General features: G+C 50.4%; 54 protein-coding genes and 1 riboswitch (2 of these 55 running past the window's edge). Of the genes, 46 read left to right on the top strand and 8 right to left on the bottom strand.

Annotated elements, in window-relative coordinates; genetic code table 11:
- The 13 genes from mobA to H1S01_RS01665 all read left to right on the top strand — a co-directional run.
- A protein-coding gene (gene mobA / locus H1S01_RS01605; protein ID WP_188038366.1) for a molybdenum cofactor guanylyltransferase crosses the window boundary here: on the top strand, positions 1 to 40 show its 3' end. It extends 569 nt beyond the left edge of the window; the window shows 40 of its 609 coding nt (coding positions 570–609); the start codon falls outside the window, past its left edge; the stop codon is at positions 38 to 40.
- Complete coding sequence (gene fdhD, locus H1S01_RS01610; RefSeq protein WP_188038367.1) at positions 41 to 841, top strand: formate dehydrogenase accessory sulfurtransferase FdhD; 801 nt, start codon at positions 41 to 43, stop codon at positions 839 to 841.
- Between the two features lie 17 nt (positions 842 to 858).
- Complete coding sequence (gene mobB, locus H1S01_RS01615; protein ID WP_188038368.1) at positions 859 to 1,374, top strand: molybdopterin-guanine dinucleotide biosynthesis protein B; 516 nt, start codon at positions 859 to 861, stop codon at positions 1,372 to 1,374.
- A 26-nt stretch (positions 1,375 to 1,400) separates the two neighbouring features.
- Positions 1,401 to 2,255, top strand: a complete 855-nt coding sequence (locus H1S01_RS01620; RefSeq protein WP_207732121.1) for a polysaccharide deacetylase family protein — start codon at positions 1,401 to 1,403, stop codon at positions 2,253 to 2,255.
- A gap of 119 nt (positions 2,256 to 2,374) precedes the next feature.
- Entirely contained in the window at positions 2,375 to 3,943 is a 1,569-nt protein-coding gene (locus H1S01_RS01625) for an L-lactate permease (RefSeq protein WP_188038369.1), read from the top strand.
- 534 nt (positions 3,944 to 4,477) lie between these two features.
- Positions 4,478 to 5,050, top strand: a complete 573-nt coding sequence (locus H1S01_RS01630; RefSeq protein WP_188038370.1) for a 4Fe-4S dicluster domain-containing protein — start codon at positions 4,478 to 4,480, stop codon at positions 5,048 to 5,050.
- Positions 5,047 to 5,916: a CoB--CoM heterodisulfide reductase iron-sulfur subunit B family protein gene (locus tag H1S01_RS01635; protein WP_188038371.1), complete on the top strand. Its 870-nt coding sequence runs from the start codon at positions 5,047 to 5,049 to the stop codon at positions 5,914 to 5,916. Before H1S01_RS01630 ends, H1S01_RS01635 begins: the two co-directional genes overlap by 4 nt.
- 13 nt (positions 5,917 to 5,929) lie before the next feature.
- Positions 5,930 to 7,912 (top strand): CoB--CoM heterodisulfide reductase iron-sulfur subunit A family protein, encoded by a 1,983-nt coding sequence (locus tag H1S01_RS01640; RefSeq protein ID WP_188038372.1) that lies wholly within the window; start codon positions 5,930 to 5,932, stop codon positions 7,910 to 7,912.
- The gene (locus tag H1S01_RS01645; RefSeq protein WP_170291587.1) at positions 7,900 to 8,349 is read left to right on the top strand and encodes a hydrogenase iron-sulfur subunit; all 450 of its coding nucleotides are present in this window, start codon (positions 7,900 to 7,902) and stop codon (positions 8,347 to 8,349) included. The genes H1S01_RS01640 and H1S01_RS01645 overlap by 13 nt, the downstream gene beginning before the upstream one ends.
- Positions 8,346 to 9,290, top strand: coding sequence for a 4Fe-4S dicluster domain-containing protein (locus tag H1S01_RS01650; protein WP_188038373.1), 945 nt, complete (start codon positions 8,346 to 8,348; stop codon positions 9,288 to 9,290). The genes H1S01_RS01645 and H1S01_RS01650 overlap by 4 nt, the downstream gene beginning before the upstream one ends.
- A 33-nt stretch (positions 9,291 to 9,323) precedes the next feature.
- Positions 9,324 to 10,334, top strand: a complete 1,011-nt coding sequence (locus tag H1S01_RS01655) for a 4Fe-4S dicluster domain-containing protein (RefSeq protein ID WP_188038374.1) — start codon at positions 9,324 to 9,326, stop codon at positions 10,332 to 10,334.
- A complete protein-coding gene (locus tag H1S01_RS01660; RefSeq protein WP_188038375.1) occupies positions 10,327 to 11,199 on the top strand; it encodes an FAD/NAD(P)-binding protein in 873 nt (290 codons plus the stop codon). The genes H1S01_RS01655 and H1S01_RS01660 overlap by 8 nt, the downstream gene beginning before the upstream one ends.
- Before the next feature lie 268 nt (positions 11,200 to 11,467).
- Positions 11,468 to 14,530, top strand: a complete 3,063-nt coding sequence (locus H1S01_RS01665; RefSeq protein ID WP_188038376.1) for an NACHT domain-containing protein — start codon at positions 11,468 to 11,470, stop codon at positions 14,528 to 14,530.
- Between the two features lie 240 nt (positions 14,531 to 14,770).
- On the opposite strand, the gene H1S01_RS01670 is transcribed toward H1S01_RS01665, so the two are convergent.
- Positions 14,771 to 16,144, bottom strand: a complete 1,374-nt coding sequence (locus H1S01_RS01670; RefSeq protein WP_188038377.1) for a DUF2225 domain-containing protein — start codon at positions 16,142 to 16,144, stop codon at positions 14,771 to 14,773.
- A gap of 319 nt (positions 16,145 to 16,463) precedes the next feature.
- On the opposite strand from H1S01_RS01670, the gene H1S01_RS01675 reads away from it, so the two are divergent.
- The 6 genes from H1S01_RS01675 to H1S01_RS01700 all read left to right on the top strand — a co-directional run bounded on the left by H1S01_RS01675 (position 16,464) and on the right by H1S01_RS01700 (position 21,206).
- Complete coding sequence (locus tag H1S01_RS01675) at positions 16,464 to 17,090, top strand: nitroreductase family protein (protein WP_188038378.1); 627 nt, start codon at positions 16,464 to 16,466, stop codon at positions 17,088 to 17,090.
- A 12-nt stretch (positions 17,091 to 17,102) separates the two neighbouring features.
- Complete coding sequence (locus H1S01_RS01680; RefSeq protein WP_188038379.1) at positions 17,103 to 18,029, top strand: MBL fold metallo-hydrolase; 927 nt, start codon at positions 17,103 to 17,105, stop codon at positions 18,027 to 18,029.
- A 13-nt stretch (positions 18,030 to 18,042) separates the two neighbouring features.
- Positions 18,043 to 18,447 carry a secondary thiamine-phosphate synthase enzyme YjbQ gene (locus H1S01_RS01685; RefSeq protein WP_188038380.1) on the top strand — a complete coding sequence of 135 codons (405 nt, stop codon included), beginning with the start codon at positions 18,043 to 18,045 and terminating at the stop codon, positions 18,445 to 18,447.
- A gap of 137 nt (positions 18,448 to 18,584) precedes the next feature.
- Positions 18,585 to 18,950: a response regulator transcription factor gene (locus H1S01_RS01690; RefSeq protein WP_188038381.1), complete on the top strand. Its 366-nt coding sequence runs from the start codon at positions 18,585 to 18,587 to the stop codon at positions 18,948 to 18,950.
- Positions 18,951 to 18,952: 2 nt separating this feature from the next.
- Positions 18,953 to 19,591, top strand: a complete 639-nt coding sequence (locus tag H1S01_RS01695; RefSeq protein ID WP_188038382.1) for a chemotaxis protein CheC — start codon at positions 18,953 to 18,955, stop codon at positions 19,589 to 19,591.
- Positions 19,584 to 21,206 carry an ATP-binding protein gene (locus H1S01_RS01700; protein WP_188038383.1) on the top strand — a complete coding sequence of 541 codons (1,623 nt, stop codon included), beginning with the start codon at positions 19,584 to 19,586 and terminating at the stop codon, positions 21,204 to 21,206. The genes H1S01_RS01695 and H1S01_RS01700 overlap by 8 nt, the downstream gene beginning before the upstream one ends.
- A gap of 90 nt (positions 21,207 to 21,296) precedes the next feature.
- Here H1S01_RS01700 and thiH read toward each other — a convergent pair whose 3' ends face one another.
- The 5 genes from thiH to H1S01_RS01725 all read right to left on the bottom strand — a co-directional run bounded on the left by thiH (position 21,297) and on the right by H1S01_RS01725 (position 26,055).
- Positions 21,297 to 22,406, bottom strand: coding sequence for a 2-iminoacetate synthase ThiH (gene thiH / locus H1S01_RS01705; RefSeq protein ID WP_188038384.1), 1,110 nt, complete (start codon positions 22,404 to 22,406; stop codon positions 21,297 to 21,299).
- A gap of 6 nt (positions 22,407 to 22,412) precedes the next feature.
- Positions 22,413 to 23,180 (bottom strand): thiazole synthase, encoded by a 768-nt coding sequence (locus tag H1S01_RS01710; RefSeq protein WP_188038385.1) that lies wholly within the window; start codon positions 23,178 to 23,180, stop codon positions 22,413 to 22,415.
- A 4-nt stretch (positions 23,181 to 23,184) separates the two neighbouring features.
- Positions 23,185 to 23,385: a sulfur carrier protein ThiS gene (gene thiS, locus H1S01_RS01715; protein WP_188038386.1), complete on the bottom strand. Its 201-nt coding sequence runs from the start codon at positions 23,383 to 23,385 to the stop codon at positions 23,185 to 23,187.
- Between the two features lie 139 nt (positions 23,386 to 23,524).
- Positions 23,525 to 23,629: riboswitch (TPP riboswitch) on the bottom strand.
- Positions 23,630 to 23,695: 66 nt separating this feature from the next.
- The gene (locus tag H1S01_RS01720) at positions 23,696 to 24,016 is read right to left on the bottom strand and encodes a hypothetical protein (RefSeq protein ID WP_188038387.1); all 321 of its coding nucleotides are present in this window, start codon (positions 24,014 to 24,016) and stop codon (positions 23,696 to 23,698) included.
- Positions 24,017 to 24,075: 59 nt separating this feature from the next.
- A complete protein-coding gene (locus H1S01_RS01725; RefSeq protein WP_188038388.1) occupies positions 24,076 to 26,055 on the bottom strand; it encodes a methyl-accepting chemotaxis protein in 1,980 nt (659 codons plus the stop codon).
- A 296-nt stretch (positions 26,056 to 26,351) separates the two neighbouring features.
- On the opposite strand from H1S01_RS01725, the gene H1S01_RS01730 reads away from it, so the two are divergent.
- Together H1S01_RS01730 and H1S01_RS01735 are read left to right on the top strand one after the other, a co-directional pair.
- The gene (locus H1S01_RS01730; protein ID WP_188038389.1) at positions 26,352 to 27,329 is read left to right on the top strand and encodes an ATP-binding cassette domain-containing protein; all 978 of its coding nucleotides are present in this window, start codon (positions 26,352 to 26,354) and stop codon (positions 27,327 to 27,329) included.
- A gap of 2 nt (positions 27,330 to 27,331) precedes the next feature.
- Positions 27,332 to 28,123: an ABC transporter permease gene (locus tag H1S01_RS01735; RefSeq protein WP_243236878.1), complete on the top strand. Its 792-nt coding sequence runs from the start codon at positions 27,332 to 27,334 to the stop codon at positions 28,121 to 28,123.
- A gap of 127 nt (positions 28,124 to 28,250) precedes the next feature.
- On the opposite strand, the gene serC is transcribed toward H1S01_RS01735, so the two are convergent.
- Both serC and H1S01_RS01745 read right to left on the bottom strand, forming a co-directional pair.
- Positions 28,251 to 29,339, bottom strand: coding sequence for a 3-phosphoserine/phosphohydroxythreonine transaminase (serC, locus tag H1S01_RS01740; RefSeq protein WP_188038390.1), 1,089 nt, complete (start codon positions 29,337 to 29,339; stop codon positions 28,251 to 28,253).
- Positions 29,340 to 29,707: 368 nt separating this feature from the next.
- Complete coding sequence (locus H1S01_RS01745; protein ID WP_188038391.1) at positions 29,708 to 30,463, bottom strand: hypothetical protein; 756 nt, start codon at positions 30,461 to 30,463, stop codon at positions 29,708 to 29,710.
- A gap of 160 nt (positions 30,464 to 30,623) precedes the next feature.
- Between H1S01_RS01745 and H1S01_RS01750 the strand changes: the two genes are divergently transcribed.
- The 25 genes from H1S01_RS01750 to murB all read left to right on the top strand — a co-directional run.
- Positions 30,624 to 31,385 carry a histidinol-phosphatase HisJ family protein gene (locus H1S01_RS01750; RefSeq protein WP_188038392.1) on the top strand — a complete coding sequence of 254 codons (762 nt, stop codon included), beginning with the start codon at positions 30,624 to 30,626 and terminating at the stop codon, positions 31,383 to 31,385.
- Between the two features lie 32 nt (positions 31,386 to 31,417).
- Positions 31,418 to 31,771 (top strand): YlbF/YmcA family competence regulator, encoded by a 354-nt coding sequence (locus H1S01_RS01755; protein WP_188038393.1) that lies wholly within the window; start codon positions 31,418 to 31,420, stop codon positions 31,769 to 31,771.
- A 16-nt stretch (positions 31,772 to 31,787) separates the two neighbouring features.
- Entirely contained in the window at positions 31,788 to 32,615 is an 828-nt protein-coding gene (locus tag H1S01_RS01760) for a M55 family metallopeptidase (RefSeq protein WP_188038394.1), read from the top strand.
- Between the two features lie 39 nt (positions 32,616 to 32,654).
- Positions 32,655 to 33,497 (top strand): bacillithiol biosynthesis deacetylase BshB1, encoded by an 843-nt coding sequence (bshB1, locus tag H1S01_RS01765; protein ID WP_188038395.1) that lies wholly within the window; start codon positions 32,655 to 32,657, stop codon positions 33,495 to 33,497.
- A 6-nt stretch (positions 33,498 to 33,503) separates the two neighbouring features.
- Positions 33,504 to 34,631 (top strand): N-acetyl-alpha-D-glucosaminyl L-malate synthase BshA, encoded by a 1,128-nt coding sequence (gene bshA / locus H1S01_RS01770; protein ID WP_188038396.1) that lies wholly within the window; start codon positions 33,504 to 33,506, stop codon positions 34,629 to 34,631.
- Between the two features lie 77 nt (positions 34,632 to 34,708).
- Positions 34,709 to 34,816, top strand: a complete 108-nt coding sequence (locus H1S01_RS01775; protein ID WP_155474655.1) for an RCKP-type rubredoxin-like domain-containing protein — start codon at positions 34,709 to 34,711, stop codon at positions 34,814 to 34,816.
- 169 nt (positions 34,817 to 34,985) lie between these two features.
- A complete protein-coding gene (locus tag H1S01_RS01780; protein ID WP_188038397.1) occupies positions 34,986 to 36,110 on the top strand; it encodes a DUF362 domain-containing protein in 1,125 nt (374 codons plus the stop codon).
- 134 nt (positions 36,111 to 36,244) lie between these two features.
- Positions 36,245 to 36,646, top strand: coding sequence for a Fur family transcriptional regulator (locus H1S01_RS01785; RefSeq protein ID WP_188038398.1), 402 nt, complete (start codon positions 36,245 to 36,247; stop codon positions 36,644 to 36,646).
- Positions 36,647 to 36,774: 128 nt separating this feature from the next.
- Positions 36,775 to 37,275, top strand: a complete 501-nt coding sequence (locus H1S01_RS01790) for a DUF4912 domain-containing protein (RefSeq protein ID WP_188038399.1) — start codon at positions 36,775 to 36,777, stop codon at positions 37,273 to 37,275.
- Positions 37,272 to 40,130: a 1,4-alpha-glucan branching protein domain-containing protein gene (locus H1S01_RS01795; RefSeq protein ID WP_188038400.1), complete on the top strand. Its 2,859-nt coding sequence runs from the start codon at positions 37,272 to 37,274 to the stop codon at positions 40,128 to 40,130. Before H1S01_RS01790 ends, H1S01_RS01795 begins: the two co-directional genes overlap by 4 nt.
- 84 nt (positions 40,131 to 40,214) lie before the next feature.
- Positions 40,215 to 41,318 (top strand): M28 family metallopeptidase, encoded by a 1,104-nt coding sequence (locus H1S01_RS01800; RefSeq protein ID WP_188038401.1) that lies wholly within the window; start codon positions 40,215 to 40,217, stop codon positions 41,316 to 41,318.
- A gap of 11 nt (positions 41,319 to 41,329) precedes the next feature.
- Positions 41,330 to 42,349: a ThiF family adenylyltransferase gene (locus H1S01_RS01805; protein ID WP_188038402.1), complete on the top strand. Its 1,020-nt coding sequence runs from the start codon at positions 41,330 to 41,332 to the stop codon at positions 42,347 to 42,349.
- 16 nt (positions 42,350 to 42,365) lie between these two features.
- On the top strand, positions 42,366 to 42,950 hold the full coding sequence (locus H1S01_RS01810) for a UbiX family flavin prenyltransferase (protein WP_188038403.1): 585 nt from the start codon (positions 42,366 to 42,368) through the stop codon (positions 42,948 to 42,950).
- Positions 42,951 to 43,121: 171 nt separating this feature from the next.
- Entirely contained in the window at positions 43,122 to 43,553 is a 432-nt protein-coding gene (gene mraZ / locus H1S01_RS01815; RefSeq protein WP_155474663.1) for a division/cell wall cluster transcriptional repressor MraZ, read from the top strand.
- Between the two features lie 35 nt (positions 43,554 to 43,588).
- Positions 43,589 to 44,527, top strand: a complete 939-nt coding sequence (gene rsmH / locus H1S01_RS01820; RefSeq protein ID WP_188038404.1) for a 16S rRNA (cytosine(1402)-N(4))-methyltransferase RsmH — start codon at positions 43,589 to 43,591, stop codon at positions 44,525 to 44,527.
- Between the two features lie 46 nt (positions 44,528 to 44,573).
- On the top strand, positions 44,574 to 45,119 hold the full coding sequence (locus H1S01_RS01825) for a cell division protein FtsL (RefSeq protein ID WP_188038405.1): 546 nt from the start codon (positions 44,574 to 44,576) through the stop codon (positions 45,117 to 45,119).
- A 140-nt stretch (positions 45,120 to 45,259) separates the two neighbouring features.
- Positions 45,260 to 47,416 (top strand): stage V sporulation protein D, encoded by a 2,157-nt coding sequence (locus H1S01_RS01830; RefSeq protein WP_188038406.1) that lies wholly within the window; start codon positions 45,260 to 45,262, stop codon positions 47,414 to 47,416.
- Between the two features lie 99 nt (positions 47,417 to 47,515).
- Positions 47,516 to 49,036, top strand: coding sequence for a UDP-N-acetylmuramoyl-L-alanyl-D-glutamate--2,6-diaminopimelate ligase (locus H1S01_RS01835; protein ID WP_188038407.1), 1,521 nt, complete (start codon positions 47,516 to 47,518; stop codon positions 49,034 to 49,036).
- On the top strand, positions 49,023 to 50,510 hold the full coding sequence (locus H1S01_RS01840; RefSeq protein WP_188038408.1) for a UDP-N-acetylmuramoyl-tripeptide--D-alanyl-D-alanine ligase: 1,488 nt from the start codon (positions 49,023 to 49,025) through the stop codon (positions 50,508 to 50,510). The genes H1S01_RS01835 and H1S01_RS01840 overlap by 14 nt, the downstream gene beginning before the upstream one ends.
- A 16-nt stretch (positions 50,511 to 50,526) precedes the next feature.
- Entirely contained in the window at positions 50,527 to 51,492 is a 966-nt protein-coding gene (mraY, locus tag H1S01_RS01845; protein ID WP_188038409.1) for a phospho-N-acetylmuramoyl-pentapeptide-transferase, read from the top strand.
- A gap of 51 nt (positions 51,493 to 51,543) precedes the next feature.
- Positions 51,544 to 52,920, top strand: coding sequence for a UDP-N-acetylmuramoyl-L-alanine--D-glutamate ligase (gene murD, locus H1S01_RS01850; RefSeq protein WP_188038410.1), 1,377 nt, complete (start codon positions 51,544 to 51,546; stop codon positions 52,918 to 52,920).
- 72 nt (positions 52,921 to 52,992) lie between these two features.
- Entirely contained in the window at positions 52,993 to 54,090 is a 1,098-nt protein-coding gene (gene ftsW / locus H1S01_RS01855; RefSeq protein ID WP_188038411.1) for a putative lipid II flippase FtsW, read from the top strand.
- 302 nt (positions 54,091 to 54,392) lie between these two features.
- On the top strand, positions 54,393 to 55,532 hold the full coding sequence (gene murG / locus H1S01_RS01860; RefSeq protein ID WP_188038412.1) for an undecaprenyldiphospho-muramoylpentapeptide beta-N-acetylglucosaminyltransferase: 1,140 nt from the start codon (positions 54,393 to 54,395) through the stop codon (positions 55,530 to 55,532).
- Between the two features lie 145 nt (positions 55,533 to 55,677).
- Positions 55,678 to 57,063 carry a UDP-N-acetylmuramate--L-alanine ligase gene (gene murC, locus H1S01_RS01865; RefSeq protein WP_188038413.1) on the top strand — a complete coding sequence of 462 codons (1,386 nt, stop codon included), beginning with the start codon at positions 55,678 to 55,680 and terminating at the stop codon, positions 57,061 to 57,063.
- A 36-nt stretch (positions 57,064 to 57,099) separates the two neighbouring features.
- Positions 57,100 to 57,671: the 5' portion of a UDP-N-acetylmuramate dehydrogenase gene (gene murB, locus H1S01_RS01870; protein WP_188038414.1), read on the top strand. Its footprint extends 391 nt past the window's final position; only the first 572 of its 963 coding nucleotides appear in the window; it begins with the start codon at positions 57,100 to 57,102; its stop codon lies beyond the right edge, outside the window.

Below are 57,671 nucleotides of genomic sequence, written 5' to 3' on the forward strand. Positions count from 1 at the left end.
GAAGTTCTGCCAAGAGAGAGACCGAAAGGGAGGCTCCTAAGTGGAGAATTCGTCAATCGACAGCCGCGTCGAGCCGATTGCCATCATCCGGGTGTCGGAAGCAGGATGGGAAGAGCGAGATGATGTTCTGGTCAAAGAATGGCCCTTGACTCTTTACGTAAACGGTCAGGAAGTCGTGACGCTGTTGACCAGTCCGGAACACATCGAAGACTTAGCCGTCGGTTTCCTTTCGGCGGAAGGATTTATCCAAGACCCCGGACAGATCACTGATCTGAGGGGAGACTATAGCCGGGGACAGGTCTTCGTCGAGTCGATCTTGTCGTCCATCGCTGAAAAGACATTTATGAAGCGCTATATCACTACCGGTTGTGGCAAAGGTACCACCTTTTACGATGTGACCGACGCCCGGATGAGCCGTAACCTAGGAGAAAATAAACTAAAGGTATCGCCATCTCAAATACTTCGTCTGATGAGAGACATGCAGGGAATGTCCCAACTGTACCAACAGACTGGCGGCGTACATTCGGCAGCCTTGTGTGATAGCGAAAAAGTAGTGATCTACCGGGAAGATATCGGTCGTCACAATGCTACCGATAAGATCATGGGAAAATGCTTCCGCGAAGGGATCGCTTTAGAGGACAAATTGCTATTGACATCCGGAAGAATCTCGTCAGAAATCCTGCTGAAAGTGGCTAAAATGGGTATCGCCATCATCGTCTCACGTTCAGCTCCTACAGATCTGGCTGTTCGGTTGGGACAGGAACTAGGTATGACCATCGTCGGCTTTGTTCGAGGGCAGCGCATGAACCTTTATAGCCATCCCTGGCGTGTCACTTCTTGAAAAGGAGAGGGACAAATATGGGCTCCATCCCAGTACTTTCTGTCGTCGGAACTTCCGATTCGGGGAAAACGACGCTGTTGGAAAAACTTTTGCCGGAACTAAAGAAACGGGGTTACCGGGTAGCGACGATCAAGCATGATGTCCACGGTTTCGACATCGATCAGCCGGGAAAAGATACCTGGCGACATGCTCAAGCCGGCTCGGACATCGTCGTCATCTCATCGCCGACGAAAGTGGCGATGATTGAAAAACTTCAAAAAGAACTTAGCCTAGATGAAATCGTTGCCAAAATCCAAGGGGTTGACCTGATCTTGACGGAAGGATTTAAGCGGGGAGATAAGCCTAAGATCGAAGTTTACCGGTCCGGTCACCGCCCTGATCTGCTCTGTTCTCCAGAAGAGCTTATCGCTGTGGCCTCAGACACCCCTTTCGATATCGGCGTACCTTGTGTGGATATCAACGACGCCGTCAGCTTGGTTGATCTTATCGAGGACAAATATTTAACGACACAAGCAAGAGATACTACCTCCTGAAGAGCATCCTTCAGGAGGGATTTTTTTTGGAGAATCTGCAGAAGAAGAGGGCAGGAAAATTGAAAAGACTTCGATGGCGGCCTTTGCTTCTTGCGATAGCCGTGGTGATGATCATCGGCATCGGCCTGGTCGTTACGCGACAAACATCCCAACCACCTGACGGGCGGGATCCATCAAAAGAAGAAAGTTTAAAAGAGTGGAACGAAGAGGCTAATCGAGAACAGCCGCCTGAACACAATAATCAAGTGCAATCGTTGGCTCAACAGTATAAAGGGGTGCTTTTTTACAAAGGTAACGACACTAAAAAGCAAACAGCCTTGACCTTCGATGACGGCCCAGACAACGTCTATACGCCTAGAATTCTTGACATTTTACGGGCGAAGGGTGTGAAAGCCACTTTTTTTATCGTAGGTGTACAAGCACGAGCCCATCCCGATGTGCTTAAACGCATCGTCGATGAAGGTCACGCCATCGGAAATCATTCCTGGGATCATCCCCGGCTGCCGTCGCTTAGTTCGGCCCAGGTGATCGAAGAGGTTCAATCGACGGCAGCAGAAATCGAAAGGATCACCGGTAAGCGGTCTGACTTATTCCGGCCCCCTTACGGTCTGATGACAGCCCGGGAAATGGATGAATTGAAGAGCCTAGGTTACCGGGTGATCGATTGGTCTGTCGATACGACTGACTGGAAAGGCGAGTCCGATAAAAAGATCCTCGCGCTGGTCAATAAAGAGATATCGCCGGGAGGAATTATCCTTCAACATTGCATGGCAGGACGTCCCGGCGAGCTAGAGGGAACCGTGAAAGCATTACCGCAGATCATCGACCGTCTCCGAGCGAAAGGCTACCAGTTTGTAACCGTGCCGACACTGTTGGAATAACAACTTATTGAACGAGTAATATTCCGCTGAATGCTGTAGACAGGTGAACGATATATGGTATAATTCGTCACATATGATCCAAAATTGCATATTTGTAGTACGAAAGGACGGTAGGAGTTTTGGCAGTAGCGATCTCTTGGACGCTGCTACCGATTCTAGTCATTGTGTTGCTGATGACTTGGAAGCGGATAGCGGCAGACCTCAGTGGCATGGTAGGTTGGGTGTTGGCGGTCCTTGTTGCCGTATTGTATTTCAACACCAATGTAGAAGCCAGCCTTCGAGCCAGTTTGGCCGGGGTAGTATCCTCCTTCCCAGTATCGCTCATGGTACTCGCATCGATTCTACAGATCACTTTTATGGAAACAACAGGGGCCTTACGCCGGATTGCGGTGTTCGTAAAAACCCTAGCCCCACAAGACAAAGCAGTACAGATCATGTTATTGAATGTGGGTGCCGGTACGCTGCTCGTATCGATCGGGGCGACACCGGTATCCATTCTTCCGCCGATTTTGATCTCTCTTGGCTATTCCACCTTTGTGGCTGTGGCACTGCCAGCCATCGGTTTCGATGCCTTGTGTACATACGCTTTACTCGGCGCTCCACTGGTGGTTTTCGCTGATCTGACAGGTACGCCGCTCGTTCAGTCGGCCCAGGTCTTCTCCAAGTTTCTGCCGATTATCTCGACCATGATCGGCTTCGCTATGTTATGGATTGTAGGCCGCATGGCTTTGATTAAAGAGGGTTTCATCCCGTGCATCATCGCCGGTTTGACCAACGGTGGTGTGGCCCTAGCTATCAGTTACATCCCTGCTTTTTCTACAGGTGTGGTGTTGACCGGTGTCATCGCTGGATTCTGTACCATTTTGATGATGTTGCTCTACCTAAAATTAACGGGTAAGCCGATCATCGATCCCTCTGTCCTCAGCCGAGAAGACCAAGCCATTGAAAAAGAGATGTCCTTAACGAAAGCCTTATCGCCCTGGATGATCCTTTGTACCATCTTGATTGTGACTAATTTTTATCCACCGATCTTTGACTATCTCTTCAAAAAGCTTGATATGCCGCTGTCCATCATACCAGGTCAAGTGATTAAAACCCGCATGGTTTGGAACGCTTATACCTGGGTTCTCGTGAGCACCCTTCTGTCCGCCTTCTGGTTGAAACCGTCTGCCAAAGCAGTAGGGGATACTTTCTCGAAATGGTTGAAGCGGGCGCTTCGTCCTACCTTTTCTGCGGCGATCTTTTTCGCCATCGCCTTTGTCATGAACAACTCGGGCATGCAGCCAGTCGACGGTACCTGGAAAATCGTCGACCCGGCATCGAACATGATATCCATTCTAGCCCAAGCTTCGGCAAGCGCCTTTGGCAATCTCTATCCCTTTATCAGCGGTTACTTAGGTCTTTTCGGGGGATTTGTCAGCGGCAGTGAAGCCTCCACGATCGCCATGTTTACGAAATACCACATGCTCACATCAAAATTGCTCCATGTCGATCCCCTGATTGTCATCGCGGCTACAGCTATCGGCGGTGGTCTCGCTAGTGTCATCTCGCCAGCGAAATTGCAAAACGCGGCCGCCACGATCGACGCATTAGGAATCGAGAGCGAAGTGATTAGAACAGCCTTTGTGTTATCCTTTTTGTTGACACTGGTGACTGCGATGTTATCGTTGTTGTTTGCATACATTTAATTTCGCCAAGGAAGCAACGCAAGCAAGGCTTCGGAAGAAGACTAAAACAAGAAGAGCTGAAAATTCGATAACATTGAATTAACTACCAAGAGATAGCTACAAAAGAGTAATATAAAAAGCAAAAACCATGTCCCAGTAGAAGCGAACGAAGGTTGAGTAGAAAAACTCAGCCTTTTTAATTTTTCAAAAGATATTTGTAATCATGTGTAAAATTGCTTGATTACATAAAGTTACAGTTTGTTTTATACATTTTTTCTTGTGATCAATAACCTAACCCATTAAAATGGAGAGAGCTTCCCAAAAGAGAATTGCAGTAAATAGACCGAAACTTTGTGAAAATGATTATTTTCAAGACACAGGGAAATTGGTTTCCTTAAGCGAATCATTATAACAAAATTCGACACAGAAACCTGCTCCCCCGATAGTGCCTTCCAAACGACCTTAGTTTTTCTATTGCAATGTATTTTGTATACCAAGCACAATATCCAGAACGAATCTCAGCTTATTCTGATCCAACGAGGAGGTCGTAACTTCATGGGACCGATCCAACTGTCCATGACGGTAGCTTCGAGTCAGGACTTCCGTGACCGCCTGAAACAAGAGTATGGCGTCGATGTTTCCTTGTGCTACCAATGCGGCAAGTGTTCTGCCGGATGTCCCGCTGCATTTGCGATGGAGCATACCGTCCGCCAGATACTGCGGATGGTACAGTCTGGCCTTGTGCAGGAATCGCTCAGCTCCTACAGCATCTGGGCCTGTGCCGGTTGTGAAACCTGTTCTACCCGCTGCCCCCGTCAGGTAGAACCGGCTAAATTTATGGAAGCGCTCCGTATCGAGGCGAAGAAAGCCGGCCTGGTAGCCGATAAAAATGCAGACCTCTTTAACGACCTGTTCCTAAGCTCTGTTAAAGACACAGGTCGCTTGCACGAAGTGGGTATGATAGCCCGGTTCAACATCCTCTCCGGTCAACTGTTTAAAGATGCCGAACATGCCCCCGGTCTTTTCACACAAGGCAAATTGAGCATCTTGCCCCACAAGATCAAAAACACAGAAGCCATGGCTAAAATCTTTGCCAACGTTCAGAAGAAACGAGGTGGCAAATCTTGAAATATGGTCTCTATCCGGGCTGCTCCCTCAACGGTACCGGCATCGAATATGGCTTATCCACGAAGGCTGTCGCTCAAAAGCTAGGGATCGACTTTGTTGAAATCCCTGACTGGAACTGCTGTGGGGCCTCATCAGCCCATAACCGGGATCATTTACTCAGTGTCGCCTTGCCTGCCCGAAACCTGGCCTTGGCGGAGCAGCATGGCCTTGACCAGATCGCTGTTCCTTGCGCCGCCTGCTATCAGCGGATGAAAGCCGCCGAAGTGGCCCTGCGCGACGAACCGACTCGTCGGGAAGTGGGCGAAGTGATCGAAATGAAGGTAGAGGGGAAAAGCCGGACTCGAGCATTGGTCGAGGTCTTTACCAACGACTTAGACGCCGAATTCCTTTCGTCTGTGGTGGTCAGACCTCTTAGTGGTCTGAAAGTTGCCAGCTATTACGGCTGTCTCCTTGTCAAACCAGCTCAGGTGGCCATCGACAGCCCCGAAAATCCCATGATTATGGACAAGCTTATGGCTGCCCTCGGCGCCACTCCCGTCGAATGGTCTTACAAGACAGAATGCTGCGGCGGCAGCTTGGCCATCACCCGCCCGGAAGCATCTCTGGGGATGACGGCGAACGTATTAAAATACGCTAAACTGGCTGGAGCCGACTGCATCGTTACCCCTTGCCCCTTGTGTACCTCCAATTTGGACATGCGCCAGAAAGCAGCGGAAGGGCTGCTCGGCATGGAACTTGGCTTGCCGATCTATTACTTTACCGAACTCATGGGTGTAGCGCTGGGCTTAGAGATGTCTCAATTGGGCCTAACGAAACACTTCGTCGAAGCTACGTCACTGCTAAAGAACACCCCGGCAGCCCAGTGAGGAGGGAAACGGATTGAAACGAATCGGGGTCTTCGTCTGTCATTGTGGCAGCAACATCGCCAATACGGTCCACTGTGAAAAAGTGGCTCAAGTCGCTAAGGACTTCCCTGGCGTCGTCTTATCGACCGATTACAAATATATGTGTTCCGAACCAGGCCAAGTGATGATCCAAGAGGCCATCCGGGAACACAATCTGGACGGTTACGTCGTTGCCGCCTGCTCCCCGCGGATGCACGAACCGACCTTCCGCAAATGCGCCGCCCGGGCGGGCATGAACCCTTACATGGTAGAACAAGTCAACATCCGGGAGCAGTGTTCCTGGGTCCATGCGAACAAAGAAAAGGGAACGGAAAAATCGATTGACCTACTGCGCATGGGCGTAGCCAAGGTCGTCAAAAATGAACCGCTCTATTCGACGACCATTCCGGTCACAAAGCGTTCTCTGGTCATCGGCGGCGGCATCGCCGGCATTCAAGCGGCCCTCGACATCGCCAACGCCGGTTACCCGGTGACCCTGCTCGACCGGGAGCACACCATCGGCGGCCGCATGGCTCAGGTCGACAAGACCTTCCCCACCTTGGACTGCTCCGCTTGTATCCTGACACCGAAGATGGTCGAAGCGGCTCAGCATCCCAACATCGAATTGATGACCTATGCCGAAGTGGAAGCTGTCGACGGATTTGTCGGCAATTTTGACGTGACAATCCGCAAAAAAGCCCGCTATGTGGACTTTGACCAATGCACCGGCTGTGGTGCTTGTACGGAAAAGTGTCCCAAAAAAGTTCCTTCCGAATTCGAGATGGAACTAGGCATGCGCAAAGCCATCTACACTCCTTTTCCACAAGCGGTGCCCAACAAGCCGATTATCGATGCGAAGCATTGCCGTTACTTGCTCGATGGCAAGTGCGGAATCTGTAAAAAAGTTTGCCCCACCGGAGCGGTCGATTACGAACAGAAAGATGAACTGATCGTAGAGCGCTTTGGCGCTATCGTCGTCGCCACCGGTTTTGAACAGTTCGACATCTCTGCCTACGAAGAATACGGCGCCGGGAAAATACCCGATGTGATCACCGGCTTGCACTTAGAACGCCTCATGAACGCCTCCGGACCGACGGCAGGGAAGATCAAGCGGCCTTCTGACGGCAAAGTGCCCGAGAAAATCGTTTTCGTCAAGTGCGTCGGATCTCGTGACGAAGCGAAAGGCCGCCCCTATTGCTCAAAGGCCTGTTGCATGTACGTGGCTAAACACGCCACGCTGCTGAAGGAAAAGATGCCCAACTCCAAGTCTTATATTTTCTATATGGACGTACGGACGCCTGGTAAGAACTACGAAGAGTTTTACGCTCGCACCCAGAACGAATACGACGCCCAGTATATCCGTGGCCGCGTGTCCAAGATCTTCCAAGTGGGGGACAAGCTCATCGTTCGCGGTGAAGATTCGCTCCTGGGCCGTCCCGTGGAGATCGAAGCTGATCTGGTCGTCTTAGCGGCCGGCATGGATCCCCGCGGTGACGCCAAGGATCTGGCCCGGACCTTGGGCATCTCCTACGACCAGCATGGCTGGTTTACGGAAGCCCACCCCAAACTACAGCCTGTGGAAACCCACACCGCCGGCATCTACCTGGCTGGAGCTTGTCAAGGGCCGAAAGACATTCCTGATTCAGTGGCCCAAGCATCGGCTGCCGCCGTCAAAGCGGCCGGCCTCCTCTCCAAACCGGAATTGACGTCGGAAGCGATGACGGCCCTCTGTGACGAAGCGATCTGTTCCGGCTGCGGCTTGTGTCAATCGATCTGTCCCTACAAGTCGATCGAGATCAAATCCATCAACGAACGTTATCACGGCCAGATGCGCCAGCGCCGCGTGTCCAACGTCAACCAAGGCCTCTGCCAAGGCTGCGGTGCTTGTACCGTCGCTTGCCCATCCGGTGCGATGAACTTAAAAGGCTTTACGAACGATCAAATTCTGGCGGAGGTGGATGCCCTGTGTCAGCGGTAGACAACCCAAAGCAACCGGCGAAAGAGTGGGAGCCGAACATCGTCGGCTTTGCCTGCAACTGGTGCACCTATGCCGGCGCTGACCTGGCCGGCCTTTCGCGGATGCAATACCCCCCCAATGTGAAGCTCGTCCGGGTGCCCTGCTCCGGCCGGACGAACCCTCAGTTCGTGCTGCGGGCCTTCCAAAAAGGCGCCGATGCGGTCCTGGTCGCAGGCTGTCATCCGGGAGACTGCCACTATGCGACAGGCAATTACTTCACCCGCCGGCGCTACCTGCTCATGCAACGCATGCTCGAATTCATGGGCATCGATCCGCGCCGCTTCCAAGCCCGCTGGATCTCCGGTTCCGAAGCACCCAAGTTCCGCGACGTGGTGACCCAGATGACCGAAGAGATCAAGGCCCTGGGGCCAAACCGGAAGCTGAGGGAAGAGATATGAACCAAATCACGAAGGAAATGCGCGACCTAGCCCGGGAACTGCTCGCCTCGGGAGAAGTGAAGGGCCTTATCGGCTGGACAAAGGGCAGCCGATGGTACCTGACGCCGCCCCTCTTCATCACCCGGCCCGAAGAGGCGGAGCAACTCTATTTTGATCAATTCGCCGTCAACAACTTGACGGGATTACTTTTAGATTACCGGTACGGCGACGATAAAATCGCCCTCTTTGTCAAAGGTTGTGACAGCCGCGGCATCGTACGGCTGCTGCAAGATCACCAGATCAAGCGAGAGAAGGTACTCGTCATCGGAGTCCCCTGCATGGGGATGAGCGACAAAAAGGCTGTCACCGATCCACGGCAGCCTGTGGAGCTGCCTCTTTTGGACAAGTGTCTCGAATGCCGCTATCCCAATCCAGTCATCGCCGATCGCCTTATCGGCGGGGCCCTCGTCTCTGGAGAACCCTCTGAACCGAAGGGCCTGACGGCTTCGGAAGCGGCCAAGCGCGGCGTCGGCAGCAAGCAAGCGGACCGTTTTGCCCAAGTGAAGGCCATCGAGGCGATGAGTGCCGATGAGAAATACGCCTTCTGGCAGGCCCAGCATGAGAAATGCCTCCGCTGTTACGCCTGCCGCAACATTTGCCCGGCTTGCAACTGTCGGGAGTGCATCTTTGAATCGGACAAAAAAGGATGGGTCAATAAGTCGGCCACGCCGACGGACAACGCCTTTTTCGCCGTCACCCGGGCGATGCATGTCGCTGGCCGCTGTGTTGAATGCGGTGAGTGTGAACGGGTTTGCCCGATGGACATCCCCATCATGGCACTAAACCGGAAAGTCATCCAGGACATCAACGAACTCTTCGGAGAAAGTGATGCCGGTACCGATTTGGATGGCAAAATGCCGCTAGGTCTGTTCAAAAACGATGATCCAGAAGAGTTCATGTAATCACTCTTTGAATACGGAAGGCAGGTGCAGAGGTTGAAAGCCTTTCCAAAAGCTAAACTGACGGCAGTGCTGGAGATGATGATCCAAAAAGCGACGGTCTGGGTACCGTCAATGATCGCTGGTGTCTCCCGCTTTGCTCCTTATAGACCTGGAACCGATATACAGATGGGAACGAACACGGCCATTAGCCCAAAAGAAGCCCTCTTTCCGTCTACAGAAAAGATATATAAGTTCAGCGCCTACGGCATCGATGGAGATTTTGAACCCGTCGATCCCTCTGTAGGACCGCAGATCCTTTTCGGCCTTCGCTCCTGCGACATGCAGGGGATCCTTTGTCTCGACGATGTCTTCCTCACCCGAGGTTATGTCGATGACTTTTACGGGAGCAAACGGGAAGCGACGACCCTGATCACCCTGGGCTGTGTCACTCCCGGTGCCGATTGTTTTTGTGCCTCTATGGGCGTAAACCCAGCCGAGCACGATGCTTCCGACGCACAGATGTATGATCTGGGAGACGCCTATGGAATCATTGCCCGCTCGGTCAAAGGAGAGGCTCTGGTCAAGGACCTGATGGCAGCGGGATTGCTGAGCGACACAGATAAGAGCCAAGGGCCGACGGCCGACTTCGTCCTGAAGGTCGACAGCGAAGGCATCACAGAGAAACTGCAGCAGATGTTCGACCATCCCCTTTGGGATGAGCTGTCCCGTAAGTGCTTAAACTGCGGAACCTGCGCCTATCTATGCCCGACCTGCCATTGCTTCGATATCGCTGAGAAGAAACGCAACCAGCACTGCGGCGTGAAGATCAAATGCTGGGATACATGTATGTTTTCCGAATATGCCCTGATGGCTGGCGGTCATAACCCTCGTCCCTCCAAGAAAGAGCGGGTTCGCCAGCGTTTCATGCACAAATTGCGTTATTTCCCGGAACGATACGGTAAACTTCAATGTACCGGCTGCGGGCGCTGCATCGCCAAGTGTCCTGTCAACCTGGAGATCACCGATGTGATCAAACTAGCAGGGGAGGCAAAGAGCGATGGTTGAACAAAAGATCAATCCCGTTGCCACCCTATCTGATGTGAAACGGATCAATCCCCTGATACCGATGAAAGCGAAAGTGACGCGCATCATCGATGAAACAGCCGACGTGAAGACCTTCTGTATTGCCAAAGAAGAAGCAGGCCGCTTTACGGCGCCCTTCAGGACGGCTCCCGGCCAATTGGCCATGCTGTCCCTGCCCGGTGTAGGGGAGGCGATGTTCTCCGCTACCGATGCCCCTGAACACCTGCAGCTGTCGATCAAAAAAGTTGGCGTCCTCACTGATGCGCTTCATGAGATCTGCCCCGGTCAGACTGTCGGCGTGCGCGGGCCTTATGGCAACGGCTTCCCTATGGATGAATACAAGGGGAAAAACATCCTCTTCATCGGCGGCGGCATCGGCCTCGCTCCCGTTCGGTCGGTAGTGCGCTACTGTGTCGATCACCGAGACGATTTTGGGCAATTGCACTTGATCTACGGTTCCCGCTCTCCAGCCGACTTGGTCTTCAAGTATGACCTCTTCGATACATGGCCTGCCGTTCGGGACTTTAAAGTTTCTGTCACCGTCGACCGGGGAGATGATCAGTGGAAGGGGAATGTAGGATTTGTTCCCGCTTTCATCGAGCAACTGCGACCGGATCCGGAAAACACGGTCTGTATCCTCTGCGGTCCGCCTATCATGATCAAATTCACCTTAGGAATTCTTGACAAATTGGGTTTTACTCCCGAGAACGTGATCACCACATTGGAGATGCGCATGAAATGCGGCATCGGCAAATGCGGCCGTTGCAATATCGGCAGTTGTTTCGTATGTCTGGACGGGCCGGTATTCAGTTTAGCCCAGTTGAAGACGATGCCCAATGAGTATTGATATAACTTAAAGAATATGTCTTCTTAAAAGCGGGAGTGGCTTCTATCAATGCAGTGCATTGACTATGATGCCATCCCGCTTTAATTATTATCTGAGATTTAGAAAGAAAATCGGTTAGAATTGTCTAGTTACTCATACATCAATATGGCTTGATTATCTCTGCTGTTAAATCATAAATAAAAGCATCTCTCTACAGATTCCGACATTATTTTCATGGGAGATTGTTTATTATATTAAGTGATAAATAATAGAAAGGAGACTTCTAAAGTTGGAAAATATCACAATCAAAATACTAGAGACTGACCCTAATAAAAAGGGTGATTTATTTGCAAGGCTTATATCAGAATATTTTATATCTCTTGGATATAATAATTTTAGATTTAACATATCTAAATCTGGAAGAGAAATCGATATTGAAGCAAATCATCGTACGGAAATCCGTAGAGTCATAGCTGAGTGTAAAGCAGTAGTGGATAAAATAGGTGGTGATGAAATAAATAAGTTTGTTGGCAGCTTAGATGTGGAAAAGAGAAAACATCAGCCCAACGAAACTGTGGGATATTTTATTTCATTATCCGGATTTAAAGAAACTGCTATTGAGCAAGAAAGAGATGCCGGTGGAAACCGTGTTATATTAATTGATGGAAATCAAGTAATCAAAGAATTAGTTAATGGACACTCCCTAGTTTCCTTAGAGAAAGCTATGGAACGTGCGGGAAGATGTGCAGTGTATCAACCAAATATTTTAGTGCCTAGTACTAATGTGGAATTATTAGCTCATGAGATTGGATGGATTTGGGTAATATATTTCTGTAGTAATAAGGAGATAACACACTTTGTTCTTATTCACGCAGATGGTGAAGCTTTATCTAAGTCTTTAGCAGATGAAATAATAAAAAGATACGATACACAAGAAATGAAGCTAAATAACCTAATATATTTAGAGCCAGTATACTTAAACGGTGTAACAGATAATCAAGTTTTAAAAGCCAAGGAAAGGTATTTTAAGTATATCTCGTCCGAATGTGGAGATATTCAACTAGAGGGTTTACCTGCAGATCAGGAAGTAGGTACTCGACGTCTCAAAATAGAAAATATTTTTGTTCCGCTTAATTTAACACCGATCACGAATCTTACAGAAACAATTTCTTTATCTATAGAAATAGATAAGAAAAATACAAAAAAACAAAAAAAGGATAGAATATCCGTAGGGAAATGCCTGTGTAGCAATTCTAAACTAGCTATATTAGCGAAACCTGGAGGAGGCAAATCAACATTACTAAAAAGCCTTGCTGTAGCCTACGCGTTTCCAGATAGGCGGGAGAAAATCGATAAACATCTACCTGAAAAAGAATGGTTACCTTTATTTATTAAGTGCAGACAACTCGAAGACGACGCGAGATTGCCATTTATAAATATCTTGTATAGGATATCCAAAAGAGCTGAGATGGGTGACTTGTGTACTTCATTTGAAGAATTAATTAATCGATCGTTAAGAAATGGAAAGGCTCTTTTGTTGATAGACGGGCTAGATGAAATATCAGACGTAAGCGTTAGAAAATCTTTTGTTAATCAACTTCGAACGTTTTTAACAATATATCCTTTAGTAAGTGTGGTATTAACTTCACGGGAAGCCGGTTTTAGAGTCATTGGCTCTTCTTTAGCTAATTATTTTGTGCATTATAGATTATCGGATTTTAATGATACTGATATAAAAAAACTAACCGTTGCGTGGCATAAAGAAGTAATTGGCAATAAAAAAGCAGTACATACCGAAGCATTAAAACTGGCTGATTCAATTTGTTCAATAGATCGAGTAAAAAGGTTAGCAAAAAATCCTCTTCTTTTAACGACTTTATTACTTGTTAAACGATGGGTAGGTCATTTACCTACTCGAAGAAGTGTATTATACAGTAAAGCTATAGAAGTTTTGTTAATGACTTGGAATGTAGAGGGTCACGAACCATTAGAGCTTGATGAAGTAATACCACAGCTTGCTTTCATTGCTTACAACATGATGGTTGAAGGTACTCAGCAAATATCCTCTAAGAAATTAAAAGAACTTCTTCTCTTAGCGAGAAAGCAGATGCCAGAAATTTTGAGTTTTACAAAATTAAAAATTACGGATTTTATTGAAAGAGTTGAGTTGCGTAGTAGTTTATTAGTTTTAAGTGGACATGAGGTTGAAAATGGTGTACTATACCCAACCTATGAGTTTCAGCATTTAACATTCCAGGAGTACCTTACGTCTCTTGCACTAATTGAGGGTTACTACCCAAATAGAGAAGAAGACGATTTGTTAATAGATATCTTGAATCCGTATTTTTTTAACGAGCAATGGAAGGAAGTAATTCCTTTAACCGCTGTTTTATCTGGTCGAAAAGTACAACCTTTAGCAAAAAAATTAATAAGTTTATGTAAAGAAGTTCCTACTTATGAACGTTTATTAAACTCACCTGATTCAATACCAGTTGAACTGTTAGGTCAGTGTATAATTGATGAAATTCAACTACCACCGGATTTGCTCAGAGAAGCTCTAGAGTGGTTAGGAAGACGTTCTAATAATTGCACACATATAGTAAATATTTACAAAGGTAAATATGGAGAGGAACTATTTAAAGTTTTAATTCAAACAATTAAACAAGAAGATGATGACATAATCAATATCGCAAGTGCATTAAGTGATATAGCTATTCATAAATACTCCGTACATAACGAACTTGACAGCATAGATATTGAAACAATAATGAATCTTCTAACAAGTATAAATGAATACGATAACTCGATTGGTGCCTTGTTAGTAATGAGACTCGCATTTGAAGGGAAATTGTTTCGTAACAAAACGGACGAGTTGATTAAGGTTATTAAGCCAATTAACGATTCTCTTATAAAAATGCTTGATCAAAAAGAACTCCATATAAAATTTAGTGCGTGTTGGGCCTTAACATGGATAAGTGAAAGAGATTTTATTGAAAATAATCAAATAGAACAAATCATTCCTAAGTTGTTATCATGTTGGGTCCAAACTAATAATAATTCATTTAGATATATGGTAACTTGGGTAATAACATCGCTGCCTATTATAGAGAGAAGCAAAGTATCTTTCATATGCAACATACCGGAAATTGGTGATTTTATAAAATCTGAATATTATACAGAAACTTCAAACTTTGCTGACAGGGTTAGAAATGGAGCTGCGATTACGATGGCCTATTACTTAGGTAATCCTTGGACGACACCTCAATTATCTAGTATGATTAGTGAAATTAGTGAAAGTAGATTAACAAGAAAAAATAATCTACTATCTATTTTGCCACAAGAAAGCTTGTAAAATATACATAAAACTTTTTTATAGTAATCCTGCAAATGCAAACTGATATTCAATAAGTGTTTCTAATTTGAATGCATATGTTTTGTCATAATTATTCCAGGTTGATGTTCAGAGAATGTCAAGCTTTTTAATAAAAATGACCGCTAAGTGCGGTCTTTTTTATTAAATGTTAAAAATTTGAGTAGTTTTTTATACAAACCATAATTAAGTTTAAAACATCTATTAGATGGTTATCTATATCTACGTTTTTTCCGATTCGCTTTCCTTCTCCTTCTCCATAATCTCCTTCATATCCTGATAACGATTCGACGCCTGCCGGTTTAAAGAAGGACTCCCTCCACGACGAGCGATACCGCCTCGGAAGAATTTCATTGCTTCCTTATATTCATGGTGGCGCAGGGATAGTTCGCCGAGCAGGATAGACAGCCGCTGCTCCTGGTCGATGGACGTATTCCGGTTGCTGTTGAAATAAGTGTCTTTGAACTGTTCCAAGGCCTGGTAGGAGGCGTAGTTGGCGATTTCTTTATCGCCCATATCATCGTAGAGCCAGCAGAGACGCATCCATAGTTTTGCCGTTTTCGACGGATCCGGTTTTCCTGCTTTAGCCGTATATAAGGCCAGATAATAGGCCATGAAGACTTGATCGATTTTCCGGGGATGATCGTATTGAAAAGAAAAGGGCTTGGGCAACTTTGCGAGTTCAGTCTTGATTTGCTTAATGATTACCCCGGGTAAATTGGTAGTAAACTCGAAATTAAAGGTCGAAAAATAACAATGAGGGCACACCCAGATCGTATACCAAAGGGGCTCAAAATCATGAAAGTGCTGGCGAAAATCGGGGTCGACTCGATGCAGCTTTGGTTTGGACGAACGAACCGCTTTTGTCTCAAAATTCCCGTCGCAAACAGGACAGGTTACTTTTTTATCATATAGATAGTCATCGTCGCCGGCAGGGGCTGTTTTGCCGTATGATTTGTGACCGGGTGCGTAATCAAAAAGTGAGGTTTCCGGTGCACTCGCTTGTACACTTCGATCTGAAGAAACAGAAGGGGAACCGGTCGATTTCGCTGACGAAAAAGGTGAAACAGGTTCAACAGCGGGAGGACCTGACGGTGAAGAAGCTTTCTCTCTGGATGGGTCGGCTCCTTTATTCGCAGGAACGGAAAAACCGGCTGCCGCCATGCGGGAAGCCAACAATTTTGAAATTTCTTTCGCCTGCGGGCGCCGCCCCTCCTTGAGCCTCCGAAGCTCCTCATTCAACTGGCGCAGCCGCGCACTCAGTCCCTTCATGACCTTAAAAGCTAACCGTGGTTGCCGTGACATAATCGACTCGAAATTGCTTTCGCTGATACTGAGCAATATGGTATTCTCAATCGCGCGAACTGAGGCGCTCCGGGGCAGGCCTTCGAGCAAAGACATTTCCCCAAAAAAATCTCCCGCTTGCAGTTCCGTGATGACGATGGGGAAACCGTCGATAGATTGAATGTATACTTCCACTTTGCCGGAGAGGATGATATACATCTCGTTTCCCGGCTCACCTTCGTGGACGATGATATCATCCGCTTCATAATTCTTCAGTGTACCTGACTGAGCCAACTGGCCGATAGCGATCAAGGGGCTCCCTCCTCAAATGGGGATAGCCGGAAACGATGAGACTGGCGTCCCATGGGGAAAGAAATTCTACAAAAGATGGAAAGTTCCTGCGTTCGTTTTAGCTTCCGGAATGAGATTCTAATGAAAGAGCCCATGATTCCATCTTTATCTATCATATATTTCAATATTGATTTTTTAGTTACAAATTTGAAAAATAAGTATGCATGTGGTCAGTCATTGGACGGACAAATTACAGAGGCAGGATATTTCTGTGCGAATTTTGGTTTTTACGGTGGTTATCGTATAATGGGTTCACAAGGTCATGAAAGGAGAGTCTCCCATGAACGTTTTTGAAGCGATCCAGCGACGCCATGCCGTACGGGCGTACAAACCTGATCCGGTCCCAACAGAGCTGTTAAGACAACTGCTCGAATGTGCCCGCCGCGCGCCGAGCGCTGTAAATATGCAACCATGGAAGTTTATTGCCGTCACCGACCAAGTTATGCGGGAAAAATTAAAAGCAGCCGCCGGTGGACAAAGCCAAGTGAGCCAAGCGCCAGTCGTCCTCGTCTGCCTCGCCGATGAAGCAGGCTGTGATCGCATGGCTGCGAAGATGGAAGCATACGCCGAAAACCCCAATATGCCGGCACCGATGCGTGAGAGTTTCCTAAAAAGGAGCGAGCCCATCAAGCATAATGCTGACATCCGGAAGATGTTAGCCGGTTTGAATAGCTATATTGCTATCGCCTATCTCACACTGGCCGCGAAAGAACTCGGCCTGGACACCTGTTGGATGACAGGCTACGACGAGTCCGAAGTGAAGAAACTGCTGAATATTCCGCAGGGCGTTCACGTAGTGTCCTTGCTTACTTTAGGTTACGCCGCTGAAGTGGCTTTGGAAGAACATGACAGACTCCCTTTTGATGATATAGTTTATGGCGAAACGTACGGTACGCCTCTTCGATAAGGAGGGGCAACGATGAATTTCTGTCCCTTGAAAAACACTTTTGCCGCTGAAACATTTTACTTACCGGCCCGAGTGAACATCGGCGCCGTAGTCTTTCAACAGGAAGCGGTGATCATCGATTCCGGCCTGGAAGCCCAGGCCGGAAAACGAGTCTGCCGGCTGGCCCGTGAGGCTGGATGGAAGATAGTGGCCCTGATCAATACCCATACTCATGCCGACCATATCGGCGGCAATCAAGCCATCGTTGACCAATTTGCCGCGAAAGTCTTTACCCCCGATCTGGAACAGGATTTTGCCCGCCATACGCTCTATGAACCTGCATTTCTGATCGGCGGGGCTGCCCCTTGGCACGATGTAACGAATAAGTTTCTCGTGGCACCGCCCACTCCCGTTACGGCCGGATTGAAGGCAGGAAGTATACCCTGGCCCGGCAAAGAAGCAGGGCCGAACTTACAGATTCTTTCCTTGCCTGGACATAGCCCTGATCAAATCGGTGTCGGCTGTGGAGATGTTTTGTTTTGCGGCGACGCCTTTCTAGGACCGGACGTATTGTCTGCCCATGGAATCCCCTTCAACGTCGATGTGGAACGGTGTTTGAGCACATTGGATCAAATTCTTTCGACTACATATTCGATCGTTTTACCGAGCCATGGAGAACCGTTGGAACGTTCTGAGCTGTCGTCGGTTTTACAGGTCAACGCGAACAAAATCAAAGAACTTATCGAGAAGGTCTATGAACTCCTTGAAGAGCCATTAGAATTGGAAACGATCGTAGCCCATCTATGTGAGCAGGAAGGAAAGACCATCGCTTCGGTAGGTAGTTTCTTTTTATACCGCACGGCGATCTTAGCCTATCTGTCCTATCTTTATGGACAGGGAAGAGTAGAGACGAAAATGGAAAAGTGCCGCCTTTACTGGCATCGGGCTGGTCATCACTAAGGAGGGAGCGACGATGGGTTGTCTTAAGGAAATCTCTTTACAGACACCGGGAAGGTTGTCCTTTATCGAAATCACAGCAGAGGTGGAAAAGGCAGTCCGGGAGTCCGGGGTGCAAGAGGGGTCCCTTATCATTTTCGTCCCCCATACGACGGCGGCTGTGACGATCAATGAAAACGCCGATCCCGATGTAATCTACGACCTAAAAGGAATCCTGCAACAACTCGTCCCCTGGGTGGGACCGTACAAGCACGGCGAAGGGAACTCGGCGGCTCACATGATGGCAAGCCTCATCGGCTCTTCTGAGACGGTGATCATTCACAAAGGACGTCTGCTTCTTGGAACATGGCAAGGCCTATACCTGACTGAATTTGACGGGCCCCGCTCTCGAAAAGTGATCCTTCGCATCCAAGAAGATTGAACGAGACCCGGCGAAAAGCCGGGTCTTTTGTGTTAAAATTGGGAATGTAGGTTTCTTTCACAACATCAGAGGAAAAGGGCAGGAAGTTTGTCGCATTAGGGAGAATATAATTTCCAACAATCGCCCGGAGGTTAAAGATGAAAATTCTAGTTGTAGACGATTCATTAGTATACCGGACCGCAATCGTTCGGTTGTTAAAGGAAAACCTTCCTGAAGCGACCTGTTTTACTGCTGGTGACGGTATTGAAGGCTTAGCGACCTACTTGCGGGAACGACCGAATTACACACTGCTCGATCTGCTTATGCCAGGAATGACTGGACAAGAAGTATTGAAAAAGATTAAAGAAACGGACCCTGAGGCCAAGGTCATCATTCTAACTGCAGACATCCAAAAATTCACTGAGAACGAAGTCCGCGACCTAGGGGCATGGTTTTTTGTACATAAACCGATCACTCGAGAAAAGGTGATCGCACTGGCAGAAATCATCAAAGGAGCGTCGTGACCATGTTAACGCCCTTACAGCAAGATGCGCTCAAAGAATTCATGAACGTATCCATCGGGCAAGCGGGCCATGTCCTTTCGGAGATGGTGAATCAAAAAGTTCATTTGGAAGTTCCGGAAGTATACCTTCTGCAGAACCAAACCGAGGCAGATCAAAGATACTTAAAAAAGATTCAATTTTTGACGGGCCACGTCGTTTCCTCTTCTCTCCGTTTTGGTGTGGTCTGTTCCGGACAAGCTCGGCTTCTTTTCCCTGTTACCAAAGGAAAGCAGCTAGTCGATCTTCTCTTAGGTGATGATCTATTTCTCGAAATCGAAAAAATGGATGACGGTTTTTCCGAAACGGATACAGACGCCATGAAAGAGATCGGCAACGTGCTCTTAAACGTGATCATCGGATGCCTAGGCAATCTTTTGGAGACGCCGATCGAATATTCCCTGCCGGAAGTGGAGTTTTTGTATCTCACTGAGAAACAGCATCGAAGCATGTTCTGTGACGGCTATTACACTTTGGTCATTCACAACACCTTTCTCGTAGGGGAAAACCGCATCGAAGGCGCCATTTTTGTCATGTTGTGTATGGATTCAGCTGTTCAATTGCTGCATAAAATCGACGAAATGCTGGTGGACTTGTATGGTTAATCATCTTGGCGAACTGCAAGGGATCATTTTGAACCATGCGGATTTGGGCGTCGCCGTACTCGATCAAGAACACCGCATCGTCATTTGGAATGGTTGGCTCGAACGCTTCACAGGAAAAAAAGCTTGTGAAGTACAGGGACAAAAGCTGACAGACCTCTATCCCCGTTTCAATCAGAATGTTTTTCGACCCATCTTCGACAGTGCCTTTTTTATCGGTCAAAACCGTTTTTTTTCTGGAGCTTTCCATCGGTACTTCATCCCGCCGGCTGATGAGACACTCACATCGATCCTTCGCCAAAATATGCTCGTTCAACCAGTACATATCGAAGACAGTCCCTATCTGCTGATCCAAATCATTGACATCACCGGGCAAGAACTGCGAGTGCGGCAATTAAAAGGATTGATTCGGGAACTGAAATTGGCCAAGGAAGAACTAAAGGTTTCTCAGGAGATGGCCATTGTGGCCAACCGGGCCAAGTCGGAGTTTTTGGCCAATATGTCGCACGAGATTCGAACACCCATGAACGCCATATTAGGTTTTATCGATTTAACTTTATGTACGGAATTAAAAACGGAACAGTCAAATCATCTGACTATGGTCAAAACAGCGGCTCAATCTCTCATGAAGCTGTTAGAAGACATCTTAGACATCTCGAAGATCGAATCGGGACAGTTCTCATTTGAAGAAAAGCCCTTTCAACTCAGTACGATTCTGCGTACGGCGATGGATATGATGTCTGTAAAAGCTGCCGATAAGGGTCTGAAATTAAACCTGCAGATCCCGGCGGGGGCACCTGAACATCTGCTCGGTGATGCCAAGCGATTGACGCAGGTTCTGATTAATCTGCTCAGCAACGCCGTCAAATTTACCGAAAAAGGTACGATCACAATCGCTCTCGATGTCTTGTCGCAAAGCCAGAGCAAAGTGAACGTAGTTTTTTCCGTGAAAGATACGGGAATCGGTATTGAAGCGAGCCAGTTAGGTGCTGTTTTTGAGAAGTTTTATCAGGTAGATAGCTCATCGACCCGGCGTTATGGTGGGAGTGGTTTGGGACTGGCCATCGTCCGCCAAATTATCGAGAATCTGGGCGGTAAGGTATGGGTAGAGAGTGAACCGGGAAGAGGCAGCACGTTCTTCTTTACCGTCGAGTTTTCAACCATACAGGGCATCCCTCCCCTTTCAGGCGAAACGGAAATTCTAAAAGGCTTAAACAGAGGCCAATCGGCTTCTAAAGGGGCCCGGATCCTCTTAGTCGATGATGACCTTTATAATCGAACCATCATCAGTGCCTGGCTGCGGCGCTGGGGCTACCCCCTTGCGGAGGCGACCAACGGGCAAGAAGCTTTAGAGGCGCTTCATAAGGAGCGCTATGACTTAATTCTGATGGATGAGCAGATGCCTGGCATGAGCGGTACTGAGGCGGTGAGACAAATCCGTCAAACTGCTTGGGGGCGCCACATACCGATTGTAGCGGTGACGGCTAACGCCATGAAGGGTGACCGGGAACGTTTTCTGGCGGCTGGAATGGATGACTATTTAGCGAAGCCTTTTGTGGCGTCTCAATTATTGCATGTGCTGATGCGTTGGATTCCTGACGAAACAGTCCGAGGATAAGCCTTCAACGAACAAAAACAGCCTTACGTTCGTCTGCCGATGAACGTCAGGCTGTTTTCGTGTGTCTTGTTTTCGAGAAATTCAGGTTCGCTAGCCGGCGATATGGTGCCAGTCCTGGGTGACCGGCTGGTATCCCTTTGAGATGAGCATTTGCTGTACTTCATCGACAGAACGCTCATCAGAGATGCGAAATTGGCCATCATCGCTATGCCCGTCAATATGTCCGCCCACGGCTGTGTTGACTCCGGCAGACATGCGGGTGATCCCCAGCGGCACCAAATGGTTTCGCAGCTCTGCCGGTTCTCTGGTGGATAAGGTGATGCCCGAGCGAGGCATGAACAGGCGCAAGGCCAGCAGGATTTGAACGAGCTCGGCGTCAGAGACAGGAGACTGAGGCTGATATCCTACGGGACCTGATTTGATCCGGGGCAGAGAGATATTGATCTCCGTATCTAAGTACTTGTTTTGCAGGTAACTGGCATGGAGACCGGTGAAAAAAGCTTCCGTAGGCCAGTGATGCAGTCCCAGGAGTGCACCGATGTTGACTGTTCGGAGCCGGGCTTGGCAGGCTCTTTCGGGGGCGTTGAGGCGCCAGTGGTAATCTTTTTTCGGACCCGATAAATGTAGACTGTCATAGACCGCCTGGTTGTACACTTCCTGGTAGATGGTCATGCTGTCTACGCCGGCTTGTGCCAAGCGTCGATAATCATCGACACCCATCGGATTGACTTCGATCCCGATAGAGGTAAAGTACTCTCGGACCAAAGTAACCGCCTCGATGAGGTAATCCACTGCCGCTTTGCCGGGAACATCACCTGTCAGCAAAAGGATCTGTTTGAGCCCAGTGGCAGCGATAGCCTTCGCTTCAGCACGGATCTCTTGTGCGTCGAGTTTCCGGCGGCCGATGGCATTACCGCTGTTAAAGTTGCAGTAGAGGCAGCGATTGACACAGAAGTTGGAAAGATAGAGCGGGGTGAATAGTTGGATCACCCGCCCGAAATGCTGCAATGTCAGCTGATGGGCTTTCTGGGCCATCGCTTCCAGATGTTCCGCTGCCGCCGGCGAAAGCAAGGTCAGAAAGTCCTGTGGTTTGAGAAAATCTTTCTGAAGAGCGGCTTTCACTTCTCCAGCAGAGACCTTCGACAAGTAGGCGGGGATATGAAAATCTTTATATCCCTCGATGATCTGATGAAAGCTCATGGACGACTAACTCCTTAAAAAGCCGGTCAAAGGCGAGCTGGCCCGAGCGTATTCGGTCGTTTCGCCCGGTTGAGCCAAAAAGGCCTGCCTACCGGCTTGTACGGCTTGACTAAAAGCGTTGGCCATCATGGTGGGATTGCCGGCAGTAGCGATAGCTGTGTTGACGAGAACAGCGGCGGCACCCATTTCCATCGCTTCTGCCGCTTCAGAAGGCTTGCCGATACCGGCGTCGACGATGACAGGCAGCTCACATTCTTCGATGAGGATGCGCACGATTTCTTTCGTCTTCAATCCTCGGTTCGTGCCGATGGGTGCTCCTAAGGGCATCACGGCGGCGGCGCCTGCTCGTTCTAACTCCTTGGCGGCGTAAAGGTCTGGATGCATGTAGGGAAGAACGACAAATCCTTCCTCGGCCAAGATGCGAGTGGCTTTAATCGTCTCGTTGTTATCTGGCAGGAGGTACTTGTTGTCCGAGATGACTTCGATTTTGACCCAGTTGCCACAGCCGGCTGCCTGAGCCAGGCGGGCGATGCGAACGGCTTCTTCGGCATTGCGAGCACCAGAAGTGTTTGGAAGAAGCACACAGTCTTTCGGTATGTAGTTTAAGATGTTCTCTTTACCGCCGCTCAGATCGACGCGGCGTAAAGCGACGGTAATCACCTCGACCCCCGTCTGAGCCACGATAGGACCGATAAGGCTCTCATCGGCAAACTTGCCGCTGCCGATAAAAAGGCGGTTTTTCAGTTCGCGACCCCCGATGATCAGTTTATCCATGAGGTCAACCTCCTCCGACGAAAGATAATATTTCCAGAGTATCACCATCACCGATCTGAATCTGGGACCAGTGATCGCGGTGCAGAATTTTACCGTTATATTCGACGACGAGAACAGCAGGATTCAGATTTCGACGGATCAAGTAATCGAGCAGGGTAGTGGATTCCGATAGTTCCAGGCTCTCGCCATTGACGGTAACGCGCATGGACACAACTCCTTTCGAAATGGCTCAAATGAAAGAGGTTCTAATAAAATGTTCATGCCCCATTGGTTCACGGGCTATGAGAAACAGAGCTTTTTATAAAAAAAACGCTTACCGAAAGTAAGCGTAAACGACGAATAAATAGGGCGTCGCCTTGCTTTCCTCCGCTGGAATAACCCAGGTCAGGTTCAAAGGGTTGAGAAATGTCTTCTCTCTCAGCCGTCCGCCGGCACCCCTAGCAATATCCTTATGAGGTTAAAAAAACTAAATTCATTATACCCCCTAGGGTTGACAGGGGCAAGTCAAAATGGAGTTATTCATTGGTATCTTTATCACGAACCCGGCGGAGAGATTTAAAAATTCCGTAGGTCGTGCCGGAGACACAAGAGGTGTATACACCGAGTTCGGCTCCTTCTTTTATAGCGGTCCAGGTGAGACCGTTCCCTTGCCAAAGTCCGTATAAGCTACCCCAGAACAAGCCCGAAAAAACAAGTACGAAGGGTTGGATGACTTTGAACTTCTCGGTCTCTTTTCGACAGAAGTACTTAAAAAGTTCGACCGTAGACATGACCAGGACGGAAAGTACAGTCATAAGGTATTCATAACTGCTGCTGCCCGATGTAAGAGGATCCAAAAAAAACCACCTCCCTTAAACGTATGGTATGAACGTTAAGGGAGGTCCGTGATTAGAGCTTATGAAATGCGAAATTCCTGAACAGCACGTTGTAATTCTTCCGCCATTTTTGCAAGACTGCCGCTGGAGGCAGCGATCTCATCCATGGAGGCGGCTTGTTCTTCTGTGGCTGCTGCCACCGTTTGTGCCTCTTCCATGGTAGTCTTGACGATCTTCTGAATGTCTTCCATCTTCGTGACGATTTCCTGGCCGCCGGCGGAAATCTGTTGGATGGAAGCGGAGATTTCCCGGAACTGGCTTTCTATCTCATTGATCGATGTTTCTACGTTCATGAACTCCCGACCGGCTGCTTTGGCGATCTTGGTGCCTGACTGGACTTCCTTGATCCCCGCGTTCATGGCATCCACGGCCCGGTCTGTATCTTTTTGGATCCCGTCGATGAGTTTCGCGATCTGGCGAGTGGATTCTTGAGATTGTTCCGCTAACTGTCGCACTTCTTCGGCGACGACGGCAAAACCTCGGCCTTGTTCGCCAGCATGAGCAGCTTCGATAGCGGCGTTTAAAGCGAGCAGATTGGTCTGCCTGGCGATCGAACTGATCGTTCCGACGATCTTCGTTATTTCCTCGGAACGCTCCTTGAGTTTCATCACCATTTCACCGGTGTTCATCACCGTATTTTCGGTACGATTCATTTGATTGATGACGGCCTTCACGGCACGGCTGCCTTTTTGTACGGCTCCTGACATCTTTTCTGATGATTCTTCGACGGCTTTAGCACCGACAGAGATATCGATCATCTCTTTAGACATCTGGCCGATGACGGCCGTGGCTTCTTTTACATCGTTAAATTGTTCGTCTGTGCCGTGGGCGATGGAAGTGATTGATGCAGCCACCTGACCGGAGGTGAGGGAAGATTGCTCGGCACTGGCTGTCAATTCTTGAGCGGAAGCGGCTACGATTTCGGAGGATTCCCATACATGCTTGACTAAATTTCGCAGGTTCGCCACCATGATCGTGAAGCTGTTGGCGAGAGCGGCCAGTTCGGGAGCCGCTGCTTCGGAACGCAGAGCAGCTTCATCGACGGTCAAGTTGCCTTTAGCGATCGTGTCTACTGCTGTGGAGAGTTTTGTGATGGGATCAGTGATGTTTTTGGCCACGTAAGTTACGATACCCGCCAGAATCAACAACGTTATCAACCCAATGGTGAGGGCTCGTACACCTAAGCTATTGATCGAGGCGAACAGTTCACTGGCTGGTGCTGTAGTCACAACGACCCAGCCGGCTCGCCCTACAGGGAGAGAGGAATAAAATTTGTCGACACCTTGAAACCGCCGTTGGTCAAAGGTGGGTTGTCCACCGAGGAATTGTTCTCCTGCATTTTTCAGAGCGCCATTGTCGACGGTGAGGATATTGTCTTTGGCGGTTAAGGTCGGATGGAGGATGAATTTTCCTTGCCCATCGAGGACAAAGGTGTATCCGGCGTCGGAGGGTTTGATCTCGCTTAACGGTTTTTGTAAGGCTTTAAAATCCAAGTCTGCCGCCACAACGCCGATGGTCTCGTTGTTACGAATGATCGGGTGGGAAATAGTGATCAGGGCTTTTTGATCTTTTTCATCGAAAAACACATCGGAGTAGGCAAACTCATGGTTTACAATTCCTTTTTTATACCAGTCACTTTGACGGGGGTCGGAAGAAAGGCTGCGATGAGTACCGTCGATATAACGACCATCGACATGGCCAATGTAGATATCGAGGATCTCTTTATGCTGGATAAGGATATTTTCAAGATGATGTTGGGCGTTTGCGTCTGTCAACATGCCTTCTGCGTAGAGGTCGGCCAGTTCTGAAACGATAGCTTCCTTGTCAGTCATCCAGGTTTCAATGTCGTTTTTACCATCCTCCGTCGTTAATCGAAGGGTGGAACGAATTTGATTTTCCAGGGCTGCCTTGGCGCCAGAGTAATTTGCAAAGTTCATAATAGTAAGGCCGATAAAAACCGGTATGAGGACAAATAGAAGAATTCTTGATCGTAAACTCATGGTGGAGACGCCCCTTTCCGAGTATCCTGTTCACAGGTATATTGAATCATGTTCGAATATTTTCGACAGACCCTCCCCGTTACCCTGCAAAAACCGGAGGGGGTTGCAGTTTTTCTAGACAAAAATAGTACAAGGATTAGAGATAGTTGGTTTCATCTTTGGTCAGCTAAGGACTTTTGAATTTCCGTTGAAGAGTGTTATAGTTAAAATAGCCTATTGACTCCTAGGTTTTTGTTCATATTAGTCGCAACTGTTTTGGTATATGAATTTCATCGGTATTGGAAAGGTTGCTGTCCATGAGTATCGTCATCGTCGACCATCTTGTAAAACGCTATGGAGATTTTGAAGCGGTGAAAGGGATATCCTTTCAAGTGGATAAAGGGGAAGTCTTCGGTTTTTTAGGCCCAAACGGGGCAGGAAAATCGACAACGATAAAAATCCTATGTACCCTGCTTACGATGACATCGGGAAAGGCGCTGCTGAACGGATTCGACGTGAACAGAGAACCGCTAAAGGTACGACAGTCCATCGGGTTGGTCTTTCAAGACTATTCCTTGGACGATCGGTTGACGGCGGAAGAGAATCTTTACTTTCACGGCATGCTCTATAACGTTCCCCGTGCTTTGCTCAAGGAACGGATGGAACAGGTTTTGGCGATGGTAGAATTGACAGAACGTAGGAAAGACTTAGTTCGCAACTTTTCCGGCGGGATGAAGCGCCGCCTTGAAATCGCCCGGGGGCTTCTGCATCATCCTCAGGTACTCTTTTTGGACGAACCGACGATCGGGTTAGATCCGCAGACCCGGAATGCCATATGGGAGCACGTCCTTCGACTGCGCGATGAATTAGGCATTACTGTTTTCATGACAACCCACTACATGGAAGAAGCAGAACACTGTGACCGCATCGCCATCATCGACCATGGCGAGATCGTGGCGCTTGATGCCCCGAAGGCGTTAAAGGAAGATATCGGTGGTGACATGGTCACCGTAACGACGACGAATAACCCTCAGTTGGCCGAGGAAATCCGGCAACGCTATGGGATCCCCGTGATCGAGGACGGAACAGTCCTGCGGATGGAAGTGGAGGACGGAGCATCTTTTGTTCCCCGACTGGCCGTAGATTTTACCGGTATGATTACCAGCGTATCTGTCCACGAACCGACGCTGGACGATGTCTTCTTAAAAACGACAGGTCGGGCGATCCGGGACGAACTGCTCGATGAAAAAGAGCGGTTCCGGCAGCGGAGACTGGGTCGGCGGAGGGGGAGATAAGCATGCTGGAAAGTGTTCTCAAGACCATCTACGTGATCTGGTACCGCGAATTGATTCGCTTTTTCCGGGAAAAAAGCCAGTGGGCCGGTATGATCATGCAGCCCACTTTATATTTGACTTTCGTTGGTACGGGCATCGCTTCGGCAATGACCTTCCGTCAAGCCCCCGGCGGGGCGCCTGTGAACTACTTGACCTTCATCTACCCAGGCATCATCGGTATGTCGGTGCTGTTTACATCCATGTTTTCTGGAATTTCGATCATCTGGGATCGGGAATTTGGATTTTTGAAAGAAATTTTAGTGGCACCGGTTCCCCGTTGGGCCATCTCTGTCGGTAAAGCCTTAGGGATCGGAACGATTGTCTCACTTCAAGGGATGATCCTGCTCATTCTATCGCCATTGGCCGGCTTGTCTCTTACCTTATGGACGGGTTTAAAGGTGTTGCCGATCTGTGCCCTTGTTGGCTTTGCCATCGGGCTTCTCGGCATTTCCATCGCCGGTCGGATGGAATCGATGCAAGGCTTCCAATTAATCTCCAACTTTCTGACGATGCCCATGTTCTTTTTGAGCGGCGCCATGTTCCCGTTACACAGTGCCCCTCAGTGGCTGCAAGTGCTCATGGTGATCGACCCGCTCACCTATGGCGTAGATGCCTTGAGAAACGCCATTTATGCAGGTATCCCTGAAGCTCAGGCCATGCTGCAGCATAGTATTGCTTATGATCTAAGCATCGTAAGTCTATTCGCCATAGTGACAGCGGCTACAGGAATGACTGCTTTCAACCGTCAGGGTTGATGGGTTGATTGTGGGGAGAAAGAAGGATACTGTGAATGTGAAAAAACGATAGCCTCGATGGCTATCGTTTTTCGTGCTAAAAAGTTCTACGGTGTTTAGATAGAAGCTGTTGATTGTAAAAAGGGGATTACCCGTTTTTTCGCATGAACTCTTTCATGAAGTCGGACAGGGCTTGGCAGCCTTCCCGGCTCATGGCGTTGTAGGTGGAGGCCCGCATACCGCCGACAGAACGGTGGCCTTTTAAGCCGATCATGCCTTGTTTCGTCGCTTCACTGGCAAAGGTCTTTTCCAGGTCTTCATTGGGCAGGCGGAAAGTAATATTCATTGTGGAGCGGCTGTCTTTGTCCGCATGGCCTGTATAGAACCCGTTGCTGTTGTCGATAACATCGTAAATGAGAGCTGCCTTTTCCAGGTTGCGTTGTTCCATCGCAGCAAGACCGCCTTGGGCTTTGAGCCATTTGAGAACTAAGTTGACCATGTAGACAGAATAGGAAGGCGGCGTGTTATAGAGCGAGTTGTTCTTCGCATGGATGTCATAGCGCAGCATGGTGGGGATGTTCGTGGCGGCCTTTTCGATCATGTCCTGACGAATGACGACGACAGTCACGCCGGAGGGGCCCAGGTTTTTCTGAGCGCCGGCATAAATTAGGGCGAATTTGTTGGCATCAAAAAGTTTGCAGAGGATGTCGCTCGACATGTCTGCGACGAGAGGGATGTCGCCGAAATCAGGGAAGGACTGCCACTGAGTGCCGAAGATGGTGTTGTTCGAGGTGATGTGGACGTAGGCAGGTGCTTCACTCAGCTGGATCTCTTCCAATGAAGGGATCCGTTTGTAGTTTCCTTCTTGGGTTGTGGCAGCGATATGGGTCTGGCCCAGCTTGGCTGCTTCTTTTTGGGCCTTTTCAGACCAGCTTCCGGTGAGGATATAGTCAGCCCTTTGACCGGCCTGCAGGAAGTTCATAGGAACCATGGCGAACTGGGTGCTCGCACCGCCTTGCAGGAAGAGGACACGGTAATTATCGCCCAGGCCGAGCAGTTCTTTCATGTTGGCCTCGGCTTCGTTATTGATGGCTTCGTATTCTTTCGAACGGTGGCTCATTTCCATTACGGACATCCCCGAGCCCCGGTAGTTCAGCATCTCCCGTTGAGCTTCTTCGAGAACAGGCAGGGGAAGCGTAGCAGGTCCCGCGTTAAAGTTGAATACACGTTCCGTCATGGTTCTTCTTTTCCTCCCGATATGTAATGTTTGTTTGTAAACAAAAAAATTTTGAATACGCTTATTATATCTTGTCCACCGTAGGTACACAATGTTTGCGTGAGAAAAACTTTTTCTTTTTTTAGACACTGATTCAAACTACTGTCCAAAATAATTGGCAAGGAATTTATCGCGGCAAATTAAAAAAGGATCGGACCATGAGAATCCGAACCCTTTGTGCTTATGGATGAACTCTGTCAAATAACGTTACAGGTCTATTACACTTGGAGAAAAATCGAGGGTGTAGCGGAGTCCTTATACCACAATTCACCTCAATGTACATCTTAACTGCTCCTGCTTAAAAATACTCTTTTTGGTAGGGCAGTACATTAAGCTTGTTCTCTCGTTTTTTCCTTAAATCGCAACGTCGCGGTGTCCCATTCGAAGCGTATGTTTTCACTTTGGCTGCTTTCCAGTTTGTACTCCGTCGGCATGACTTTCGGATCGCCCGGAGCGATGAATCGGGTAACCTTCCGGTGAACGATGATCACATCGGGTGATAGGCGTTCAAAGGAGTTTTCCTCATTGACCTTATGCCAGTAGGGTCCCTGAGAATTTTCCCAGGCGTCGTGCCAGTAATACTCACTCTTTTTTACATGAGCAAAAACTTGTTGGAAGGCGTTGTTTTCGTCGATACGGAAGATACGTTGCCAGGTGGTTTGTTCAAATCCGCCCAGTTTGTTGTCATATTCTTCTTCGATAGAGATCCCTTTTTGTGCGAGTCCCGGAAGGTCTGTCGAAGAGAGAGACCGCAAGGAGGCCAGGTCTTGCGATACGGAAATCAGTCGACCGTTGGCTTTTTCAAAACCGGCCAGGAAAGAGCGGTTTTTTCCCAGGTTGATCCCTAAGATAATCTCTTCCCCATCCAGGGGCGACGTTTCCATCGTTTGTTTTAACACACTCGTCGGCGTTAGGGACTGAGCTTCTTTCGCCTGCAGGGCACGGCGAATCAACTCTTCGTCATTGGCTGTTTTATCGAAGGCTAGGGCAGGGATAGGTAGAAGGCTCGAAGATTTGATTAAAGCCACTAACACCAGCACTGACAGGACGAAGACACCGGAAAAAAGGGAAGTTTTTCTTTTCATGGCTATCACCTCCTCCAAAAGTCCATGTATATTATGCAGACCCTCTTCCAGAGGTGAATCCTAGGGGAAGCCATCCCTTTGAAGTTGAATTCCAGTTCTGGTAAAATGGATGACAGGGGTTCATTCACCTAGCGATAAAAAAACCTGAAGGAGTATCAGCATGCTCGTTGATTACCATGTACACGGCATTGGACACGGAACATCAAAACACACGGTGGAAGAGATTTCGGCTTATCTTGAAACGGCTCGAAAACGGGGAATCGCCCATGTTGGCTTTGCCGATCATGATCGTTACCTTGATGAATACAATGTGGAAGCTATCCGGGAAGCGGCTCTGCGGTATCCCGATGTACAGGTCCGCCTCGGCGTGAAGATCGATTACATTCGCAATGCCGATGATCTGTTACAAAAGATGACCAGCCAATACCCCTTCGATTACGTGATCGGTTCAGTCCACAAAATTGAAGGCTGGGATTTTGATCACCCCGATTACATAGACAAGTATAGAGACTGGGAAAACGATGAGCTATACCGTGCCTATTTCGGTCACATCAAAGAAGTAGCGGAAAAAGGGCTCTTCAGCTTTATCGGACATCTCGATCTGATTAAAATCTTCAATTACCGCAGCAGTCGCCCCATCTTAGAACTGGCCGAAGAGGCTCTCCAGGCGATCAGCAAATCGGGGCTTCCCTGTGAGATCAACACGAACGGCCTGAACAAACCGGTTGCTGAGGTCTATCCCCAACGAACTCTCTTGGAACGATGTTTTGAGTTGAACATTCCGATCACCCTCAGTTCTGACGCCCACTTCTTTCATGAGGTCGGACGCGATCTCGATAAGGCTCGTGAAATCGCCTGGTCTGTAGGCTACCGCAAAGTAGCCACCTTCCACCGGCGCAAGTGCTACATGGAGAACCTCTAATAGAAAGTCTTCCATTAAGGGGTGGATGAAAAATGAACATTCATGACCAAGCCCATCAACTTGCCCGCTCCTTGAAAAACTCTGCCGAGTATCAAGAGCTTCTAGCTGCAAAATCTAAGGTGGAAGCCATTCCAGAATCAAAAAAACTGCTCCACGATTTCCGGGCCAAGCAGTGGGAACTGCAAAAGGCGACTTTATCGGGCCAACAGCCTACGGAAGCTCAGATGCAATCGTTTCAGCAAATGGCCAGCCTGATCAGTTTACATCCACCGCTGCAGGAGTACTTGATGGCAGAGTTCCGTTTCAGTCAACTGATGACCGATATCCAGAAGATCTTAAGTGATGCCGTGAAGGATTGGCTTCCGGAGGAGTTAGGCAACGCATAATAGCGGGGTGGTATGGATGCGTATCTATATTTCCGCTGATTTAGAAGGAGTGGCCGGGGTGATATCCCCGGCTCAATTATATTCTGGACCGGCTTATGAAGAGGCGTGCACTCGAATGACATTGGAGGTGGCTGCCGCCGTTCGGGGCGCGCAGAATGCTGGTGCTGCCCACATTGTCATCAACGATGCTCACGAGTCGATGACCAACCTGCGATTGGAAATGCTGCCTCCGGGAGCTCGCGTCATCACAGGCAAGCCAAAGCCATTAGGTATGATGTGCGCTATCGACAGATCCTGGGATATGGCCTTTTTCATCGGTTATCACAGCCGCCAGGGAAGTCCTGGCATCTTGAGCCATTCCTACAGCGCCCGGCTGATCGATCGGATTTTTTTAAATGGGGTTGAAGTGGGAGAACTAGCCCTGAATGCCGCTTTAGCGAGATATTTCGGGGTTCCTGTCACTTTGGTGACCGGTGATGAGGACCTGGCGAAAGAAGCTTCCGCTCAACTCGTGGGAACTCGATTTATTTCGGTAAAAAGAGCTCTGAGCCGGCAAGCCGCCGAGACGATGCTCCCGCCAGAGGCGCAGAAGGCGATCGAGGCGGCGGCTTTCGCCGTAGTCAAGGGATGGCAAAAGGGAAGCGGCGAGGTTCAGACATGGTGTCCCGAAGGGCCTTATCGTTTGCTGGTGGAGTTTCACTCTCCCGTCATGGCCGATATGGTTGCCTTTATGCCGGAAGTGCAACGCAAGGGGGCCAACCAGGTTGAACTCCGTCGAGACGAATTGCCTGACCTCTTTAGAGCTTTTCAGGCGATGTTGGTTTTAGCTGGTGCGATGGCCTAGAGAATCGGACCGAAATGCCTGGAAAGAAGGTAGCCCAGTTTGAAGAACCTTATCCATGAGGGTTGGCGTGATGATAGCCAGCGCCAAAAGGAATTGATTTTTCGCAATGAAGCGGTATTTGCTGATCTAAAACCAATGAATGAAGAAACCGAACAGCCTCCAGCAGACATCCTGGCATTCGGTGCCCATCCAGATGATGTGGAACTCGGTGTCGGCGGTACGCTGGCTCTAGCTGCTGCCCAAGGCCGTTCTGTCGTCATCATCGATCTTACTCGGGGTGAGATGGCTTCCAAGGGAACGGTGGAGGAACGGTGGAAAGAAGCTTGTGACGCCGCCCGGATCTTAAGGGTGAGGGAGCGGATCAATGGGCAGTGGCCGGACGGTCACCTCAGCGACCTGAGTCGGTGGCAGCCCTGGATGGAACAATTCGTCCATTGGCTGCGCCGGTATCGCCCCAAATTGGTCTTAGCCCCTGGAGGAAGTGATCGCCATCCCGATCATGGAGCAGCCGGTCAACTGGTCCGGCAAGCACTTTTTTACGGAGGCTTGAGAAAGTTTGGTGACAGCTCCAGAGAACCTTGGCGACCAGCCCGGTTCTTAACGTACCGCATTAACGGGAACCTGCTTCAAGAAAATAGAGAGCCTCTCTATGTGGACGTTGGCTCTGTCTACGAACAAAAACGAGCAGCCTTATGTGTGTATCAAAGCCAGTTTTTTCGCGGACTCGACGGCCGGCGGCTAGAACTGCGCATCCCCGATTTACCTCAACTTCTGGAAGATCGAGATCGATACCTGGGTGGGCTGATTGGAACAACTTTTGCCGAGCCTCTTTACCCGGAAGCCCCTCTAGGTGTGAAAGAGATCGGCGCCTTGTGGGAGTGATTCATAGTGAATATCGGATTTCTTTGTTCCCCCTCCTATGGAGGAAGCGGTGTAGTCGCCTCTGAATTGGCCCGGCAGTTGGCTCGGCGTGGTCACAATATCCACGTCTTCGCTTATGAATTACCTTTTCGCCTCCATCACTTCGAAGCGAATCTGTTTTTTCATGAAGTGGAGGTGCTCGATTACCCTCTTTTCCGATATCCTCCCTACCTGCTGGCGCTGTCGGCGAAGATTATCGATGTAGCCCGTTCCGCCCAACTGGACCTTATACACGCTCACTACGCCATCCCTCATACGCCCGCAGCTTATCTGGCCAAGCAAATGCTGGCCAAGGAACGGCGCTTGCCGATTCTCACCACCTTGCACGGTACCGATATCAACTTGGTCGGCAATGATCCTCAATTTTATGAAATAACCCGGTTCTCTCTGGAAGCGAGCGACGGAGTTACTGCGGTGTCCTGGAGCTTGGCCCGGGAGACGAAGGAGATCTTCAACCTGGCCGATCTCCCTCGAGTGATTCCCAACTTTGCCGATTTTGAAGAATATTGTCCGGCTTCAAATCCCTGTTTGCGGGCTCGCTTTGCCCGGCCAGAAGAGAAGGTTCTGCTGCACATATCCAATTTCCGCCCGGTCAAACGTGTGGAAGATGTAGTTCGTATTTTTGCTCGCGTAAACGAACAGGTGCCCTCACGGCTTTTGTTAGTCGGTGATGGACCGGAAAAGTGCGCTGCCGCCCACATGGCCGAAGCCTTAGGTGTTCGGGAACGGGTCATCTTCTTAGGGCGCCAGGACAGTGTGGCCGAAATTTTTGCCTTAGCCGATCTATTTTTGCTGCCTTCGGCCAAAGAATCCTTTGGACTCGTCGCCTTGGAGGCGATGGCTTGTCAAGTTCCGGTCATCGCCAGTGAGACAGGCGGGTTGCCCGAAGTGGTCGAACATGCGGTGACAGGCTATTTGGCTCCTGTCGGTGATGTGGAAACGATGGCTGCTTTTGCCGTCCACCTGCTGACTCATCCAGAGGCTTATGACGAAATGGCCCGCCGTGGCCGGGAAGAAGCGTTGCGTCGCTTTCAAGCGGAACCGGTCGTCGATACATATGAAGAGTACTACCGGGAAATCTTGAATAGACCTTGACAAGTACAAGCGCAAGAGGTACCATGAAAACGAAAGATAAGTAGTAATCGTTACTATAAAGAACGGAGGTGACAAGAATGGCAGTATATAAGTGTGCAAAATGCGGTGAAGTCATCGAAAAACGTTGCAAACCTGGCAAGTGCCCCAAATGCGGCGCTGTGAAAGAGGATCTGATTAAACAGTAGCCTATAGGTTTCTCGGAATGGAATCTACAATGAGTAGAACGGCCCGGTGGACAAGGCATTCTTGAAGCCGAGGGTGTTTTAAAAACAAGTAGATTTGATTATAATCTGTATATGTAGAAAGATAAAAAGCAGGGAGAAAAGCCCTGCTTTTTCTTGTGGAGGCGATAAAATGTCTGAAGTTTATTTCGTGTCCCGCCGGGCTAAAGCAGGTAAAGGGCTCGTGGACAAACTGCGCAGACTCATCAAAGCGGCCCAGATTATGGACTGTGTCAACGAACAGGATCTCGTAGCTGTCAAGATGCACTTTGGTGAGCGGGGGAATACAGGGACCATTCGGCCGCCTTTTGTCGGTGCCGTCGTGCAAGAAATACGGGAGAAAAAGGCGCGCCCCTTTTTGACCGATACGAACACCCTTTATCGAGGATCCCGGGCCAACGCCGTTGACCATCTGGATACAGCCATGGAAAACGGCTATGCCTACGCCACTGTCAAGGCGCCGATCATCATTGCCGACGGCTTAGACGGCAAAGACTACCGAAATATTCCAGTGCCTAAGGGAAAACGTTTGCAAGAAGCCAAGATCGCCGCCGTTCCCTTAGATGCCGACGCCATGATCGTGTTGACCCATTTTAAAGGCCACGAGATGACCGGTTTTGGCGGAGCTATAAAAAATATGGCTATGGGCCTGGCCTCCCGTTCGGGAAAACTGATCCAACACTCCGATATCAAACCGACTATCAATGAAAAATGCAAAGTCTGCGGCAAGTGTGTTAAATGGTGCCCTGCGGACGCGATTTCCTTAGCGGAAAGAGCCGTCATCGCCGAGGACCGCTGCATCGGCTGCGGGGAATGCACCGTCACCTGTCCCCATAAAGCCATCGCTATCAACTGGGCCATCGATCCGGGCTTGCTGCAGGAAAAAATGGCCGAATACGCCTATGCTGCCGTCCGGGAAAAACGGGAAAAAGGCAAAATCGCCTTTATCACTTTTGTCACCGACGTCACTCCTGAATGTGACTGCTGCTCCTGGAGCGATACTCCCCTTGTTCCCGATTTGGGAATACTCGCTTCCTTTGATCCTGTTGCCTTGGATCAAGCTTGTTACGACCTGGTCAATCAAGCGCCTGGTTTGATCGACAACCGACTTGCCGACGCGGGTCAGGAAAGCACAGCCCCAGGAATGGACAAGTTTCGCATGGTCCATCCCAGTGTCGACGGCACGATTCAACTTCGCCATGCCGAAGAGCTGGGCTTAGGAACTCGCAAATATAAACTTGTTCGGCTGCCCGAGTAAAATCGATCCGATTTCCCGCGATGCCTGCAGATGATGAGAGAAAGGCCTTCTCCCTTGATTGACAGTTTTGTTGACATCATATAGAATAATGATAGTGATGATTACTATTTGTATAAAGAAAGGTGGGGAGCGCCATGGGAGCCATCGGACCTCGGATGACAAGGCAAAAACAGTTGGTCTTAGATATCGTTCAAGGTACAACAAGTCATCCCACGGCAGACTGGGTTTACCAAGAGGCGCGCCGCCAGATTCCCGACATCAGTTTGGGTACGGTCTACCGTAACCTGAACACCCTGGCCCAACAGGGGATCATTCGGGAAATGACCTACGCCGGTGCCAGTTCCCGTTACGACGGGAACGTGGAGGCTCACTATCATTTTGTCTGTGAAGACTGTAAGCGCGTTTTTGATATTTTTATCGATCGCGCCGAGAATCTAGACGAAAAGGCCGAGGAACTGAGCGGACATGAGATCCAAGGTCATCGTTTAGAATTTTATGGCCGTTGTGCCGAATGCCGCAAGGCGACAGTCTCTTAATCTGAACAGGGAGCACTGCTGAAGACCATTCAGTAGTGCTTTTTTCTTTTTTTAATCATGTAGGTTGGATGTCTTTGTTATAATGATAATTGTGATTTCGAAACTGAAGATTGGAGGAGTTACCGCCCATGACCAAAAGCTTGCCTCAAGGGTATGGCGAAGACGGCATTGGTCTGTTGGTCCAGGATCCGCACCACATCTTCATCTACTGGGAACTGACAGAAAAAACACGACAAAAAGCTTTACATAACTGGAGTCTTCCCTTTGACACTCCTTGTTTGCTGCGGGTTCAGCAAGAAGATAAGCAAGGAAAGGGTTCCTGCTGGAACAGTATCTATCAAGCAGAACTGCCACCGAGCGCTCATCGTTGGTATGTGAGCGGGCTCAGACCGGGGAAGGTCTACCGAGCCCAGATCGGACTGCATAACGGTCAAGGAGAATTTATCGCCGTTCTCGGTTCTAAAGGTGTACTGACACCTCCCGTTCAGCCTGTCGGTCCTTGGAATACAGGCCGGCCCGTGGCTGTCTGTGGCGGTGCAGAGCCGATTGAATTAGAAGACCTTCCACCGGCAGAGTCCATCAGTTCGACCTGCTTTTACGAAAAAAGTGCCGGGGGGAGTTCCCGATGAAGGCGATGGTAAAGGAACAAAAAGGATACTGGGCCCTTGTCCTGCACGCACACCTGCCTTATGTGCGACATCCAGAACTGCCCCAATTTTTAGAAGAACGATGGCTCTTTGAAGCTCTAACCGAGTGTTATCTGCCTCTGACCGAGTCTTGGCTGCGCTTGCGGGAAGAAAAAGTCGACTTTTGTGTCACTTTATCGGTAACGCCTAGTTTGGCTGCCATGCTGACAGACAACCTGCTGCAACAGCGTTATCGGGAACATCTCGATAAGATGTTGCAACTGGCCGCCCTTGAAGAAAAACGCACAGCCGAAGACGAGGACTTTGCCCTGCTGGCTGCCTTGTACCGCCGAAAACTAGAAGGGGCACGGCGGCTCTTCCAAGATGAATGGAACAGCCAAATCACGGAAGCTTGGAAATCGCTGGCCCAAAGCGGTCATCTCGATCTATGGACATCGGCAGCCACTCATGGCTTTCTTCCCTATTTGACAGAAAGCAGTTGGACACCGCAGATTCGCACCGGTGTCCGCCAACACAAAGCCATCTTCGGCATGGAACCGCACGGTCTATGGTTGCCTGAATGCGCCTATGCGCCAGGGCTAGAAAAGGTGCTGGCTCAGGAAGGGGTCTACTGTTTTGTCGTCGATACAGGGACTTTCCGTAATGCCCATCCCGGGCCGGCCAATCTTTACCAGCCCTTAGACGTGGGTGCTCAAGTCTCCGCCTTCGCCCGGGATCCTGAGACGTCCCACCAGGTCTGGGATAAAAAATCGGGTTATCCCGGCGACTATGACTATCGGGAGTTTTATCGTGATATCGGCTATGACCTGCCCTTCGAAACGGTGGCCCCTTTCCTCAGCGGACCAGACCCGGGGGATACAGGATTTAAATATTATCGCATCACCGGAGATACTGATCAGAAAGAAGCCTACTGCCACGACCGGGCCATGGAAAAAGTCAATGCCCATGCCGATAACTTTGTCTTCAACCGGGAAGCACAAACTACCTACTGGCGCGATCAGATGGATCTCCCGCCTATCGTGGTCTCCCCCTATGACGGAGAACTCTTCGGCCACTGGTGGTATGAGGGACCTGACTTTCTGGAAGCGGTCCTTCGCCGTCTCGCTTCTCCTGAAACGACCGTACAGATGACTACACCCCGTCGCTACCGGGAGACCTACGGACCCGGTCCGAGCGGACCGATCGCCTTCAGCACCTGGGGAGAAGATGGCTACGGAAAAGTCTGGCTCAACCCCGCGAACGACTGGATATACCGTCACTTGCACCGGGCCGAGGCAGAAATGGTCGCTCTGGCGAAAGCTTTTCCTCAAGCCCAACCTGAGATAAAAAAAGCCTTACATCAAGCGGCGCGGGAGCTGTTGCTGGCACAATCGAGCGACTGGCCATTTATCATGCACACCGGAACAACTGTCGAATACGCCACCGGTCGACTGGAAGAACACTTGCAGTTGTTCTGGAAGTTGGCCCGATCCCTGCGCAGCGGGCAAGTCGATGAGACTGCCTTGTCTGAGGCTGAATGGAAGCATCCGATTTTTCGAGATATCGATTACTGTGATTTTGCCGGAGTCCCGGAACCTGAAGGTAAGTCAGTTCTCTCGCAAAAAGGGTCGAAACCGATCGGACCGATCTGGATGCTCAGTTGGGAATATCCGCCTCGGGTGGTAGGCGGCTTAGGCCGCGCCGTGGCCGACCTGAGTAAAGCCTTAGCCGCTCGAGGTGTGCCTGTCAAAGTATTTACCTGTGCCGTCCCCGGTTGTCCCGACCGAGAGGTGATCGATGGGGTCACTGTCATTCGCCTGCCTGTCCCCGGAACGGCGAGCGACGATTTCCTAGGTTGGGTATGGCGTTTCAACTTCGCCCTGCTCTCTGGGGTTATCGCCGAATCGGCTTCAGAAAAGCCGGCTCTCATCCACGGCCACGATTGGATGGTCGGTATGGCTGCCAAAGAAATCCGGCGCTTGCTCCAGGTGCCCTTGGTCGTCACCATCCACGCTACTGAGCACGGCCGCCAGCGAGGGATCTGGAATGACCTGCAGCGCAGCATACACAATGAAGAAACAGACCTGTCGAACGCTGCTGATGCGCTTATCGCTTGTTCCAATTATATGGCCAAAGAGATCACGACGATCTTTTCGACTCCCTGGGCGGAGATCGCTGTCCTTCCCAATGGCGTCGATCCGGCGAATCTCATGGCGAAACCCGGAAAAGGGTACGGGATGGAGAAGTTTTGCGGTCCTGGCGATGAAACCATCTTCTATGTGGGCCGGCTCGTTCCCGAAAAAGGTGTTCAATGGTTGGTTGAGGCCATGCCGAACATCCTCAGTCAACGTCCTCAGGCTCGCTTGATTATCGCCGGCAAAGGTCCTATGATGGAAGAATTAAAAGAGAAGGCTCTCGCTCTCGCTGTGGAGCACCGGGTTTCCTTCGCTGGTTTTGTCGACGATGACAGCCGGAACCGTCTCATCAGTTCAGCTCAAATCGCCGTCTTCCCGAGCCTCTATGAACCTTTTGGGATCGTCGCCTTGGAAGCCATGGCCGCCAATACACCGGTCATCGTCAGTGATACAGGCGGTCTCGGTGAGATCATCCGCACCGGGGAAAACGGCATCAAAGTCCCTCCCGGCGATGTACAAAAATTGGCTGAAGCGGTCATCGCCATGTTACAAGACCGAGAAGGTGCCAACAAAATGGCTGAAGCGGCCCGTCAGGACGTAGACCAAATCTACTCTTGGGACGTTATCGCCGAAGAGACCATCAAAACATACCAACGAGCCATCCTTAGTTTTGGCACCTTTGGATTTCTCGCTGTCGAACCGGCAGATGAGATGGTAGGTTAACCAGAAGAACAGACAGAAAGCGGGGCCTGACACCCTTTGGCGACAGGCAGGAAACGCCCAAACCCCTGGGGAGAAGAGCCCCCTTTGGGCAGCAAGACAGAACAGAATATTCGAGATAAAGCCAGCGGCACCATGAGCCAAGAGAATAAGGAACAAGAGCCTCAGGCGAAGGTTACCCTCAACCGCCGTCGTTTTTTCTACGGAGGAGCAGCAGCACTGTCCCTTTTGTCCAGCTTGTTCTGCGCCTATTGGCTGAATAAGCAAAAAGGACCGACTGCTCTTCCGGCGATCACAGATCTACCTGATTTGCCGGACCGACGGCTTGACCTCACTCGAATGCGCAACAATATTTCCATTTTAGCGCAAAAGGATTGGGAAGGAAGATTAGCCGGCAGTCCAGGGCAAGCCAAAGCCGGTGAATATGTGGCACGGCTTTGGAGCAACTGGGGCTTAAAACCGAAAGGCGACGGGGAGACCTTCTTTCAGTCATTCCCCGTCCCAGCCTTCTCTCTTTCCCCGGTAAACGGCCGGATGCACCTCGTGGCGGGGGAGAACAAAGGTAATCTAACTGACAATCTCATCGGTATGATTCCTGGCAGGGATCCGGCACTTCGCCATGAAGTGGTAGCCCTTTCAGCGCACTATGATCATCTGGGAAAATGGGATAATCAATTCTATCCCGGTGCGAATGACAATGCATCAGGAGTAGCTGTTCTCTTGGAAATAGCCAAGGCAGCCGCTCAATCGCCCCCCCGGCGAAGCCTGGCATTCTTCTTGTTTTCCGGTGAAGAAGGCGGGTTGATCGGGTCAAAGTATTATGTGGAACACCCTTCAATTCCCCTGGAATCAATGATCGGACTGGTGAATTTAGACACCGTGGCGAACGGTGATAAGGGTGATTTTATTTACTGGTCTTCTGGGAACCTACCTTGGCGTGGAGTGATGGAGGAAGCAGCCCGGGCTGCAGACATCCGGTTGCAGCCCCAAGAACGGGGAATGCACAACAGCGATCATTTCCCCTTTGCTGAAAAGGGAGTACCTGCCATAAGCGTCCTCTCGGGTACATGGCTCGAAGACAACCATACCCCCGGCGATACCCTTTCGATCATTAACACAGAAAAATTGCAGAAAATCGCTGAATGGAGTTGGCGACTCGTCTACACGTTAGCAGAATCAGCAGGCAAATAGGCGGTGTCAGGATGGAACGATATCTAAAGCAAATCCGGTTTTCAGGTGTAGGCGAAGAAGGGCAACGGCGGCTTTTATCATCGAAAGTGCTTATCGCCGGTATGGGGGCATTAGGTACCCACCTAGCCAATGCCTTAGCCCGAGCCGGCGTCGGTCATCTCCTGCTGGCAGACCGGGATTATGTAGAAAAATCGAACCTGCAGAGACAGGTTCTCTATGATGAAGATGATGTAGAAAGGACAATGCCCAAAGCGATCGCCGCAAAAAAGAAGCTCCAGTCCATCAACTCAGAAATCAACATCGAAGCGGTCGTAGCCGATCTAGGGTGGTCTAACCTGGAACCACTGCTAGAGGGCGTTGATCTGGTCGTTGACGGCAGCGACAATTTTGATCTGCGCTTTTTATTGAACGATGCCTGTGTTCGCTCAGCGATTCCCTGGATTTACGGCGGTGTGACCGGTGCTCATGGGATGGCCATGGTCGTACTGCCGGAACAAGGTCCCTGTTTGCGTTGTTTAATGCCCAACCCGCCTGCCCCTGGCACCATTCCCACCTGTGATACGGCTGGCATTCTCGGCCCTGCTATCCAGATGGTGACAGCCTTCCAATCGGTGGAAGCGATCAAAGTGCTGACCGGTCGAGTGCAAGACTTGTCCCGCGGTCTTTTTTCGGTGGACTTGTGGACAAACCGGTACGATTTGATCGATTTGTCCGAAGCGCGCAGAACTGACTGTCCGGCCTGCAGTCTCCGTGAGTTCCCTTTCCTGGAAGGTAAGGAAGAGATGCAAGTCATCGCCCTTTGCGGCTCCAATTCTGTACAAATTACCCCCGCCAGGGGAGCAAAGCTGAGATTGGATGACATCGCAGAGCGTCTGAAGGTTCTAGGCAAGGTCCAGCAGAACCCCTACTTATTGAAGGTTTCGATAGAACAAATGGAAATAATTCTCTTTGGTGACGGCCGGGCCATGATCAAAGGAACCCAAGATCCCCTGGCGGCAAAGGCATTTTATACTCGTTACGTTGGAACTTAGCAGGAGACAGCACGCAATGAGCAATCACCAGCAAAAAGATTATCGCCCCGACTGGGTCGTCGGGATCACCGGTGCCAGCGGCTCCATATACGCATTACGCCTCCTTGAAGTCATGGCGGAGATGGGCATGCGGCCCCATCTAGTTGTCTCCGAGGCCGGTGAGCGGGTGATCCGGGAAGAAACGGAAAGGACACTCTCTGATCTGGCTAAGCGTTACCCCCTTTACGACGTACGAGACGTAGGTGGACCCATCGCCTCAGGCTCTTTTCCAGCAGCAGGGATGATCGTCATTCCTTGCTCCATGCATACTGTGGCAGCGATGGCGATGGGACTAGCCGATAACTTGTTAACCCGTGCCGCCGATGTGACTCTGAAAGAAGGCCGCCCCTTGATCGTGGTACCTCGGGAAACGCCGCTTCACCTCATTCACCTGGAAAACATGGGACGGCTGGCCCAAGCCGGTGCCCGTATCGTGCCTGCTATGCCAGCCTTTTACCACCAACCGACGACTCTCGTCGAACTGATCGATTTTGTCGTCGGAAAAGTGTTGGATCAGGCCGGGATCTCCCACCAGCTTTTTAAAAGGTGGGGGATTGAGTAAAGTCCAAACAAACGATTTTACGGAAGGACCTTCGGTACCCCATGTTGGGACCGGGGTCCTTTTTTCGTGTATACCCTAAAATTTTCCTCATATCAGGGTGAAAAGGGGTTGCAATATGGAATGAAGTGGTGTACGGTGGTAGAAAAGTGGTTTAAAGTGGTGGACTAGACCATGCTGATGGGGGAATACCAACATACCATCGACCCAAAAGGCCGGTTGTTCATGCCGGCAAAACTTCGGGAAGCACTTGGAGAAAAATTTATCGCCACCAAGGGCTTAGATGGTTGTTTGTTTGTTTATCCCCCGGAAGAGTGGAGACGCTTAGAAGAGAAGCTAAAAGGGCTGCCTTTTACCCGAGCTGACGCTCGCTCCTTTCAGCGCTTCCTTTTCTCCGGTGCCTCAGAATGTGAAGTGGACAAGCAAGGACGGATCCTGCTTCCCAGTCACCTTCGTGAGCACAGCGCATTGGAAAAGGATGTCGTCATCATCGGTGTAGGTACCCGTGTAGAAATTTGGAGCGCCGAACGTTGGCGTGAGTACAACGATAAAGCGGCAGCGACTTATGAAGAAGTCGCCGAAAAACTGATCGACTTTGATCTATAAGCGAGGCAAACCGCAGATGGAGGGTTTTTGCCGACATGGAATTTCATCATATCCCCGTTTTGCTTGAGGAAGTATTGGAAGGCTTGCAGCCCCGTCCTGATGGGCTCTATCTCGATGGTACCGTCGGAGGGGGCGGGCACAGTGCCGCCATTTTGGAAAAAACAGCGGGGCAGGGGAGGTTGATCGGCCTCGACCAAGACCCGAGAGCGCTGGCGGCAGCGCGAAAAAAGTTGGAGAAGTTTGCTGACCGGGTCACGCTGGTACGGAGCAATTTTCGCCGCTTGGGGTCTGTCGTGGAGGAATTAGGCCAAGCAGGGAAAGTCGACGGGATTCTTCTCGACATCGGTGTCTCATCCCATCAACTGGATGAAGCGGAACGAGGGTTTACCTATCGTGCGGAAGCTCCGCTCGATATGCGCATGAATCCCGACGGGGCTGTCACGGCTGCACAGATACTCAATGAATACCCAGAAGGGGAGATCTCCCGGATTCTTTGGGAGTATGGCGAAGAGCGGTGGTCCAAACGGATCGCCCAATTCATCGTCAATCGCCGGGCAGAACAACCGTTAGTTTCGACGGTCGACCTTGTCGATGTGATTCGTGCGGCGATTCCCGCAGCAGCCAGGCAGGAAGGTGGTCATCCGGCCAAGCGAACCTTCCAAGCGCTGCGCATCGCCGTCAATGACGAATTAGGGGCTCTTCAAGAGGCCTTACCGGCTGCCCTTGATGCGTTAGCTCCTGGCGGACGACTGGCCGTGATCAGCTTTCATTCCCTAGAGGATCGCATCGTCAAAAACTTTTTCTCTGAACAAGCGAAGAGCTGCACCTGTCCCCCCGATATGCCTATCTGTGGCTGTGGGAAAAAGGCTCGTTTGAAAATCATCACTCGCAAGCCCGTCACCGGTTCAGAAGAAGAGATAAAGACCAATCCCCGTTCCCAAAGTGCGAAATTGAGGGTGGCTCAAAAAATATAAAGGACCTGAACATGGATGTTCTGCTGGACAAGGAGGTTGAATAAGCTTGAAACAAGCCACTGCTCCTGTGTACGACTATCAAGAAGAAGTCCTGCAACCGTCAGTACAACCGTCGATAGAGCCTAAAAAAGAACGACGAGTAAAACAAGGCATAAGCGGTAAGACAAAACGGAAAGTTATCGCCAGCACCATCGCTGTCATGGGTTGTGGACTCTTCGTCGGCTCTCAATACGCTGTCGTCGCCTACCAAGCCCAGCACGTCATGGAATTGCGCCAGGAATTGACGAAAGAGAAAAATTCTTTAGACTATCTTCGGGTGGAAGTTAACCAGTTAAAGTCTCTTGAGCGAATTGAAAATATCGCCGTCAATAAGTTGGGTATGAAGACACCAGAAGGCACGAAGATGATCGCTATTCAATCCCAAAGCAGAAGCGATAAACCGGCCCATTTAGCACAGGAACAGACACCTCCGGAATCAGAAAAGAAGGGCATCGATGCCTCGCTCCAAGAGACAGATGTAGCCGTTGGCACAAATCCTTTAGTGGCAACAATTACGAAAGCCTTTCATAAATTAAGCGGCGGTTTGCTTTGACGTAAAAATGTAACTATTGCCCGCAGTGAGAATTTGACCCTATAATGATAAGCGTGGACCGTCGGGCGATCTGGTGCCGGGCAGTTCCTCCCGGGATATCCTGGGGGGATTTGGTTTTTTTAGGGTAAGGGGAGGATAACGTGTTCGCCACACCGGTACAGGTGCGCAAACGATCGACCCATATTTTGATCGGCTTTACCGCCTTGGTCTGCATCCTTATCTTGCGCCTTTTTTGGGTACAGGTGGTGAATGGATCCTTTTATGCCGAGAAGGCCGAAGATGTTCGCATGAGAGAATTGCCGGTAGAGGCAAAACGGGGAACTATCTACGACCGGAATATGAATTCATTAGCCGTCTCGGTCAGCGTAGATTCCGTCGTCGCCAACCCGGCAGAAGTGAAAAAAAATAAAGAACCAGACCAACGGGCCATCGCCAACGAACTGGCTCGTATTCTCGAAATGGATCCGGAAAAGGTATTCCAGACGATTACGAAGGCCAACTCAGGATTTGTCTGGGTCAAACGCAAGGTAGAGCCCGATAAAATTGAACAACTGCGGAATTCAACAGTAAAGCTGAACGGCATCAGCTTTATCCCGGAGAGCAAACGCTTTTACGAAAAAGGTAAACTAGCTGCCCACATCTTAGGTTTTACCGACACAGACGCCCGTGGCATCGAAGGGCTGGAGTTGATCTTTGACAAAGACTTGCGCGGTCTTCCGGGGAAACTGGTCGCCGAATATGACGCCAGAAACCTCGAGCTGCCGCAAGCTCAACACGCTTACGTTAGACCTATCGACGGGCATAGCCTGGTGTTGACGATCGATGAAACGGTCCAATATATCATTGAGCGGGAATTGGATAAACTGGACCGGGAGAGAAAGCCCAAAGGCGCCACCATCATCGTTATGGACGTTAAAACAGGCCGCATTTTGGGAATGTCCAACCGACCCACCTATGATCCGAACGAGCGCGACAAGTATCCCGATACGGCCAGACGCAACCGGGCCATCAACGACGTCTATGAACCAGGATCTACCTTTAAGATCGTGACGGCTAGCGCCGCCATCGAAGAAGGTGCCGTCAAGGATACGGACAAATTTTACGATCCCGGCTATGCAACCATCGGTGACCGCAAAGTTCGTTGCTGGAAACCGGACGGTCACGGGTCACAGACGTTTCCAGAGGTCGTCCAGAACTCCTGTAACCCCGGTTTTATTCAAATCGGCATGAACCTGGGCGTTGAAAAGTTCTATAATTACCTGCTTGCCTTCGGCTTTGGTTCTCCGACAGGTATCTCCATGAACGGCGAGGCTGCAGGGATCTTGGTACCGAAGAAAACCGTTAAACCGATCGACTTGGCCACCATGTCCATCGGTCAGGCGAACGCCGTCACCCCGATTCAACTGATCACGGCTGTCTCCGCTGTGGCGAATGGCGGCAAGTTGATGAAACCGCAGCTGGTAGAAAAAGTCCTCGATTCCCAAGGAGCGGTCATTCAAACCTTTGAACCTGAAGTGGTGCGACAAGTCGTTTCCAAAGAAACGGCCCAAAAGCTGAACCTGATCTTGGAGACAGTCGTATCGAAAGGGACTGGGACGAACGCCTACATAGAGGGATACCGAGTCGGTGGAAAAACGGGAACGGCTCAAAAAATCAAGCCGAACGGCGGTTACATGGAAGGGGAATATGTAGTCTCCTTTGTCGGTATCGCTCCGGCTAACGACCCTGCTGTAGCTTGTCTCGTCGTTGTGGACGCTCCGCAAGGAGTCCAGCAATTCGGCGGTCTCGTAGCCGCTCCTGTCTTCAAAAGCGTCATGACCGATGTGCTACGTCATCTGGGCATTCCGCCTCAAATGAATACAGGCGAAGCGCCTGCGGCGGCGACGAACCAAGTAGAGGCTGTCGCTGTTCCGCAAGTGACCGGTATCGGTGTAGATGATGCAGAAGACCGCTTGCTCCATGTGGGCTTGGGAGTCGCTACCGAAGGTTTTGGTACCCGCGTCGTGAACCAGCTTCCCCAACCAGGAGAAAAGGTAACTCCACAGACGACGGTAGTCCTTTATCTGGCGGAAGATGACAAAACGGCTAAAGTCAATCCGGGCACACAGGTCGAATGTCCTGATCTGCTCGGCAAAGGAATCAAGCAGGTCGGCGATACGCTGGCGAAGTTAGGCTTATCCTTTGAACCAGTCGGTACAGGCGTCGCCAAAAGTCAGAGTTACAAAGCTGGCACCAAATTACCGGTCGGCACTGTCGTACGGGTTGAATTCGTGCCAGCGGATGAAACGGGCCCATAGCGGCAATGATGATTAATACATAGAAATAAATGGGTGCATCGGCAGTTCTCTGACGGTGCACCCAATTTGCGGGAATTGGCGGTAGGAGGGACCATTCCAATGGAACTAAGCAAAATCCTGGCAAATGTAGAGGTTAGAGAAATCAGATGGACAGGAGAAACAGATGATCTCCAACGCCTGATGCAATCCAAGCTAGAAATCTCGGGCCTCGCCTATGATTCACGGCAAGTGGCACCGGGCTTTCTCTTTTTTTGTATTCCCGGGCAAAAAACGGACGGCCATAACTACGCTGCCCAAGCGGTCGAACGAGGTGCTGCTGTTTTAGTCGTGGAACGATTTGTCGATCTGAAGGTGCCTCAAATTCGAGTCTCCTCAACCCGAGAAAGCCTGGCCTTAGCCGCAGGATCTTTTTACGGCCATCCGTCAGAGCAGTTACTGATGATCGGCGTCACCGGGACAAACGGCAAAACGACGACAACCTATATGATCGAAGCGGTGCTGAAAGCCAAAGGCTATTCTGTCGGCGTCATCGGTACGATCGGGAACCAACTCGGCGAAAAAAGATGGCCGGCAGGTCACACGACTCCGGAGTCTCTAGATCTGCAAAAACTGTTGGCTGAGATGCGGGCTGACGGAGCCGATGCGGTCGTGATGGAGGTTTCGTCCCATTCGCTCGATCAGCATCGGGTCCTCGGTGTGAACTTTGATATTGCCGCCTTTACCAACCTTACGCAGGATCACCTCGATTATCACCAGACCCTGGAAAACTACAGGGCCGCGAAGGGAAAACTCTTTCGAGAATTAGGTCAAAAGGAAACAAAGAAAGGTATCCTAAAGCGAGCCGTCATCAATGCCGACGATCCGAGTGCCGACTACTTCCTGCAGGTCAGTTCTGTGCCTTCCGTAACTTACGGTGTGGAAGAGGACGCCGCCATTCAGGCGAAGGACTGGGACGTTACCCCTCAAGGTGCCCGCTGCACCGTCCAGTACCCCGGTGGTACTGTCGACATGACCTTACAATTAACGGGCCGCTTCAATATTTCCAACAGCCTCACCGCCTTTACGGTAGGCTTCATTGTCGGTATGGAACCGGAGCAAATCGTCGAGGCTTTGCAGTCCCTGCGAGGCGTACCGGGCCGCTTTGAAAATGTCGATCAAGGCCAGCCCTTTTCGGTGATTGTCGACTATGCCCATACGCCTGACGGCCTCGTCAATGTGCTCAATACGGCAGAAGCCTTGGCGGAAGGGAAGATCGTCACCGTATTTGGTTGTGGCGGTGATCGGGATCGGACGAAACGACCGATCATGGGGGGAGTGGTGGCCGAAATGAGCGACATCGCTGTCGTTACTTCCGATAACCCGAGAACGGAAAATCCGCATCAGATCATCGAGGATATTCTCCCAGGAGTGCAAGCTGTACCTGGAATTGAATATAAGGTGGAACCGGATCGCAAGCAAGCCATCGCTCTGGCTCTGTCCATGGCGAATCCGGGTGATTTGGTCATGATCGCCGGGAAGGGCCATGAAAACTATCAAATCGTTGGAAAAGAAGTACTGCCTTTTGACGACCGGGAAGTGGCCCGGCAGGTATTGCGGGGTATGGGTTATGATCGGTCTTAATGCAGCGAAAGCCGCCCGGTGGATGGGCGGAAAAATAGTAGGTAATCCCGATGCTGCCCTGTCCGGCGTGGCCCGCATAGACAGTCGTCTTGTTGAAGCAGGTGATCTCTTTTTCGCTCTTCCAGGAGAGAAAGTGGACGGTCATGACTTCCTTCCCAAAGCGCTGGCGGCAGGTGCAACGGCTGCTGTTGTCACTCAGCTGAGAGAGGATTGGCAGCAATTCCTGTCACCGGAACAAGCCCTTATCATCGTCGATGATGGAATCAAAGCATTACAAACTTGTGCTAAGGCATATCGTCAAGAACTTTCTCTTCCTGTCATCGCTGTGACCGGATCTACCGGCAAGACATCGACAAAGGATCTCTTAGCTTCGGCCCTCAGTTGTTCTTTTGACGTGATGAAAAACCCAGGGAATTTTAACAATGAAATCGGCTTGCCCTTGACGGTGCTCTCCGTTCAGGCTCACCATCAGATCCTAATTGTCGAAATGGGCATGCGCGGTCCTGGGCAGATCGAAGCCCTCTGTCAGATCGCCCAGCCTGTTGTAGGTGTACTTACCAATATCGGGCCTGTTCATATGGAACTGCTCGGCAGCATGGAGGCCATAGCCCAGGCTAAGGGTGAACTGCTGCAATCGTTGCCGGAAGAGGGTATCGCTGTTGTCAACGGAGAGGATTTTCTGGCTGTGGAACAGTCAGTGCGCCAGGCACAACGGTCGATTTACTACGGAACATGTCAGAAAAACTTAACCCTTACGCTTACGAAAGCGATACCGCCGTCTTCAGACAAAAGGGTCGAGGTGGTATGGGCGAAAGATATTAAACCGCTCGGTGAAAAAGGTTCAAAGGTTTCGGCGAATGTCGGTCTTTTCCATATCGGCAGCGGCGAATGGCACCTGAAGGAAGCCATAGATTTTCACCTACCCTTGCCCGGGAGACATCAGGCTGCCAATGCCCTCGCTTCCCTGGCTGTAGCCTGGGGATTGGAAGCCGATTTAACTGCTGTGGCACAAGGCCTGACAAATGCTCAACTTTCATCGTTGCGCTGGGAAACATGTCAGCTCAAAGACAATATGACCATGATAAATGACGCCTACAACGCAAACCCTGCGGCCATGAAAGCGGCCTTGACGACAGCTGTGGAGATCGCTGCTGCACGGAGAACGGTGGCCATCCTCGGCGATATGTATGAGTTGGGGGAGGAAGCCGGTCGATTCCATGAAGAAGTTGGTGCTTATGCAGCCCAGGCAGGTGTAGGCCTTCTGATTACGGTAGGACCTTTAGGCTCTCAGATCGCCGAGGGAGCCCGTAGCGCCGGAATGGTTGACGGTGCTGTCCTGCACTTTGACGAAGTTGAAAAGGCGGCGGAAGCCGTAAGAGGATTGCTTGGCTCTGGTGACGTAATTCTGATAAAAGCCTCCAGGGGTATGCGGTTGGAACGGTTGGCCTCCGCCTTGTCTGATGGGCTGAGATAAAAGGGGAAAGAGAACAATGCAATCCATGATTATCGCTTTTATCATTGCCGCTTCTATCGGTTTGATTACAGGCCCATGGCTGATACCGGTTTTGCGGCGGCTCAAGCTCGGCCAGAGCATTCGGGAGGAAGGACCGAAAGCTCACCAGAGCAAGGCAGGAACACCGACGATGGGCGGAATTCTGTTTTTGATCGCTATCCCCATCGCTGCCCTCGTGACAGCTGGCCTAAACGGCATCGTTGGCGTTCTCCTGTTGGGGACGTTAGGCTTTGGACTTATCGGATTTCTTGACGATTTTATTAAAGTAGTAAAAAAGCGAAACCTGGGTCTAAAAGCACGGGAAAAATTCATCGCTCAGGTGTTTGTGACGGTTGTTTTGATTTACGCCATCGTCCACGGTCTCGACCGAGGCACAGCTATTTATCTTCCTGGCTGGAACACCTGGTGGGATGCCGGGTTTTTGTACTATATCCTTGCTTTTATCGTCGTTACGGGTACGACAAACGCTGTAAACCTGGCGGACGGCCTCGACGGATTGGCTGCGGGAATGACCTTCTGGGTAGCTCTCGCCTACGCGGTTCTCGCTTCCGCAGAAATTCAACCGCTGACGGCAATTTTTGCGGCGGCTTTGGCAGGCGGTTGTATCGGTTTTTTGTTCTTCAACCGTCATCCTGCTCGTATGTTTATGGGAGATACGGGCTCACTGGCCCTGGGCGGTGCGATTGCTACGTTGGCGATGCTCACCCGATCAGAGCTCATCCTGCCGGTTATGGGTGCCGTCTTTGTTGCCGAGACCCTCTCGGTCATTTTACAAGTAGCTTCTTTTAAAATGACAGGGAAACGGATCTTTCGCATGAGCCCTCTCCATCACCATTTTGAACTGGGCGGTTGGCGGGAGGAAACGGTCGTTTACTCCTTCTGGGCAGCTCAACTGGTGGCTGCTTCTATCGGTACTATGTTAGCCTTCAATATTCGTTTCTAAAGACCCACAAGTTTGGAACACCCGGAGCTTTTTTACGGGAAGTAGAAAGGGATGACTCTGTTGACGAATCGCTGGCAAGACGGACGCAAGGTTCTGGTGGTCGGAGCCGGTAAGAGCGGAATCGCTGCTGCGAGGACCTTAGCTCGCCTAGGTGCTGCCGTCACACTCTGTGATACGAAAGCAACATCGGACATAGCCTGCCGGGATGAATTGACTGCCGCAGGGGTAAAGGTCCATGGAGGCGGTTATCCGTCCATTACTGACGAAGGATTTCAAGAAGTCTTGATGAGCCCTGGCGTACCCTTGACGGTTCCTCCGGCGCGAGAAGCCGCAGAAAAGGGAATTCCCATCACCGGTGAGTTGGAGATCGCCTACTTGCTTTCTCAAGCGCCCTTCATCGCCATCACCGGCACAAATGGCAAGACAACGACGACGTCTCTCATCGGGGCAATTTTAACTGAGGCTTGTTGGAATCCTTTCATAGGAGGAAACATCGGTCAGCCTTTGGTGGAGGAGTCACAGCACCTTTCCGCTGATCGTTGGGTCGTTGCCGAAGTGTCATCTTTTCAGTTGGAGACGACCGAAAAATTTCGACCTCGTGTCGCTATGATCTTGAATATCACGCCTGATCACCTCGATCGCCATGGTTCCATGGAAAATTACCGGGCCATTAAAGCGCGTATATTTATGAACCAACAGGCGAGCGACCTTACCGTCTTGAATGCAGACGACCCGCTGGTATCTTCGCTTGGCGAACAAAGCCGAGGTAAGGTTCTCTACTTCAGTCGCCAGCAAAAAGTAGATGCAGGTACCTATTGTCAAGACGGGATGATTTGGTATGCCGGTGACGATGGACACCAACCTGTCCTGGCTATCGACGAACTGCAAATCAAGGGAAAACATAATGTCGAAAACGCCCTCGCCGCCCTGGCTGGAACGATCGGACTGGGGATCGATCCTGCCGTAGCCGCGAGAGCCGCCCGGAACTTTCAGCCGGTAGAACATCGCATGGAACCGGCCGGTGTAGTGAACGGCGTCGAATACATCAATGATTCCAAAGGCACGAACCCCGATGCTTCCATCAAAGCTATCGAGTCTTATGACAAACCGATTGTCCTCATCGCTGGAGGGAAGAACAAAGGCAGCGACTTCCGTGAATTGGCCTTGCTTATCAAGGAACGGGTAAAGGCTGTTGTCCTCGTGGGCCAAGCAGCACCTATCCTCGAAGAGGCGCTCCGTTCCAGCGGGTACGAACAGTTTACACGGGTTCAAACCTTTGCAGAGACCGTAACAGAAGCCTCCAAGCTGGCCCAACCGGGTGATGTGGTCCTGCTGAGTCCGGCTTGCGCGAGTTTGGATATGTTTCCAAACTATGAAGAGCGGGGAAGGGTATTCAAAGAATTAGTCCGTCAACTGCAAGCCGGTTAAACTTACCCATTTCCAGCCACGGCAATGAACAACCCGTGGCAATAGGATGAATGAGGTCGAGGGGGGAGGATCTTGCGACTCAAACCAAGAGCACCTGATTTCACCATTTTCTTGGCCGTCATTCTATTGTTGACCTTTGGAATCGTCATGGTCATGAGCGCCAGTTCGGTCAAGGCTGCCTACTATTACAATGATCCCTTCTATTTCTTTAAGCGCCAGTTCATGTGGGCCCTCGTCGGTATCGCTGTGATGATCGCAGCCATGCGTTTTGACTACCGAAAACTGGCCCGATTCAGCAAACCTTTTCTTATGGTCAGTCTTTTCCTGCTGGTGGCCCTTTTCATTCCTGGTGTCGGTAAAAATATCATGGGTGCCACTCGTTGGCTGAATCTCGGCCCGGCATCCTTTCAACCGTCCGAATTAGTCAAGCTGGCCGGCGTGATCTACTTCGCCCACAACATATCGAAAGAGTCCCATAAGTTAGCTGACTTTAAAAAAGGCCTGCTACCCTACCTGGCCATCATGGGTGTCATCGGCTTGTTGATCTTGGCACAGCCGGATTTGGGGACAGCCATGGCTGTCTGCGGGACCCTCTTTTTTATGCTCTATGTGGGAGGGGCAAAAAAGCAACATATTCTTGGGCTGGGCGCCCTCGGTATCGTACTGATTGCTCTGGCAGCCATCTTGGAACCGTACCGGATGCGTCGGATTACAGGTTTTATCGATCCTTGGGCCGATCCGGTCGGAACAGGCTTCCAAACGCTGCAATCCCTTTTTGCCCTTGGTTCGGGAGGACTCTTCGGCGCCGGATTAGGCCAAAGTAAACAAAAATACTTTTACCTGCCAGAGCAGCACACGGACTTTATTTTCGCTATCCTCGGCGAAGAACTCGGCATGATCGGTGCCGTTTGTGTCATTTTGCTCTTTTTCGTCCTCGTCTGGCGCGGTATCCGAGTGTCCGTAGCGTGTCCAGACGCTTTCGGCAGCATCTTGGCTATGGGGCTGACGGTGCAGGTGGCTTTGCAGGCCATCATCAACATGGGCGTCGTCAGCGGATTACTGCCGGTTACGGGAATAACCCTTCCTTTCTTATCTTATGGTGGCTCCTCACTGGTCTTCACATTGTCAGGGATCGGGTTGCTTTTGAGCATCTCTAGGTTCAATAGATGAGAAATAATATGATGATTACGCTAATTACAAGATAATTGCACTTGAAGGAGAATTCTGGGGTGTAATGACGGAGTGAGCGTTGTGGGCGAAGCGGCGGCGTGAGCGAAAATTGCGAAGCGGGTAAGTGCGCCACGGTTCACATGCAGAAAAACCCAGAGGTTTGGCGCGCCCGCGAAGCAATCGAGCGAACAGCCGCGGAGCCCTTAGCGAACGGAGTCATTACACCCCGATTTACCATTGTGTATTAATCACTAAGTGGAGGCTTCTGTTCCTAAAAATGATGGCTGAAAAGGGTGGCAAGCATGGGCGGTCTGATACGGAAAAAGCGCAAATTTGTACTCACCGGCGGAGGGACGGGAGGACATATTTATCCGGCTCTGGCGATCGCCCGGGGACTGCAGGAACGATTCCCCGGTTGTTCGATTGAGTACATAGGAGGCAAACGGGGTCTTGAAAACACCATCGTTCCTCGAGAGGGATTTCCCTTAAAGACCGTTCATTGCCGTGGATTGGAGCGGGGCCTGAGCCTAAAAAACCTGGCAGCCATCGGTGACACGGGACGGGGGTTGTTGGAAGCGCTGTTTTTTTTGCGTCGCCTGAAGCCAGATGCGGTGATCGGCACCGGTGGTTTTGTCGCTTTTCCCGTCGTCATGGCTGCTACCCTGCTCGGCATCCCAACATTGATCCATGAGCAAAACGCCTACCCTGGTGTGACCAACCGCATCTTGGCCCCCCGGGTGGGCTCTGTTATGCTCACATTTCCAGAAGCCCAAAAACGTCTCAAAGCAAATGACATCATTGTAACAGGCCTGCCTGTTCGGCCTAACATTCTTTCAGCCCGGCGGGAAGAAGGAAGGAAGTTCTTTCAAATCCCCTTAGAGGCTCAGGTGCTGCTCGTTGTTGGTGGAAGCCGCGGTGCCAAGCGGTTGAATGAAGCGATGGCCCCATTAGCTCGAAATTTAGCCGGACAAGATCGTTACCAGGTCTTGCATGTAACTGGTGAAAGCAATTATGATGAGACAAGGCGTCTCTATGAGGATGCTGGAATAGCTCTGGAGAAATGTGGCAATATTAAATTACTGCCATACTTGGACCGAATGGATTACGCCCTGGCTGCCAGCGACCTCTGTGTCGGTCGCGCCGGAGCGGCCTTTATCTCGGAAATCACCGCTAGAGGATTGGCATCGATTTTGATCCCTTATCCCTATGCAGCGGAAAATCATCAAGAAGCGAACGCCCGCAGTCTTGAATCCATTGGGGCGACCAAGGTGATTCTGGATCGAGAAGTGACGAGCGAACAGCTTCAGGAGATGGTCTTGCACTTATTCAGCCACCGCCAGCAGTTAGAGGCGATGGCCCAAGCGGCCCGCAGTGCCGGCAGACCGGAGGCGTTGGCCCATATCTTATCTGAAATCGAACGGGTGATGAAGTCTCGGCATTGATACCGGGACTTCTTATTCCCGACTTGTTAAGACAAGCTCAGGAGCACGTTGGGACACTATGCATACTATGTAGCAGTCCCAACCGGGCATCGGATGCAGCAAGAGTCGAAAACAGTACTTCCCGGGAAAGGAGTTGACAGTTTCGGTGTTAGCGAAGGGAACATGGGTGCACTTTATCGGCATCGGCGGAACCGGAATGAGCGGTCTGGCCAAGGTGATGCTTGAGCAGGGGTATAAAGTCAGCGGATCCGATTTGGCCGATACGGCGGTTACCCGTCGGTTGACCGCTCAAGGGGCGATGGTCTACAACGGTCATCGAGAAGAGAATTTGGATCAAGGCGTTGAGGTGGTCGTCGTCTCGACGGCTGTCCGGGAGAACAACCCGGAACTATGCCTGGCCAAAAAGCGAGGATTAGTCGTCCTGCACAGGGCCGATCTGCTGGCTCAGTTGATGAATTTGAAAAAAGGCATTGCAGTCGCTGGAGCTCATGGAAAAACGACGACCAGTGCTATGATCGGTTTGATGTTGGAACAAAACGATCTCGACCCGGCCATCCTCGTGGGCGGCGAAATCCGAGAGATCGACGGGAATGCCAAATGGGGCAAGGGAGAATACTTGGCTGCTGAAGCAGATGAGAGTGACGGCTCCTTTTTAAAACTCTCTCCTTGGATGGCTGTGATCACCAACATTGAAGATGATCACCTGGATCATTACGAATCGATCGATGCGATCATCAAAGCCTTCTATGCTTTTACCGAGCGGGTCTCCAAAACAGGTTTCTTGGTATTATGTAACGATGATCCCCGTCTTCAAGAGATGGCCTGTGCAAAATTAGGGCCGAAGGTGGTTACCTACGGAGTAAAGCAACGGGCCGACTACCGGGCCGTAAACCTTTCTTTAACCCCGGAGGGTTCCGAAGCGGATATTTACCGGGGTGAAACTTTGTTAGGACGTCTGCGCCTAGCCGTTCCGGGGGAACACAACATCAGTAACGCTTTAGCCGCTTTCGTGTGTGCTGACTTGATCGGCCTGCCTGTTCAGGGCACCTTAGCCGCTCTTGCCCGTTTTAGCGGTGCCGGCCGTCGGTTCCAACTGACTGGAATCGTTAACGACATTTCCATTGTCGATGACTATGCCCACCATCCTACCGAGGTAAAGGCTACCTTAGCTGCGGCCCGGCAGAGAGAACCGAAACGATTGATTGCGATTTTTCAACCACACCGGTTTACACGTACGCGCGATCAGTATCAAGAGTTCGGCAAATCCTTCGATGAGGCTGATTTGGTCATCATCAATGAAATCTACCCTGCCGGTGAACCAGCCATTCCCGGCGTGTCGGCGAGATTGATTGTGGACGCCTATGAAACCCACTGTGGAAAAAAAGCGATTTATTTTGCGGAAAAAGAAGCGATCATAAACTACCTTCTGGATGAAGCGAAACCCGGCGATCTGGCGATCACCATGGGCGCTGGGAACATATGGACAGTAGGGACAGAGCTTTTATCCAGATTGAAAGAAAAACAATCCTGATAGATAATTTCTCGTGAAAATGGCAGGTGGGGAACGATGGGGGACATAGGGGGTTATTCCGACAGAGTCGACCGGATCACCTGCGGTTTTCGGGGAAAGTGCAAAGTCAATGAGCCCATGTCTCTCCATACTACCTGGCGCATCGGCGGACCGGCCGATCTGTTTGCTGTACCTGCTGATGAAGATGATGCAGCTCTTTTAATCGGTAACTGCAATCAAAACCAAGTACCCTGGACGGTCGTCGGCTTGGGGTCTAACCTGCTGATTGCCGACAAAGGCATTCGCGGTGTTGTCATTCATCTTGGGAAAGAGTTTAGCCAGCGAATACGAGAGGGGAACCAGGTCATCGTTGGGGCTGGATGCTCTTTGCCTGGTCTCGCTCGTTTTGCCGCCCGTGAAGGGTTGCAAGGTCTTGCTTTTGCAGTCGGCATCCCCGCATCGGTCGGTGGTGCCGTCATCATGAATGCAGGCGCTCACGGCGGTTCTATCAGCGATGTGCTGCGATGGATCGATATCCTGGATGCACAAGGCTGCAAGAGGCGCTTAAGCCGGGAAGAGATGAACTACAGTTACCGTCATTCTCGGTTGCAGCATGAAAAAGCCTTGGT

Source organism: Heliobacterium chlorum (genome assembly GCF_014502795.1).
Lineage (GTDB): Bacteria > Bacillota > Desulfitobacteriia > Heliobacteriales > Heliobacteriaceae > Heliobacterium > Heliobacterium chlorum.

Coding starts and splice junctions, on each gene's coding strand:
- H1S01_RS01790 (WP_188038399.1), top strand. CDS start 36,775: ATGACCAAAAGCTTGCCTCAAGGGTATGGCGAAGACGGCATTGGTCTG.
- H1S01_RS01805 (WP_188038402.1), top strand. CDS start 41,330: ATGGAACGATATCTAAAGCAAATCCGGTTTTCAGGTGTAGGCGAAGAA.
- rsmH (WP_188038404.1), top strand. CDS start 43,589: ATGGAATTTCATCATATCCCCGTTTTGCTTGAGGAAGTATTGGAAGGC.
- mobB (WP_188038368.1), top strand. CDS start 859: ATGGGCTCCATCCCAGTACTTTCTGTCGTCGGAACTTCCGATTCGGGG.
- H1S01_RS01795 (WP_188038400.1), top strand. CDS start 37,272: ATGAAGGCGATGGTAAAGGAACAAAAAGGATACTGGGCCCTTGTCCTG.
- H1S01_RS01730 (WP_188038389.1), top strand. CDS start 26,352: ATGAGTATCGTCATCGTCGACCATCTTGTAAAACGCTATGGAGATTTT.
- H1S01_RS01810 (WP_188038403.1), top strand. CDS start 42,366: ATGAGCAATCACCAGCAAAAAGATTATCGCCCCGACTGGGTCGTCGGG.
- H1S01_RS01690 (WP_188038381.1), top strand. CDS start 18,585: ATGAAAATTCTAGTTGTAGACGATTCATTAGTATACCGGACCGCAATC.
- H1S01_RS01695 (WP_188038382.1), top strand. CDS start 18,953: ATGTTAACGCCCTTACAGCAAGATGCGCTCAAAGAATTCATGAACGTA.
- H1S01_RS01755 (WP_188038393.1), top strand. CDS start 31,418: ATGAACATTCATGACCAAGCCCATCAACTTGCCCGCTCCTTGAAAAAC.
- murG (WP_188038412.1), top strand. CDS start 54,393: ATGGGCGGTCTGATACGGAAAAAGCGCAAATTTGTACTCACCGGCGGA.
- H1S01_RS01630 (WP_188038370.1), top strand. CDS start 4,478: ATGGGACCGATCCAACTGTCCATGACGGTAGCTTCGAGTCAGGACTTC.
- H1S01_RS01785 (WP_188038398.1), top strand. CDS start 36,245: ATGGGAGCCATCGGACCTCGGATGACAAGGCAAAAACAGTTGGTCTTA.
- H1S01_RS01750 (WP_188038392.1), top strand. CDS start 30,624: ATGCTCGTTGATTACCATGTACACGGCATTGGACACGGAACATCAAAA.
- H1S01_RS01735 (WP_243236878.1), top strand. CDS start 27,332: ATGCTGGAAAGTGTTCTCAAGACCATCTACGTGATCTGGTACCGCGAA.
- thiS (WP_188038386.1), bottom strand. CDS start 23,385: ATGCGCGTTACCGTCAATGGCGAGAGCCTGGAACTATCGGAATCCACT.
- H1S01_RS01650 (WP_188038373.1), top strand. CDS start 8,346: ATGAACCAAATCACGAAGGAAATGCGCGACCTAGCCCGGGAACTGCTC.
- H1S01_RS01675 (WP_188038378.1), top strand. CDS start 16,464: ATGAACGTTTTTGAAGCGATCCAGCGACGCCATGCCGTACGGGCGTAC.
- serC (WP_188038390.1), bottom strand. CDS start 29,339: ATGACGGAACGTGTATTCAACTTTAACGCGGGACCTGCTACGCTTCCC.
- H1S01_RS01835 (WP_188038407.1), top strand. CDS start 47,516: ATGGAACTAAGCAAAATCCTGGCAAATGTAGAGGTTAGAGAAATCAGA.
- mraZ (WP_155474663.1), top strand. CDS start 43,122: ATGCTGATGGGGGAATACCAACATACCATCGACCCAAAAGGCCGGTTG.
- H1S01_RS01660 (WP_188038375.1), top strand. CDS start 10,327: ATGGTTGAACAAAAGATCAATCCCGTTGCCACCCTATCTGATGTGAAA.
- H1S01_RS01685 (WP_188038380.1), top strand. CDS start 18,043: ATGGGTTGTCTTAAGGAAATCTCTTTACAGACACCGGGAAGGTTGTCC.
- H1S01_RS01780 (WP_188038397.1), top strand. CDS start 34,986: ATGTCTGAAGTTTATTTCGTGTCCCGCCGGGCTAAAGCAGGTAAAGGG.
- H1S01_RS01760 (WP_188038394.1), top strand. CDS start 31,788: ATGCGTATCTATATTTCCGCTGATTTAGAAGGAGTGGCCGGGGTGATA.
- H1S01_RS01710 (WP_188038385.1), bottom strand. CDS start 23,180: ATGGATAAACTGATCATCGGGGGTCGCGAACTGAAAAACCGCCTTTTT.
- mraY (WP_188038409.1), top strand. CDS start 50,527: ATGCAATCCATGATTATCGCTTTTATCATTGCCGCTTCTATCGGTTTG.
- murD (WP_188038410.1), top strand. CDS start 51,544: ATGACTCTGTTGACGAATCGCTGGCAAGACGGACGCAAGGTTCTGGTG.
- H1S01_RS01745 (WP_188038391.1), bottom strand. CDS start 30,463: ATGAAAAGAAAAACTTCCCTTTTTTCCGGTGTCTTCGTCCTGTCAGTG.
- H1S01_RS01725 (WP_188038388.1), bottom strand. CDS start 26,055: ATGAGTTTACGATCAAGAATTCTTCTATTTGTCCTCATACCGGTTTTT.
- H1S01_RS01680 (WP_188038379.1), top strand. CDS start 17,103: ATGAATTTCTGTCCCTTGAAAAACACTTTTGCCGCTGAAACATTTTAC.
- H1S01_RS01775 (WP_155474655.1), top strand. CDS start 34,709: ATGGCAGTATATAAGTGTGCAAAATGCGGTGAAGTCATCGAAAAACGT.
- thiH (WP_188038384.1), bottom strand. CDS start 22,406: ATGAGCTTTCATCAGATCATCGAGGGATATAAAGATTTTCATATCCCC.
- H1S01_RS01840 (WP_188038408.1), top strand. CDS start 49,023: ATGATCGGTCTTAATGCAGCGAAAGCCGCCCGGTGGATGGGCGGAAAA.
- H1S01_RS01700 (WP_188038383.1), top strand. CDS start 19,584: ATGGTTAATCATCTTGGCGAACTGCAAGGGATCATTTTGAACCATGCG.